This window comes from Pseudoalteromonas sp. SWN166 (genome assembly GCF_015864485.1).
Classification (GTDB): Bacteria; Pseudomonadota; Gammaproteobacteria; order Enterobacterales; family Alteromonadaceae; genus Pseudoalteromonas.
The window spans coordinates 57,672-100,109 of sequence record NZ_JADYXB010000016.1; the positions used below are offsets into that span (position 1 = coordinate 57,672).

Here is a 42,438-nt window from a genome sequence, read left to right on the forward strand (position 1 = left end):
CGTAAATGCTTTAGATGTTTCTATTTTTACTAAATTTTGATTCAGTCCTACCATCAATTTTGACAGCGGTAGTAAAAAATGTGGTAAGGCTGAGGTCATGTGACCAATAAAGCTAGGCGCAGCTGTATGCACAGAATGAGCAACAAGTTGCTCCATTATGTCTTGGGCATAAGCAGATACAAACGTTGGATCTTCTGGGATCACTGCCGATTGAAAATCTTTTTCGATCTCATGTAATGGTTTTTCAATTGCCGCTATATTTTCGTTTAAGAAACCTGCTAAATTACTCGAAATTTCAAGCTCGATTTTGCTTAAAGTTGAGTCTGGCGCTTCAGGTACAGTAAATATACGCTTAAGGCTTTCTTTAGAGGCGACGGCACAACGCTTTTGATCCATCTCAATACCTAGTGTGTGTAGCTAAAACACGTGCTTACTCATTAAAAACGCCTAATGAATAGGATATTTAGAGCAATCGTGTTTCTTTAAAAATTGCGCTAACTTTACTGCAATATAACTAAAATGTCTCGCTTAAACCTACAAAAGCACTCAAAGCGATGACAAAAAAATGATAATTTAATTAAAATTCGACTAAACATAATTATTTATTGGGCATTTACTTATTTTGGGTATAATAAATTTGATAACAAAAAAGGGACACATATGCCAGAAGGAAGAGTAAAGGTTAGTTGGATAGTGGCAGGCTTTAGCTTGTTTTTAATAAGCTTGCTTACCTATGTTTACTACACTTACCAAACCACGCGTGCCGAAATAATGCACTCTGTTGATAATCGCTTACTTAACGCCGCCACCAGCGTTAAACATATTTTAGGTGAGGATTATTTAAGTGCTGTTAATCAAGGCGATAATATAAGCTTTTCTTACTATCAAAATAAAAGTAAGCAACTGTCTGAGTTTGCTCAAGCACTTGATATTGCCTACGTATATTCAATGATTTTAAAAGACGGTAAGGTTCTTTTTAGCTCATCAAGCTACACGCAAGACGATCAAAATAATGGCAAAGTAACACAATTTTTAGATCTCTACCCTGAAGCCACCGATGCCAACCTAAGTGCTTTTTATTCAACAGAGCCTGTATTTGAAATATCGAGCGATCAGTGGGGTCATTTTAAAACTATTTTTATTCCTTACGTTGACCCAAATAACGGCAATACCTATTTAACGGGCGCCGATATAACTATTTACAACTTAAACCAACAACTTAAAGAAAGCGTATCGAAGGCTGCTGCAATGGCTAGCTTCTTCTTTTTTATCGCGATACTCGTTGCCGCCATATACATTTATTTACTAAAGCGCTCTTTAGCAACTGACTCAAGTACTGGCTTTTCAAATCATATCGCGCTTGAATACTACATTAAAAAAAGTAATGCCCATCACATGCAATTAGCCGTTATTTGGGTTAATGAAATAGAAGATATAAACAGCTTTTATGGTACTGAAGTGGGCGACAAGGTAATGAAAAACTTACTTACTCACTTTAAGCTTAGAAGCTCTACACATTGCTATATATACAGATTAGCAACCAACAAAATAGTATTGCTCGCGCCTAAAGAAATGGGTAATGACGAATTTACTGACCTAGTAAAAACTTATAACTTTAATACGCCAGTGTTAACCGACCCTTTTATTTATATAACCCTTTGTGCAGGTATTGCCAGTGGTAATAAATCGCTATTACTCGAAAACGCGCATATAGCGGCCCTACAGGCTAAGCAAGGTAGACACAACGTCGTTAACTACTCAAAAGCACTACACGATGTAAAAACACAATATCAATACAATGTAGAAATGGCTAAAGAAGTACGTGAAGCGTTTGATAACAACCGTATTGTGCCTTACTTTCAACCTATTATTGATACTAATACCAATAAAGTTGTTCAGTACGAATGTTTAGCTCGAATGGTAACAGCGCAAGGGGAAGTGTTAAAACCTGATGCATTTTTAAATGTAGTGACTCGCTCAAGAATGGACGGCTTACTTACCCGCACTATATTTTCACAATGTGTTAGCCGCTTTAGAAAAACCGACATTTGCTGGAGCTTAAATATAACAGCACAAGATATGCTTGATCCTAATTTGAGCGAGTTTATTGCTGATGAACTTAAACGTTACCCGCACCCAAGCAACATCACGTTAGAGCTTTTAGAAACCCAAGCTATTGCCAACTTTTCTGAAGTAAAAGCATTCATTGGTATGGTTAAAACAAAAGGCGTGAAGGTTATTATTGATGACTTTGGTAGTGGTTACTCAAATATATCAAATGTACTTAAGCTAGAAGTGGATGGTATTAAACTTGATGGCGCGCTAATAAAGCAAATAGTGAATGACAAAGACATTTACTTGTTTATTGAACACATAGCCAGTTTTGCTAATCAGCTTGGTTTGCAACTAATGGCCGAGTCGGTAGAAAATGCGACCATAGTAACCGCGCTTAAAAAAGCGAATGTGGTACTAATGCAAGGCAACTATTTTGCCCACCCAGTACCACATGTTAATACGGTTATAGAAGAAGAGTTAGCACTTTGACTTACTTTAGCGAGGTAAGTTAATAACGAGTCGGTGGCTTTGCTGGCCACTGGCCCAGTATTTACGCTCAAAAGGCGTAATTGCATCGTCTGACTCATAAAGAGTTACATCGCAAGGGTTGCCAGTTAATTCAAGCGCCCTTGCGAACTCTTTCACGTAAATATCCCAATTGCTGCGCACTTCTAATTGCCCACCTAATTTAACGATAAACGGAAAAATAGCAGCTCCATGCCAGCGCCTACGAATATGCTTAGATTTAGGCCACGGGTTTGGATACAACAAATAATGGTGCGTAGGTTGCCAATTAGCAGCAACCGCTAAGCGCCAAAAGTCGTTTAAGTCTGCTTGAACTAAGATGTACTGCCCACTGTCGGTTTGCTTATACTCAACATCGTGCTTATCTAATCGATGCGACGATTTATCAATACCTATAACAAGGGCATCTGGATGGCGCTTAGCTAAGTTAGCTGAGCTTTCACCCACGCCACAGCACGAGTCTAAAATAAGCGGGCCATTAAAGGCGTGTACTTTAGCATTAACCTCGTCAAACGCAGCTTGAGTATGCGCTGCAATTGGCTTTTTAAACTCAGCATCTAAGTGCTTATTTACTATTTCATCAAGCTTTTCGTGAATACCCGCTTGATTAGATACAATACTACGTGAATTTGCATCACTCATTAGTGTCTTAGCCCCACACCTTTTTTAATCAATGTAAGCGCTAATGTAAATAACGCTGTTATAAATACTAAAATAACCCCAAGAGCCACGCTTAAATCAACATCCGACACACCTAAAAATCCATAACGGAATGCGTTAACCATATAAATAATTGGGTTTACTTGTGATACATTTTGCCAAAATTCAGGCAATAGGGTAATTGAATAAAATACACCGCCTAAGTAAGTTAATGGCGTTAAAATGAAGGTGGGGATAATGCTTATATCGTCAAAGCTATTTGCATAAATCGCATTAATTAAGCCACCTAAAGCAAACACAGCTGAGGTTAAAATAACCGTCGCCATAATTACAAAAATATTGTGAATTTGAATATCAACAAATAATAACGACACACAGGTAACTATAAAGCCCACCATAATACCGCGCGTCATACCGCCACCCATATAACCCAGTACAATTATGTAGTTAGGTACAGGAGCAACTAAAAGCTCTTCAATGCTTTTTTGAAACTTTGTTGAGTAAAAACTGGAGGCTACATTGGAATAAGAGTTAGTAATAACCGACATCATTATAAGGCCAGGTACAATAAACTCCATATAACTAAAGCCACCCATATCGCCAATTCGTGAACCAATTAAGTTACCAAAAATAACAAAATATAAGCTCATCGTAATTGCTGGCGGTACTAAGGTTTGCACCCAAATACGTAAGAAACGAATACATTCTTTAATCCATAAACTTTTTAAGGCTACGCCATATTTAAACATTTATTCGCCCCGCCCTTGCTCTAATAATCCTACAAATAATTCTTCTAGTCTGTTTGCTTTATTTCGCATGCTCAATACTGTATTACCTTGAGTTGTTAATGCGCTAAATACCGCGTTTAAGCCCTGTGATTTAGCTACTTCGACTTCAATTGTATGATCGTCCGCCATGGTAAATTTGTAGCCATCAAGCGTTACAGGATTTGCTGGCATTTTTAAATCTAAAATAAAGGTTTCTTTATCAAGCTTTGCAAGCAGTGCTTTAATGGTCGTGTTTTCAACAATTCGACCAGAATCAATAATAGCGATGTTTTTACACAGCAGCTCTGCTTCTTCAAGATAATGCGTGGTTAAAATAATGGTAACGCCTTGCTCATTTATTTGGCGTAAAAAGTCCCACATTGAACGACGAAGTTCTATGTCTACCCCTGCCGTTGGCTCATCAAGTATAAGCAACTTGGGTTCGTGCATAAGGGCACGCGCAATCATTAATCGGCGTTTCATACCGCCTGAAAGCGTACGCGCTTGTTTGTCTTTTTTCTCTAATAAGCCAAGCTGCGCTAAGTATTTATCAGCACGTTTATGCGCTTCACCACGCGGTACACCATAATAACCAGCTTGATTAACAAGTATTTGGCTAAGCGTTTCAAACTGACTAAAGTTAAACTCTTGTGGCACTAAGCCTAAATGCGCTTTTGCAGCTTCTAAATCAGTATCAATATCGCAACCGAATACTTCTACTTTGCCTTTTGTTTTATTAACAAGCGACGAAATAACACCAATCGTGGTTGATTTACCGGCTCCATTTGGACCAAGCAAAGCGAAAAAATCACCTTCATGAACTTGTAAATCAACGCCCTTAATAGCCTCAACACCATTTTTATAAACCTTGGTAAGGCCTTCTATATTTAAAGCAATATTTTGCTTATTCATTACTTACCCTCACCATAACCCCAACGTTTTGTTAGGTTATGTTCAATGTTTAAATGATCTAAAATTCTCGCCACCATAAAATCAACTAAGTCTTCAATACTTTGTGGCTTATGATAAAAACCAGGGGCTGCTGGCATAATTGTCACCCCTAAACGAGATAACTTAAGCATGTTTTCTAAATGAATTTCGTTAAACGGTGTTTCGCGCGGCACTAAAATTAACTGCCCGCGTTCTTTAATTACCACATCAGCAGCACGCTCTAATAAATTATCTGACGCCCCTACTGCAATTGCAGAAACCGACCCAGCACTGCATGGACATACCACCATTTTTTTAGGTGCAGCAGAGCCCGAAGCCACAGGGCTAAACCAGTTATCTTTACCGTATACTTTTAGCTGCTCAGGTTTGGCATTAAACAGCGTACTTAACTGCTCAGTGGCTTTATCTTCGTTACCAGAGAGCTTAATGTTTGATTCTGTATCAAGCACCACTCGCGCTGCACTTGAGATTAGTACGTAAACCTGAAATTGCTGCTCAAGCAATACTTCAAGTAACCTTAAACCATAAGGCGCACCTGATGCACCGCTAAAAGCGAGCGTAATTCTATCTTTAAATTGCACACTATTCTCCGCTGTATTTATCAGCTAAACCATCAACAAGGTGTTGATGAAGGCCATTAAAACCGCCATTGCTCATAATTAAAATATGTTGATTAGGCTTAATATTTTCAAGCACTGTATCAATAATTGTTCGTGTGCAGCTAAAGCACTGCATGCCCGCTTTATCTGCTTGCTCTTTTAGCGACCAATTTAGATTCTCTGGTTCAAAAAATAGTACGTCGTCAGCATCACGCAGTGAATCTAATAATGTATATTGGTGTACACCCATTTTCATGGTGTTGGAGCGCGGCTCTAAAATAGCGATAATTTTTTCATCGCCTACTTTTGCGCGCAGTCCTGCAAGCGTAGTTTTAATTGCTGTTGGGTGATGCGCAAAATCGTCATACACCTTAATATTATTTATATCAGCTTTTAGCTCCATACGCCTTTTAGGGCTAATAAATTCTCCTAAGGCATCAATACTATGATCAATGGCTATACCCACATGGCGCGCTGCTGCAATAGTCATAATTGCATTTTTAACGTTATGCTCTCCAAATGCTTGCCAGCGAACTGTGCCTTGCTTTTCGTTATTTAAAAGTACATTAAACTCACTACCATCGGCTTTTATTAATTCATAGCTCCAATCATCACCGAGTGTTTCGCTTTCGCTCCAAAGCCCTTGTGCTATTACGTCATTAAGCGCTACGTCTTGCTTTGGCCAAATTACTTTGCCGCTTTGAGGTAATGTACGCATTAAGTGATGAAATTGTTTTTTTATTGCGTTTAAATCTTCAAAAATATCAGCATGATCAAATTCAAGATTATTTAAAATAAGTGTACGCGGAAGGTAATGCACAAACTTACTGCGCTTATCAAAAAATGCAGTGTCGTATTCATCTGCTTCAATAACAAAAAATGGCGTTTCACCTACTTTGGCCGATACACCAAAATTTTGAACAACGCCGCCAATTAAAAAACCAGGCTTTAAACCCGCATATTCTAAAACCCATGCAAGCATACTCGCAGTGGTCGTTTTTCCATGGGTACCCGCTACAGCAAGTACCCATGAGTTTTGTAATAAATTATGTTTAAGCCATTCAGGGCCTGAAGTATAAGGCAAGCCTTTATCAAGCACATACTCAACACATGAGTTACCACGGCTCATTGCATTACCAATAACTACCATATCTGGCTTTGGCTCTAATTGAGATACGTTGTAGCCTTGAGTCAGTTCAATGCCAAGCTCTTCAAGTTGCGTACTCATTGGTGGGTAAACGTTTTGATCAGAACCCGTTACTTTATGACCCAATGATTTAGCAATGGCTGCAATGCCACCCATAAACGTGCCACAAATGCCCAAAATATGTATATGCATATACTTTCCTTAAATCGTATGCTCACTTTACAGCTATGCAAAGTTTAATGGCGCTATAATGCCAAAATTCGTGCTTAGTTACTATGTACGTCTGCACAATTCACTCGTGCCAAAAACACGTTAATTAGTTTTTTAAACGCTAAAAACTTTAAAATAGGCAAGTTCACTTACCTTGTATTTCTTTTAATCAATTATTATCAATGTTATAAACCAGCTTGCTGTATAACTTTAAAACTTAAAAAGGACTTAATATGAAAAAACTATTCTTTATAGCCTGTATTTTACTTAGTCAAAAAAGCTTTGCTTTGGAATTTGCTAAGTACCCAATAGAACTAAGTTCGGGCGAAGGCGTTAATGTTGTTATTGCCCCAACAACAGATAAAAAACAAGCTTTAGTAAAAGTAACAGGCATAAACCATGATATTGATGGGATTGTATTTTTAACCGATTTAAAACCTCATGGTAGTAATAAAGCGTACAAATATACTTACGATGGTACACAAAGAAGTTTAGTAAGTGTTGAAGAAGGCTACCGCTGTTGCTCTTACAACCTTTATATTCCAGACACTCGTGATGGTACTTACTTATCAAAAAAAGAAGAGTCGAATCCTGCTATTGTTGAAGATTTAAAAGCGCAATACGAGCAACAATTAAGTAAAGGCACTCAAGCTAAACTTGCAAAGTTTAATCGTGAAAAGCATTTAGGGTATCAGCAAAAAAATATAGCTGCCGCTAATAGCGAAATAGATAAGCAATGCGGGTTAAAAATAAATACCAATGTTGATTGGGAAAACATTGATGATGAAAACCTAAAAGAGTATGCAGTAGGTTCATTTTGTGCACAAGTAGCAAACGAAATGGCAAGCATGTGTGAAAACGACCAAAGCTTTAAAAATGACATAGCGCAGTTCAATGCTATCGAATGTAAATTTACTAATGAGCTAAAGCTACGCAAAAATGGCAATACGCTTATATTTAAAACAGCACCAAAGGCCGCCAACCAACGCCGCTTTATTGAAGCTTATTTATTAAATTTATAAGCTAAGTTTAAAACCAAAAAAAAGCACCTAAAGGTGCTTTTTTTGGTTTTACTAATTAAGTTTGTTTATAGCGTTAAAAATACAATCAAACCGACACCGAGTAATAAACGATATATTACAAATGGCAACATACCCATTCGCTCTATTACTTTTAAAAACATAAATATACATGCATAAGCCGATAAGAACGATAACACCACACCAAGTAATAATGTATTCCAATCAACTACATGGTCACCCAGTGCAAGCTCTGCAATATAATAAAGCCCCATCATAGAGATGATAGGAATGGCTAATAAAAATGAGAAACGCGCTGCGCTTTGTTTATTCATACCTAGCATTAAACCAGCAGTCATTGTGATACCTGATCGAGAAGTACCCGGGATCATTGCAACAGCTTGTGCAAAGCCAATAATAAGTGCCGTTTTCCAATTGAGCTGGTAAATAGTTTTAATTTGCTTACCTTTTGCATCCGCGTACCAAAGCAATAAACCGAACACAATAGTGGTAGTAGCAATGACCCAAGCGCTTCGCAAATACAACTCAATAAAGTCTTTTAAAAGTAATCCTAAAATAGCAGCAGGCACTGTACCGAGTATAATCCACCAGCCTAATTTACTGTCATCGGTAGTGCCTTGCTTACCAAATGATTTAAACCATGCACTGAGTATGTCGACGACCTCTTTACGAAAATAAATAACAACGGCAATTAAAGTACCAACATGTACTGCTACGTCAAACGCAAGCCCTTGATCTTCCCAGCCTAAAATTTGCGATGGGAGAATTAAATGCGCAGAACTAGATATTGGTAAAAACTCAGTAAATCCCTGTATGAGGGCTAAAATAATTATTTCGATGATACTCATGGGTTAGAAAACTCCACCTTCCATAGCTTTTGTTGAGGGTTATTATATTCATTCCATAACTGCGCAATCGTTTGTTTAGCTACAGGATGATAGAAATCTGGGGCAACCTCGCTAAGAGGTTGTAATACAAATGCGTTTTTAGTTATTTCATCTCGTGGTAGTTGCGCAGGGGAATCGCAAATTACATCATCATAAAATAGTAAATCTAAATCGAGCGTTCGTGGACTAAATTTTTTGTCGCTTGCATTACGACCATTATCGCGCTCTATTTGCTTTAATAAAGCGCATACATCAACCAATGGCATATCCGTTGATGCACCAACCACTGAATTATAAAAATTATTGCCAGCAAACCCAACTGCTTCACTTTCAAAAACAGACGAGTGTACAATATGTTCAAAGTGCTGCTTAAGTGCAATTAATGCACATTGTATATAATGCGCTTTATTTATATTTGACCCTAGGCTGATATAAATTTTAGCCATTTAGCCAGTTGCCTTAACACGTGTAATTTCAACACCTACAGTTTGCGCTTGTGCTACTGCTGCTGGTTTACTTACTCTTATAGTAACTTGTAGCGTATTAAACTCGCTTAAAATAATATGCGCTAATTGTTCAACTAAAGTTTCTAGCAACTCTACAGGTTTTAAAGTGCAGTGCTCAATAACTCGCTCACTTACTTTTGAGTAATCGAGTGCTAAATTAATATCGTCATTTTCGGCTGCAGGCTTAATATCGCTGAGCATTTCAATATCAAAATAAAGGCTCTGTTTACTTTCTTTTTCAAAGTCGTACACTCCAATGATGGTGTCGACGTGCAATTGAGATATAAAAACCTTATCCATTGATACTCCAAATAACAACAAACTACTAAGCAACTATACAAAGCATTAATAAAATTAATACTGTATATGGTTTAGCCAGTGTTTAAATATGTGAAAATAACTTCTACAATAGCAAAATAACCAAACTAGCTATTAAATAGCCTGTTAATAATTTTCACGATAAATTTTGCTGCCAATAATAGCTTAAAAGTACTATCAATTGGTATAGCAATTAAAAAATAAGGAAGCGTGTGTTAGCCACTTTAATGTTTGTTTTAGCTTATTTACTTGGGTCGATTTCGTCGGCTATTTTAGTGTCGCGGTTGTTCAAACTCCCCGACCCTCGTAATAGCGGTTCTAACAACCCAGGCGCTACAAATGTTTATAGATTAGGCGGAGCATTTCCGGCTTGCTTGGTTTTAGTGTTTGATATTTTAAAAGGGACTATTCCGGTTTGGGGCGCTTATTTTTTAGAAGTTGAACCTTTAGAGCTAGGTTTAGTCGCTGTAGCGGCTTGCCTAGGCCATATGTATCCACTCTTTTTTAGCTTTAAAGGCGGTAAAGCTGTAGCAACTGCATTTGGATCGTTATTACCTATTGGCTTATCGTTAGCAGGTTTGCTTGTATGCACTTGGCTCGTTGTTGTAGCAATAACACGCTATTCATCACTTGCAGCGCTTGTAGCTGTATCCTTAGCGCCTTTATATACATGGCTGATAAAACCACTTTATACACTTCCTGTTGCTTTTATTACGCTGTTAATTATATTTCGTCATCGTACTAATGTTATTAGACTATTTAGTGGGGACGAACCAAAAGTGGGCGCTAAAAAAGCACCCACTGATGAAAACAAAAATCTTTAAAATATGAGCAGTTAAATCGGCTCAAGGCTATCTATTGGCCAGCGAGGTTTTGTTTTCATATCAAGACTTGCAAACTGACCTGCTTTTAAACGTTGCATTCCTGTATAAGCAATCATTGCACCGTTGTCGGTACAAAATTCAGTACGCGGATAAAAGACTTCACCTTTCATACCTTTCATTACGCGTTCAAGCTGTAAACGTAGTTGTGTATTTGCACTTACGCCACCGGCGATTACTAAACGCTTAATACCGGTTTGTTTAAGCGCTCGCTTGCACTTAATAACCAGCGTATCAATAACTGCAGTTTGAAATGCATGCGCTATATCAGCTTTAGTTTGCTCATCATCGTCGTTTTCACGAATAGTGATTGATGCCGCAGTTTTTAAACCACTAAAACTAAAATCAAGGCCCGGTTTATCAGTCATCGGGCGAGGAAAAATAAAGCGCTTCGCAACGCCTTGTTCGGCCATTTTAGCTAAGCGCGGACCTCCAGGGTAATCAAGACCAAGTAACTTAGCCGTTTTATCAAAGGCTTCGCCTGCGGCATCATCAACTGACTCGCCCAATACTTCGTATTGGCCAATACCCGCGACTTTAACCATCATGGTATGACCGCCCGATACAAGTAGTGCTATAAACGGAAACTCAGGGATGTTTTCTTCAAGCATGGGAGCAAGTAAATGCCCTTCCATATGATGAACTGCAACAGCAGGAATATCCCAACCATACGCTAACGAGCGACCAATAGACGTGCCTACCAATAGCGCGCCAACTAAACCTGGGCCTGCAGTATAAGCAATGCCATCTAAATCTTCGGGGCCACAACCTGCTTGTGCAAAAGCAGCATCTATAAGCGGCAGCGTTTTACGAACATGATCGCGTGATGCAAGCTCTGGCACTACACCGCCATAATCAGCGTGTACTTTTACTTGGCTGTATAATTGATGAGCTAACAAGCCTTTTTCGTCATCGTATATTGCAATGCCCGTTTCATCGCATGACGATTCAATGCCTAAAATTCGCACAGTACTTCTCCTGCCTTTTAAATTTTTACTTTGCTACTTTTATAACGTAAGACCAATATTTGTTTGGCCATCTTCAAGGGCAAACTTTTTAAGTGCCTTTACGCTATCAGAGGTAATACGCCCCATATTTTCTACAAAATCAATTAGCTCACCTAATACTTCAATTTCGTATTGCATTAATGGATGCCCTCTAACGGCAGTGTTATCTGCAACCTCGCCCTCAACCGTCATTTGATATTCAATAAAGCGCGCTACGGTTGCTTGAGATATTTTGCTAACACTAATGAACTCTTGCTCATCTTGCGCCATTAAACCGTGCATTAAGCTAAGTAAAGACGTTGCAGCATCAATAGCAGGGTAAGTACCAAACATATCAAAATCAGCAAGCTCAGGAACATTAGGTTCTATTTTTTCAACTTGTTTTTCGAGATCTATTTTACTCTTAGGCAGTAATATTTTTTCCCAACAAACATTAAGCGAACTACGTAATAAGGTTTCGTCACCAAATCCCGTTGCTTCGCTAAATAAACCGTAATTTGGCAGCATTCGCTCTATTAAAGCACTCGCTAAAACGGCTTTCTGTAAATAGTTAAGCTCTCTAATACGCTGAAAATTATTTGCTTTAGTCATTCTTTAACGTCTCACACGACCAACAAAAATCAAATGTTGATCCATTATGCTCATTACAGTTAGGGCATACCCAATCTGGAGCGGATTGTTTTACTTGTTGATAGTTTACCAATATTTGTCGCGCATGGCGCTCTTTTATCGCATAAACCTGCACACTAACTTGTGTTTGATCAAATGGAATTTCTCCCATTGCGCCTTGGAGCATCTCACCTTTTATTTTGCATTCAATGCCACTGGTTTGTATTAAGCCTTTAATAATATTAGCTTCAAGGGTATTTTCGGCTTTATAAATTGTAACCCATTGAAAGGAGCTATCTGTTGAGTTTTTATTATTAATATTTTGCAATATTCACCTCATTTATTTTGTGTTAACAATATCCTGCGCTAGATTACTAGCATGCTGCACTTTTAAGGAATAAACATGACACTTACAACCCCGGGCCTACTTTTCCCGGCCATATCGCTGCTATTACTAGCCTATACAAACCGATTTTTAGTTTTAGCGCAATTAATTAGGGAGTTAAATACGCGCGAGGGTGAATCTATTCGCCCTGTTGTAGTGGCTCAAATCACTAATTTACGTAAACGCATTAAGCTAATTAGAACAATGCAAGTATACGGAGTCGCCTCTTTTCTACTGTGTACATTTTCAATGTTTGCTTTATTTATTGAATTTAATACCACGGGCATTATTTTATTTGGTGTTAGTTTAGCTTGTTTAAGTCTATCGTTATTAACGTCTTTATTTGAAATACATATTTCCTGCGATGCAATTGAAATAGAACTGCAAAGCATTGAAAACAAACCATTAAGCAATAGGATTAGTCGGAATTTTGTGAAATAAATTTGTATTTATCGCTTCCCTATTATTTGTCACAATAATCTTATATATATGCCCCATTTTGGGGCATACTTTTTTATTATTTAGAACAATCAGACTCCAATTATCCAATTAACCTATTGACTAAGAATAACTTTATAAAAATAGTCAATTGCAAAAATGTCGATAAAGAGCAATAAACAACTAGTCTTCAATTAAAAAAGCAATACTATTTGGTCGCTTTTTTCTTTAATTAATACTAAAAGGGGGGTATCCTGCTGGAAACACGTATGAACTAGCAAATATATTTCAATATAAAATTTTACTAAACTTTAGAATAAAAATTAATATATTTGATGTCCGCTGTATCTGCGACTTACTTATAAAAAAGGACTATAAAGTGAGATTTGAACAATTAGAGCAATTTGTAGCACTTGGAGTGTTACGTCACTTTAGACAAGCAGCTGAACAAACCCAAATCAGTACTTCAGCGCTAACGCGCAGCATTCAAACACTTGAAAATGAAATGGGATATGAGTTAGTAAAACGCTCAACACGTTCAGTTAAATTAACGCCAGAAGGCGAACTTTTTCTTGAATATGCTAAAACGACTCTATCGGAGCTTGAGCTAACGAAAAAACGGATTTTTCAATTAGTAAACGGTAATGCTAACGAAAAGCTGGTTATTGGCTATACCAATAAGGCAAGCAGCATAGTACCTATTTCTTGTGGGCAGTTTTTAGCTCAATATCCACATATAAAAATTGAAATGCAATTACAAGATCAGCAAGAGCTAACACGTAAACTCCAACAAGGAGAAATAGACATAAGTGTATACTCTCAAGCGATTAATAGTATTGGCAGTGATATTCACTTACCTGATCAGCTTGTATTATTTGTTTCAAAAAATCACCCTCTTGCACATAAAAACGATATAAGTAAGCAAAACCTTGATAGCTATCCTATGTTTGGCTGCTTCTCTCAATCGAAACAAGTGCAAACCATGCTTAATGAAGCAATTGATTCTTTAAATAAATCATCAAGTATTAAAGTGGGTAGTATTGAGCAAGTAATGGCTGGCGTAGTTAAATCAGATCATTTTGCTATTGCAAGCATTGAACATGCAAACACAATCGCAGAAAACCCTGAACTCGTGCAACTGAAAACAAATAAAGATTTAAACCACGAACAACTCGTAGTACAAACAAGCCAGCAAACCTCTATTACTGAACATGTAGAGCATTTACTATCGCTTATAAAGAAAGCGGGAGCTGCATTTAACTAACCCTTCTTTTTGAAAAAGTGCGGCACAATAAACAGTAGCTTTAAATCGCTTTTCGGCTACACTGTCGCACCTTTTTTAAACAGCTGATGTGAATGAACACACTTTTTGGTCCTGATGTCTATTTAGATGATATAGAACGCCAAGGATACACCGTAATTCATAACGCGCTTATTGCCGATTTAGTTAACGATTTAGTTGCAGATTGTCACCGTATAAACCCCCACTTTAGCCTTGCCGGTATTGGTCGATTAAATAACTTACAAATAGATAAAACTATTCGTACTGACAAAACTTATTGGTTTGATGGCAGTTCTCAAGCACAGCTTACGTATCAAGCAATAATGCAAAGTATAAAAACCACGTTGAATCGTAGCTTTTTTATGGGGCTATTTGATTACGAATGCCATTATGCAAAATATACACAGGGTGATTTTTACAAAAAACACTTAGATGCATTTAAAGGTCGATCTAATCGTGTATTTACAACGGTGCTTTATTTGAATACGCCAGAGCAAGGTGGCGAACTTATTATTTATAAACCTAAAAGTAAAGAAGTAGAAATAACGATTAAACCAACTGCTGGCACATTAGTTATGTTTGAAAGCGAACGTTTTGCCCACGAAGTACTTCCCGCAGTTGACGAACGCTATTCTATTGCTGGATGGTTTAGAAAAAACGCCTCTATTAGCGGCATTATTGATCCGCCCCGATAGCTCTAAATAGTGCATTTTAACAGCCTTTATTGTGGCTTTTAAAATGCCATTGGGTATGAAAATAATAATCCCATAAAAATAGCCAAACCCACATAATGATTATTTAAAAATGCTTTAAAGCAGGCGTCCCTCTCTCGTTTATGAATAAGCATTTGTTGATAGGCCAATAAACCAGCAGCAACACTCAAACCTACTCCAAACGCGACACTTAAATGATTACTTATACCAATAAAAGCAACCAATGCTATAAATACAGCGTTAAGTAAAAATATAATGTGACGGTCGTATTTACCAAATAAAATAGCGGTTGATTTTACCCCTATTTTTAAATCATCATCTCTATCAACCATGGCATACATTGTGTCATAAGCGACTGTCCAACAAATATTAGCTATAAATAATAGCCATGCTTGCGATGGTAAACCATTAATTGAAGCCATATACGCCATTGGAATAGCCCAACCAAATGCAGCTCCTAAAACAACTTGAGGTAATTGTGTATAGCGCTTCATAAAGGGATAACAAAAGGCTAAAGCCAAAGCCCCAAAAGAAAGCAAAATAGTATTAACGCTCAGCATTAATACTAAAATAAATGCTATAACAATTAGCAGTAAAAATAGGCTAAGTGCTTCACCGCTGCAAACCTGCCCTGAAGCAAGCGGTCGCTGAGCAGTACGCTTTACTGAGCCATCTATTTTCCTATCTGCAAAGTCATTAATTACGCACCCTGCGCTTCGCATAACAACCACACCTAATGTAAATACGATAAAGTTGAGTAAGCTAGGCATTCCGCTATTAGCAAGCCACAAAGCCCAATATGTTGGCCAAAGTAATAACAAGGTACCTATAGGCTTATCTATACGCATTAGCTGTATGTAGTAAGGAATATGTTTTGGCTTTAAAGTAGCTAATCTCATGAGTACAAATACGCCCCGGGTAAAAATACTTCACACACTAAAAACTTATAATCTCGTAGCGAAAACACACTTCGACGACCTAGTAAGTTTTGTTTAGATAAATTTAATTGAGACACCAACTGCTGTAATGAATGCTCGCTGTTAAAACATGCTACTTCTATATCAGTGCGCACTAATTGAGGGTCTTGAAAAATAACATCACCAAGAGGTCGCTCTCCCATGTTAAGCAGAGGATTATACGATTTATCTTGTCGTTTATTGTCGGGTAGCCAACTTTGTGCGTAGACCATTGGCTTATCATCACATAACAAAATTACTTCTCTATTTAGTGCCGATACGGCTGTGCAACTAAGTAATTTTTGTTGCTCAACCGATAAATCAAACGTTTGCTCACTGAGCACTTTTACAGAGAAGTTTTGCGATCGACTTTTTAATTTAGCCGTTAATGAATGAGGCTCAAATAGCCAATCACGCTCAGTCGCTGTTAAGCCACTTACTTGTGAAGTATGTTGCCAATTGGCAGACAAAGAAATAGGAAAAGTAGTCACAATTGCTCAATTAAATAAAAACCGGAGCAATAATAACATTGCCAATGCATTTGAAAAAGTGATGATTTACTGCCATAAATAACTAAGATAAATAACTGCTTGGCGCTGTTTATTACACACCATTGGGTATAAACTATTTACAACAGGTTTTTAGAAACGCTTTAAATATGAAAAAAATAGTATACGCAGGTCTTTTTACATTCTTTGTAAGCGTTATAAGCTTTACAGCTCGAGCTGAATCCACAGTTGGTTATTTTGGTTTTGAGCCAGATATAATTACTAACTATATTAGCCCATCAAGTAAAAAAATGGGCTATGTGCGCGTAACTATAGATTTAATGCTTAATGACACTTCAGATATTGTAATAGTAGAGCACCACACCCCTTTACTGCGCGATGCCTTAGTAGAAATATTTTCAAAAGAGTCTGAAGAGAAAATAAAATCACTTACTGGTCGAGAAGAAATACGCGCAAAGTGCGCCGAAAAACTAAAAAGCCTTTTAAAAGAAGAAACAGGACAAGAGATCATCCGTGAAGTCTTGTTCACTAAATATTTATATCATTAGTATTTAACGGTTAACGTTTTACGTTAAATATTTTAGCGGTATAGGCAAAAGCCATGCCGCTAACTAACCCACCTAAGTGTGCCCAATTAGCCATACCAACAAACAATACATCTGCAAAACCAAGTACTAGCCAAATCAACATAAAGCCAATAATTGCGGTACTAACCAGCGCAGGTTTGTTCGGATTTAAAAAGCTATGAATCCAACAAAAACCAAGTAACCCATATACCACACCGCTTAGGCCTCCAAAATTTGGGCCAACCATTAAGTATTGTGCCCAATTACTAATAAGTGCAGTCACTAAAAACAAGCCTATTAAGCTTAGTTTTCCGCATTGTTTTTCAATATTGTCACCAAGCGACATCCACCAAATTAAGTTAAACACTATATGCATCGCGCTAAAATGTACGAGCGCGGGCGTTAACCAACTTAAAGGCTGCGTAGGTTTAAACTGCATCATAGTGTAAATGGTCTCAAAACCACCTAGTAAAAAAGCAAAATAAATTATTACGCTTACAATACTTACGGTTTGATTTAACCAGCTGAGCGCTTTAAAACGGGCTATTAGATTGAGTGATTGCCCTTGATATTTAAGCGGCGATTGCGTGCTGCCTACATCCCAAGATGCTTGTAGGTATTTTTCATGATTAGGGTTTTGTGTAAATTCAGCCCATAACGGCTGAACTTGATGAAAGTCCTCCTCAGTCACACTAATAATGACATTACTGCCATCTGCCGAGTGTATCTTTGCATCTAAACCTTGGCTTTTTAAATAATCTATAAAGCCTTGTGCGGCGCGCGGGTTATTTAAACTGCCAAGCTCTATCATCGCTCTACTTTCTCGCTGTAAGCTGCTTCCCAAGCGGTAAAACCACCATCCATGCTATAAACATCTTCAAAGCCTTGTTCAACTAAATAGCTAGCGGCGCCTTGAGAGCTCATACCGTGGTAGCACACAATTATAATTGGCTGATCGAATTCTTTTTCCATCATAAACTGGGCAATATTACCGTTAGAAAGTGCCTCAGAACCTGGGATATGACCTGCTTGATACGAATTAGGATCGCGAATATCTGCAATTACAACGTCTTCTTTATCTAAAAGTTCTAACGTTTGCGCTATAGAAATATGTTTAAATGCCATTGAAGTCTCTTTAATTAGTAGTATAAAAAAGGCGGCTAAAGCCGCCCTTCTTGTAATTTAGGTGGGAGTTAATCCCAGTTTAAAATTACTTTACCTGACTGACCTGAAATCATCATATCAAAGCCAGCTTGGAAGTCATCCACAGAATACTGATGTGTAATGATTGGATTCAAATCAAGACCAGATTGAATCAAGCTTGCCATTTTGTACCACGTTTCGAACATTTCGCGACCGTAAATACCTTTAATCACTAAGCCTTTAAAAATAACTTGGTTCCAGTCAACCGCCATATCTGATGGTGGAATACCTAGCATGGCAATTTTGCCGCCGTGGTTCATGTTATTAAGCATTGAATTAAAAGCACTTGGCACACCTGACATTTCAAGGCCAATATCAAAGCCCTCTGTCATACCTAGCTCTTTCATTACATCTTCAAGCTTTTCGTTGGCCACATTTACAGCACGTGACGCGCCCATTTTACGCGCTAAATCTAGACGGTATTCGTTCACGTCGGTAATAACAACGTGGCGAGCACCCACGTGTTTTGCAACAGCCGCTGCCATAATACCAATTGGACCTGCCCCCGTAATCAATACATCTTCGCCAACCAAGTCGAACGATAATGCGGTATGAACGGCGTTGCCAAATGGGTCAAAAATAGAGGCTAATTCGTCAGAAATATTATCTGGAATTTTAAATGCATTAAATGCAGGAATAACTAAATATTCAGCAAATGCACCTTCACGATTTACGCCAACACCTGTTGTATTACGGCATAAATGTACACGCCCTGCACGACAATTTCGACAATGACCACACGTAATATGACCTTCACCCGATACGCGGTCGCCTACTTTAAAGCCACGAACTTCCTGGCCCATATCAACGACTTCACCAACATATTCGTGACCAACAACCATTGGAGTCGGAATAGTTTTGCTTGCCCATTCATCCCATTTGTAAATATGTACGTCGGTACCACAAATAGCTGTTTTGCGAATTTTAATTAGTAAGTCGTTATGACCCACTTCTGGCTTTGGCGCATCTGTCATCCAAATGCCCGGTTCTGCTTTTAATTTAGATAATGCTTTCATAATTCACACTCAACTAAAAAACCGAAGCGAGGCTTCGGTTTAAAATAAAATTAAATAACGCCCATTTCTTTACCAATACGGGTAAATGCATCAATAGCAATATCGAGTTGCTCAATGCTATGCGCCGCTGAAATTTGTGTACGAATGCGGGCTTGCCCTTTTGGTACTACTGGGAATGAAAAGCCCGTTACGTAAATACCTTCAGCAAGTAGCTTATCAGCCATTAACGAGGCTACTTTTGCATCACCTAGCATTACGGGAATGATTGCATGATCTTTACCTGCACAGGTAAAACCAGCGGCTTCCATTTGCTCGCGGAAGTACTTAGCGTTTGACCAAAGTTTAGCGCGCAGCTCGCCGCCATTTCCTAGCATTTCAAGTACTTTAATTGATGCAGTAACAATTGAAGGTGCTAATGAGTTTGAGAATAAGTATGGGCGTGAACGCTGACGTAACCATTCAACAATTTCTTTTTTACCCGATGTATAACCACCTGATGCGCCACCCAGCGCTTTACCTAATGTACCGGTAATAATATCTACACGGTCTAATACATTACAGTACTCTGGTGTACCTTTACCGTTTTCGCCAACAAAGCCAACTGCGTGAGAGTCATCAACCATTACAAGTGCATCGTATTTATCGGCTAAGTCGCACACTGCTTCTAAATTACAGATAACGCCGTCCATAGAAAACACGCCATCTGTCGCTATTAGCTTAGTTTTAACGCCGGCTTCATCGGCTGCAATAAGTTGCTTTTCAAGATCAGCCATGTCGTTATTTGCATAACGAAAACGCTTAGCTTTACACAAACGTACGCCATCAATAATTGATGCATGGTTTAGAGAATCAGAAATAATAGCGTCTTCTGCGCCTAAAATGGTTTCAAACAAGCCTGTGTTTGCATCAAAACATGAAGAATATAAAATTGTATCTTCTGTTTCTAAAAATTCACTGATTTTTTGCTCTAACGTTTTATGGATATCTTGCGTGCCACAAATAAAACGAACAGACGCAACACCAAAACCATGGTTCTTTAAACCGTTTTGCGCCGCTTCAATTAGCTCTGGGCTATTAGCTAAACCTAAGTAGTTATTAGCACAAAAGTTGATTACTTTACCTGATGCAACTTCAATTTTAGCTTGCTGTTGGGACTTAATAATACGTTCGCTTTTATACAAACCTTCGGTTTTTACGTCTTCAATTTGCTGTTGTAGCTGGCTAAAAAAAGCAGATGCTCTCATCTGTGATCTCCATTTATTTGAACGGGTAAACAACCACATTTAAATGGCAGTTTATTATGTGGGGTATTGTAAAAGTTTAATGGGAAAAATGCACGGTTTGTAGTTCGTCCTAAACGCCATAAACTGGAAGGAATTCCTGCCAGTTTACAATCTAATTTGTTTAGTTTATTTATGTATTTAAAAGTGCGGGTAAATTACTTATAGAATCGATAATTAAATCAGCCTCTTGTTTTGCACTTTCGTCAAAACTTTGCCCTGAGCGAACTAAAACACGGGTAGTGATCCCTGCTTTTTTCGCAGCCTGCATATCACTGAGTTTGTCACCCACCATAATGCTGCAAGCTGGGTCGATGTTATGCTCTTGTATGCCTTGTAATAACATACCTGGTGCCGGCTTTCTGCAATCGCATTGTTTTAAATATTCTGGTAGCGCTTTTTTAGGGTGATGAGGGCAAAAGTACACATCGGTAACTTTAATACCGTGCGCACTAAATTGAGCTTTCATCCATTGCGTTAGTGCTAAAAAATCAGCTTCGGTGTAATAACCTCGACCAATCCCAGATTGGTTAGTGACGATTATGATTTTATAGCCTGCATCATAAAACGTTTTGCAGGTATTAAAAACACCGTCAATAAATTCAAACTTTTCGCTTTGATAAACATAACCATGATCAACATTTACCACGCCATCTCGATCTAAAAAAAGCGCTTTATTTTTTTGTTGCTCATTCATTACAAAGACTCTTTTAGTACAACATGATCAAACATCGCTTTTACATCATCAACCGTAATTTGGCTCATTAAATCATTGCCTTTAACGCGCGTACCCCACGGCACTTGCTCAGCCGTTTTACCAGTTTGCTTAAGCAAGTTTTGATGATAAACCTCTACCACATAGTCTTGGTATAAATAAGGGCCTGTTCGTGCTGGATTTGAATGTGCATACAAACCAATAACGGGCGTACCCACAGTTACTGCCATATGTGCAGGGCCTGTATCGGGCGCGAGCACTAAGCTGCCACGCTTTAACACGCACAACAATTCTTTGAGTTTCGTTTTACCCACCAAGTTTAAAATAGGCGTGTTGCTGTGCTCTATAATGCTATTTGCTAGGTTAATTTCAAGTTCTGTTGGGCCACCAGTGAGTACAACTTTAAAACCTTGCTCATTAGCATAATCAGCCAGTGCCGCGTAACGCTCAGCTAACCAATTACGCTGTGCTTTACTTGCTGCCGGCGATATTACAAATAGTTTATTCGTTAAATACTCAGGCGTGAGCAGTTCGTCAGCAATCGCTTGGTCTTGCTCTGTATATGGCATATTCCAGCTGGGTTTATAATCAGCAACACCAATGGCTTTAGCAAAACCTTTAAAGCCTTCAAGAACGTGCGCCTGGGCTTGTGGGTCTATGCGTTTATTAATAAACAAGCTGTGCAATTCTTTTGAACGCGCCCAATCGAATCCTATTTTTACTTTTGCAGGAATACAACGCGCTACAAACCCAGCTCTTAGTGCAACTTGCATGTTAAGCAGCACATCAAACTGTTGGCCTTTAAAACGCTGTTTTAAGCTTTTAAGTGCTACTTTACCTTGTTTTTTATCAAATACCACCAGCTCAACACCCGGTAAATCGGCAAGTAGCATGGCTTCTATTTTACCAATAACCCACGTAATTTTTGCATTAGGATGTGCTTTTTGAATGGCTTGTACTGCACTCACACCATGACATACGTCACCAATGGCTGAGAGTCTTAATATACAAATAGATGAATAGTTAGGAGCTTGAGTCACACATTCCCTTAGGTATTAAATACAAAAGCCGATCTTAAATTATAATCACGCTATTGCAAGCACTTATCCTGAGCTTTAAAACGCGCTAATATAGACACATTATTTAGCAATTACACAGAGCTATGTTTAAACAACACGTGCTAGGCAATCACACTGTATTAAGCCACCCCAAATACACAAGCCAAATTACCCTCGATTGGTTTGATGCCAATTTTTGGCAAAAACAAAATAAAATTGTGGGTGCTAAAAAAGGCAGAGCAACAGCGTGGTTTTTTAAACAAGATAATTTAACAGCCGTACTTAGGCATTATTGGCGCGGTGGTTTGGTCGGTAAATTGCTAAGCGATCAATATTTATACCCAGGGCTTGAACAAACCCGTGTTTATAAAGAATTTAGCTTAATGAGTAAACTTATAGAACTTGGTTTAAATGTACCAGCTCCTATAGCAGCTAAAATAACCCGCAGCGGATTAATTTACCGTGGTGATATTATTACAGAGGCAGTTAAAGGCGCTAAAAGTTTACTCGACATATTAATTAAACGCCCATTGACTCAAGATGAGTTGGAGCGCATTGCGAAAACAATCGCGCTATTTCATTCAAAAGGTGTGTACCACGCCGATTTAAACATTAATAATATTTTGTTTGATGATACTGGTGATGTGTATATTATCGACTTTGATAGAGGTGAAATAAAAACACCTAATACGCAATGGCAACAAAGCAATATGGCACGGCTTGAGCGCTCATTTTTAAAAGAGCAAGGTCGAAACGAGTCATTCCATTGGCAAGCGAGTGACTGGCAGACTCTACACAGTAACTACCTTAAAGCGCCAGCTAATGTATAGCCAGTGCTAAATACTGCAGAGCAACTTGCTCTGCTTGTACTTGTTTTAAAATTTCAGCGTTTTCTACATTTGGCTTATCTGCTAGCACCTGCTTAACGGCATTGGCTAATGCCTCACTTTGTCCAACGGGTACTAAGTACTTACTTAGCTCGCCTGTTAATATCTCACTTGGGCCAAATGTACAATTAGTGCTAACCACCGGAGTACCCACGGCTAAAGCCTCAATTAATACCGTTGAAAGTCCTTCAAAATCAGAACTCAACACTAAAGCTTTGGCATGCTTAATCCAGTTATACGGGTTTTGTTGAAATCCTGGTACTACTAACTGTTTTTCTATGCCATATTGCTGTGCAAGCTTTAACGCTTTTGCGGGTTTATTACATAAAAGGACTAACTTGTATTTTTTATCGAGCTTTGCAAATGCTGAAAATAATATATCGTGACGCTTTTGTTTAGCGAGCCTTCCTACATGAATTAAGTAAGGTTCATTAGGAATATTATTATTTTGCTCGCTTGCTTGTTGTCTTATTTTTTCAAAATCGAACGGGTTATAAATTGTTGTAATAGCACTTGGGTTAATTAAATCTCCTTGTGTTATTTCTTTTTCAACACCCATTGATACGCAAATAAGTGATTTCCTATTGAGATTTTGCTTACTCTTTTTAAGATATAAATAAGAAAATGGACCTAACTTTTTTTGACGGGCAAGTTCTGCATTGACGGAGTTATGAATTACAAAATTAACATTTTTGATATTACTTTTTGAGAGTAAGTTATTGCTTCTGTCGAGGTTTGAAAGCACTAAATTAATATTGCCCAGCTCGCTTTGTTTTTTTTCAAACCAAGTTTGTAGTATTAAAATGCTATTTTTACGCTGCTAAAATCGATCTACTTTTGATGCCCTATGTGCGAATAAACTCTCCACACTAAGTACTTTAGGAATATTATATTCAATTGAGTTAGCAAGAGATAAAATAGTGATGTTGTGCTGTAACTTGGCCATTTCCTCAGCAAGGGTAAGCATTACTTTTTCAGCACCACCACCCACTAGGGAATCAATTACAATCACTATATTCATTATCGATCCCCTATAAGCATATTTTTTATGCCATTAGTGATCACATCGAAGCTATGTGTATTATCAATTTGGCTATATTTAGCAACGAATTCATTATAGAAAGGCTCGCTAATAACTTGAGCTATTTTCGTAGTGATTTCATCAATATCAAAATTTGCTTTTATGACAACACCTGCATTAACACAATGATCCAAACGTGTATTTTGATCTTTTGAGATAGCACATGCCACAACGGGGGTTTGAACTGCAATTGCTTGCAGTAAAGTATCTCCACCGCTAAGTAATGCGATTTTAGCTTGGCTCATTAATGCCAAAAAATCAGTACTTTGCAGACTTGCTAAACAAGTAACCTCATCACTTTCAGGAATGGCTTTCTTATAATTGGGACCAAACACAACAACTGCTTTTAAACCAGTGTGCTTAGTAATTTTAAGCGCGGCTTTAAAGTAAACATCAGCACAATTAATATTATTTAATATATGCCCGCCTGAGCCGGCATTAACAATAAAATAGCCTTCCGGTACTAAGTTATAGCGATTTAAAACATCACGTTTTTGCGCGCAAGAGGCAAATGTAACAAAAGGACCTACATTACGAGGACGTGCCAAGGGAAACATGTCTAACTTCGTACTTTCAGCCCATGTAAGTGGCTCAATACAATAATCAGGCTGTACAACCCAATGTGTATCAATTAAATTAATTCTGTTAATTTTTAAGCCTTTAGCACGTTTTTTTGCATGCTGAGAAATGAATATAACTTTAGCGCCTACCTTTTTAGCCGCCTTCATATGCCCTGCACGTCCTGCACAATCAAAAACAACGACATCAGGTTTAAATTGCTCTATAAAGTCGCAAACAGAATCAAGCTCTTTAGTCGCTGAGTGTTCGAGTAGTGTGACTTCAAAAGGACAATCTTTTGCGTAGCTTGTATGCTTATTTAATATAAAGTGAATATCGAGAGAATCTGCAAGTTCTGCCTTTAAACTTTGAGCCAACAACAACGAGCGCATATATTCACCAATGCCTTCTGGTGATGATACTGGAATAAATAAAAGTCGTTTGTTGCTCATTGCATTCTCAATGTCCTATTTGAGCTCCAGTATATCAATCAGATACTTATTACGATAGACAGGTTACATTTTAATATATTAAATTAACTCTATAAATTTGATTATTTACTGCAATAGCAGACTTAGATTGATAAACTTAGCCGCAATCTTAATCACAAGGATCTGAACTTTGCGAAACAGAATTTTTCTACTTTCTACTCTTTTTTGCGCTATGAGCGCATCAGTTAATGCTGAGCCATGGGTAAAACCCGATGATTATGGTCTAAGAGCTGATATTCAACAATTAGCTGATGCCGGTGTTATTTTAGCTCCTGTAACTACCTATCCGCTTATGTGGAAAAGTTTTATAAGCGATGTGGAAAGTATGCCGCTGGAGCAATTATCTCCAAGCTTACAAGATGCTTTACTTCGCGTTAAACATCGATATAAATCAGAAAATAGTAGCTCACATAGTCTTCAATTATCAGCTTTTGCAGCCACAGATCCAATCATAGCAACGAGCTTTGGTGCAACAAATACTCAAGAAACAGAGCTTTCTGCAGCTTACGCTTATTTAGGCGATAACTTTGCAGCTAAAGTAGCTGTAAATTATAGAAAAGACGGTAAAAAATGTTTAGTTGATGGAAAAACGACCGACGATATAGTTACCAACGAGCAAGCTTTAACCGATTGTAACGATACCTCACTTGATAATAGTTACTTAGCTTACCGTTTAGGTAACTGGATTTTTAGAGCCGGTGCTGTTGAACAATTTTGGGGACCTGGTGTTGATAACAGCTTAATTATGTCAGGTAATGCAAAACCACTCCCTGCGTTGAGTGTTACTCGAGAAAAAAGTACCGCTTTTGAAACACCATGGTTAAGTTGGATTGGTCAATGGGGCTTTACTGCACAAATGGCAAAGCTTGAATCAACGCGTGTTATTCCTGATGCTTTACTTTGGAGCACTCGTGTTAATTTTCGGCCTATTCAACAGTTAGAAATTGCACTTAGCTGGTCTGCACAATGGGCTGGTGACGGTCAGCCTAGTTCAGCGGGTGATTTTATTGATTTAGTTACGGGTGGCGGAGAGTGTGTAGGTAATGCTGAGCAATGTCAAAGAGAAGGGGAAACTCGCTTAGGTAATCAACTTGCGGGTATAGATATACGTTGGTCAGATACTTTATTTAATCAACCATATGCAGTCTATGCCAGCACCATAGGCGAAGATACTAGTGGCGGTATAAAACCAGTCGACAGAGCCTATTTATTTGGTGTACAAACTACACAACGAATATACGATCAAAGCGTATTAATAAATGTAGAGTATATAGATACAGGTGTTTCATGTAATTTAGGCTCACGAGGAGAAAATTGCTATTACGAACATAGTACCTACAAATCGGGTTACCGTTACCACGGTCGCACTATTGGTTCAACCTACGATAACGATGCACAATCAGTCGTTTTAACTCTGCTAGGTCAGTTATCTAATGGAAACGATTGGCAGGTAAAATTACGTAGTGTTGATTACAACAGCGATAACAGGGACCTTTACCCTAACAACCCAGATTTAGGCAATTCTATTACTAAAACAGGGTTTAACTCTAAGCAATTAGAACTGCGTTACAGAATGCTCTCTATGGGAGGGCGCGTCACTTTAGGTGCTTTTGCATCTAACAACGACGGTGCTGAAAACGATACTTCTGCATTTGCTAAGTACGAATTCAATTTTTAATAAGTTACTTTTAATAAAGTAACGTATTAAAATTAAAAAAGGGATGAAAACAGTGTTTTCATCCCTTTTTGTATTTTTTAAGCAAACTAAATCAGTAATTACTGTTTAATTTTACTAATTACTTTTGATGTTGAGCATCCATCTAAAAATTCAAGTACTTCAACTTTTCCACCATGGCGAAGTACATGCTCAGCACCTGCTATTTGCTCTACGGTATAGTCGCCACCCTTAACTAAAATATCAGGGCTTATTTGCTCAATTAATTTAGCGGGAGTATCGTTTTCATCTAGACTGCCAAACGGAATAACCCAATCAACTGATGAAAGTGCGCTAAGTACCATTGCACGCTCATCTAGTGGGTTAATAGGACGATCTGCCCCTTTTAAACGCGTAATAGATTCATCATTATTTAATCCAACAACCAACCTATCGCCTCGTGCTTTAGCTTGCGCTAAATAACGTACATGCCCAGCATGTAAAATATCAAAGCAGCCATTAGTGAATACAATGGTTTCGCCATTTTGTTTTGCAAATTCAATATGTTGAAGTACATCATCAAATGGAGTTTGATAATGCTCACCAGTAGTATGTAAATACTGTCCAAGCTTACGACTTAATTCTTCTGGCGAGACAGTCGCTGCGCCAAATTTACTAACCGCTATACCTGCCGCTAAATTAGCAATTTCGACTGCATCTTTAGGTTCCATGCCCGCGCCAAGCATTACCGCCAGTGTTGCTATAACAGTATCGCCAGCGCCAGTAACATCGCTTACTTCAAGTTCTTGTGCTGCAAAATCAAACTTTTCATCTGCGTTAATAAGCGACATACCTTGCTCAGAACGCGTAAGCAACATGGCTTTAATGCCATTTTTGCTAATTAAATCACGCGCACTTGCTGCTAAAGCTTCTTCTGAATCGGTTTGACCACCCGCTAACTTGAACTCATGTAAGTTAGGTGTAATGTAATCAGCACCTTCATATAAATGTAAATCTGGCGATTTAGGGTCGATTAAAACTGTTTTACCCGCACTTTTAGCAAGACTTACCATCTCTTTAATTAAACTCAAAGATCCTTTGCTGTAATCAGAGAACACAATAAAGTCGTATTCATCTAGCACAAGCTCTAAACGGTTTAATAAAAGTTGGCTGTGTTGCTCAGTAAATGTTTCTTCTAAATCAAGACGAACGAGTTGTTGATGACGACTAATAACACGCATTTTTGAAATAGTCGGTAAATCACATACACTGACTAATTGTGAATTTATTTTTTCACCTTTTAGAATAGTCTCTAAAATCTGCCCGCTTTCGTCTTCACCAATTAAGCCCAGTAAGCCAACTTTTGCATCTAACCGGGCTATATTTTTTGCAACGTTAGCTGCGCCGCCCGCTTTGTCTTCAAATTTACTTACCTTAACAACAGGGACTGGCGCTTCAGGCGAAATACGCCCTGTATCGCCATACCAATAACGGTCTAGCATTACGTCGCCAACAACCAATATCCGTGCTGCCGATAAATTTTTTAATAACGATAAATCCATTACTGCTGCTCCGCAACAACCATATCCATGGCTTCACATAACCAGTGACCTATAAACATGTGAGCTTCTTGAATACGTGCTGTTTCGTCATTTTTTATAATGATAGGTAACTTAGCAATATCTTTTACTTTACCGCCATCACGCCCAGTTAATGCCACTGTAAAAGCCCCTAGTTTATTTGCAGCTTCTAATGCTAAATTAATATTATTACTAGTACCTGACGTGGTTAAACCAATTACTAAGTCTTCTGGTTTACATAGCGCTTGAACTTGACGTTCAAACACTGTATCAAAATGATAATCGTTGCTGTGTGCGGTTAAAATAGAGGTGTCGGTGGTCAGTGCCATTGAGGCAAGCGGACCACGCTCTAATTTGTAACGCACTACAAATTCTGCCGCTAAATGCTGAGCATCTGCTGCACTACCACCGTTACCAAACCAAACAATCTTGCCACCAGCTTGTAATGCACTGTGACACGCTTCTAACAGTTGCATAGATTCTTGATGATAAGCTTCCATCGTTTCAAATAATGCTTGATGACGGTTTAATGTTTCAACGTAGCTAGCTGCCACTGAATCGATAATTGACATGAAAAATTCCTCTAGGAACTGAAATAGCAGGGAAAAATTAAATCCATTATTCCATAATTTTATTTAATTGTGTGCATTTTATCGGGTTATAACTGAACCCAGACCATATTTTATTGCGAGTATGTTTAGAAAACAGCTATTTCACGGTAAACTAACGCCACTTCCCTTTAAGAAAGATCAGTATGGCACGCATTTTTTACTCCTTAGCATTAATTTTTATTAGCCCACTGATTGTATTTTATCTCTATATTTTACGAGGTAAAAAAAACCAAGGCTATCGTGCACACTTTAAAGAGCGCTTTGGGTTTGTCAGTAAGTCTTTATTTTCGACTAAAGCTAAACCTTTAGTTTTTCATTGTGCGTCTGTTGGTGAGGTACTTGCCGCAACACCACTTATTAAAGCGCTTCAAAAAGCGCATCCAAATTTAAATATTCTTATAACCTGTAATACACCAACAGGCAGAGAGCAAATACTAAACCAGTTTAAAAATACTGTAGCGTGTAGCTATTTACCAATCGATTTTCCATTTGCAACGGCGCGTTTTTTAAAGCGTGTAAAACCACAAGCATTATGTATTTTAGAAACCGAGCTATGGCCAAATTTAATGGCGATAAGTAATAAAAAAAACATACAGGTACTTGTCATCAATGCAAGACTCTCTGAAAAGTCGCAGCAAGGCTATCAAAAAGTCGCTAAGCTAACGCATATTATTATGCGCTCAATTACAGTTCTTGCGAGCCATAACAAAGCAGATGCGGAGCGTTTTATAGAGCTTGGTCTTGATAAGTCAAAAAGCCATGTAACAGGTTCGATAAAATTTGATATAACACCGAGTGACGAGCAATTAGCCAAGGTACTCAACCTTAAACAGCTTTATAGTCGCAATGAACATAGCTGTCATGAAGGTATCAGTAATGAACACAACAATGGCGAACGTTTTGTATGGGTTGCAGGCTCAACACATCCTGTAGAACATGAATTAGTATTGGCAGCTCACCAACAGTTACTAAAAAAACAACCTAATGCATTACTTATAATTGCTCCGCGCCACCCAGAGCAATTTGATAAAGTAGCTGATTTTTTAACACAAAGCCCGCTTAGTTTTAGCCGCCGCAGCAAAAATAACTATAGCAATGAGCAAGTCCTCCTTGCTGACACGCTTGGTGAACTACAGTGTTTATATGGCGCTGCAAATGTGAGCTTTATTGGCGGCAGCTTAATACGTAGAGGTGGGCACAATCCATTAGAATCAGCAGCATTTTCGGTGGGCGTAATAACGGGTCCGCATACATACAATTTTGATCATGTTTACCCTGAGCTTATAAAGCTTAAAGGCGCTGTAGTGGTTGATAACAACGACGAGCTTGCAAAACAGCTTATAACGTTTAGCCAAAATACAAAAGCATGCCAAACCTTAGGTATTAAAGCTGCTCAATGCGTTGCTAAAAACCAAGGGGCTATACAAAAAACACTTACCATTATTAACCAATATTTAGAGCCAAAATCGTGACCAACATAGCCATAAGCCAAACCCGCGAATGGGTATCATCTGTTATTGTTAAATATAACTTTTGCCCGTTTGCCCGCAAAGAAGTAGAAAATAATTGTATTCATTACATCGTAAGCCCAGCAACGAGCATGGATGACGCCGTAATGGATATGCTTGAGCAATGTGTTGAACTTGACCGCGAACCAGAGCGCGAAACGACGCTTATCATGTTTGATAACGGCTTTAGTGACTTTGAAGATTATTTAGACTTGGTCGATTTAGCTAATGCGCTGTTAGTCTCACAAGGGTTTGAAGGCAAGTATCAAATTGCTAACTTTCACCCTGATTACGTATTTGCCGATAGCGATGAAACCGATGCAGCAAACTACACAAATAGAGCGCCCTTTCCTACTTTGCATTTAATCCGCGAAGCCAGTATGAGCGAAGCACTTGATAGTTATAACGAGCCTGAATCTATTCCAGAGCATAATATAAACCTAGCAAGGCGTAAGGGTATTGATTTTTGGCAGCAGTTACTCGAAGGCTGTAAAAAACCGAGCGCTTAGAGGCTCGGTTTTATTCTTAATTTTGTTCTTAGTTTTAGCAAAATAAGGCTAGCTGGGTCGCTATTTTTTAACCCAGTTACCATTCACTTCAACATAATGACCACTTTGCGTTTTTTCAATTGTTTTGGCAGCGGCGAGTGCCTCTACTTGTGAAAGTGATAAATTATTCTTTTTAGCCAGCTTTAAGTACTGCGCTTTACGCTTTGTATTTATGTCATCAACAACTGCTTTTGCTTCTGCATTTTGTACAACAAGCCCTAAATAACCAGAGCTATCTTCACCGACTAAACCTTGGTTTTTAGCGTCATCAAGGCTAATAGCCCACGCAGAGAACGACATACATACAGCACTAAGTAATGTAATAATATTTAATTTTTTCTTCGTATTCATGTTATGGCTCCTTAAAATAACTCACTGTCGTCACTAAATAAACTGTCGAGTTCTTTGTCTACTTTTACGCGAATTTCGTGATCAACTTTCACATTTAAATTAATTGTAATAGGCTCTTTTGCAGACACCTCAACACGGTGCGTGCAGGCACTTAGTACGCTAATAGCACCCAGCGCGAGCAGTACTTTTATCGATAACGACTGTCTCATTATTAGTTTCCTTTTTGTGAGTATTGTTGCTCAACTTTTTGTGTGATTTCGTCACTTAAACGCAATGCGCGTAAAAGTGTAAATACGTTTTCTTCATGATTGTAGTTAAAGTTAACTTGCTGCTGCTCTGCTTTATTATAACCTTGTAAATTAACACCGAGTTTTAACCAACCATCACTTTTTAGTACAACACTACTATTTAACTTTTGAATATCTAGATTTGTTAATAATCCTAACACAGGTTGCAACTCTTGCTGTTGCTGCATCACCGAATCAAACGCTACGTTATTAGTAATTTTTAAATTACCTGTGCCTTGGCTAAATAAACTGCCATCAATTATTTCAATTTCACCACTATTAAAGTGGACTGGCAACGCGCCTGCTAAGCGTCCCGTTAATACAATGCCCGACTTATCATCGAGTGTAACGAGTTTACTCGCATCAATATTTTCAAACTTAACATTAGCAACTTGGTTTGGCTGACCTAATGTGTAGGTATCTAACGAAAACTCGCCGCCAAATACATCGCCTGTTATATCGTTTACTAGAGCGCTATTATCGTTAACTTGCCACTGCCCTTTAATATTTTTTACAACAGCACCGGCTCTAAATTCATTTAAATTAAAGGTAGTTGGTTTTACATTAAGCTTACCTGAATTATATTGCCCGCTAAATACGCTATTCAAATCACTCGCAAGGTAATCGTTATAAAGTGCACCTATGTGAGTAACCCCTATATTGAATGAAGCGTTTTGCAAGTTTACATCACCACTAATATAGCCATTAAATTTACCCTCGGTTAGTTGCGCAAGTGGTTCAAATTGACTAATAAACGTATTTAACGGCAACACACTTTGCTCAGGAATAATAACTTCAAACGGATGAGCTTGCGCCGATACATGATGATTTATCACTAACTCGACATCGTTTATAAATGCGTGATGACTGGCTTTTAGTGCACGGCTTTGTAGCCCCGTAGAGTCTACTTTTATATTATTAAGTTTTATGTCAGGGCTATTAACAGCCTTCATATTCGTTTTTGCTGTTAACTCGGCAAATAACTCGCCCACGCCTAAATTAGCATTTGCTGTTAATGTGTTACTTATATCCGTTGCTTTAAATTCTTTATATTGTGCGCTTTTAAATTGATGCGTTAATGTTACTTCTGCGTTTAACTGCTTATCCATTTTTGCAGTTAAATCACCTTGGTATTGCACTGCGCTTATATCAAATGCATCTACACTATTGAGCGTTAATTTAGCATTTATAAGCCCAACTGGTTTTGAGTCAATAAACTCACTTAAATCAAAGCGACCACTAAGGCTAAGCCCATTCGCTGTTGCAGGAACAAATTCAGGCAAGCTTTCAAGCGCAACCGCGTAATCGCCTTTAATAGCAGTGCCCACTAACTGAGCATTAACGCTGAAATTATTTATATCGGGTGTGCTTATTTGAGCTGATAAATTTGTCTGTACGTTTTCAAGTGGCGATTTAATATTAAGTGCTGTATCTGTCATTAAAATATCAAATTGCTTATCGCCCTCACTCACCAAATTAATTGCAGGTAAGCTCAGCTCACTCCCTTCTAAGCGAATTGATTGAGGGAGTTTAAGTTGCCAATTTAAAGGAACTTGATTGCTCACAAAGCCTGCGTATTCACTTGGTGGAATTAACTCAGTACAGCTTGGTGTTAGATTAATTTTGTTATTAAGCAGGTCAGTATTAAGCATTAACGCTTGGCTGTTTAAATTAAAATGAGTTGCCAACTTGCCAGTGGTTAATACGTTGACCTGACATTGCTCATAAATATAAGCAAACTGGGCACTAATATTGCCATTTAATTTAAGCTCTATACCGTCAAAGCTAAACTCTTGCTGAGTATTAAAATTAACGCCAGCTATTAAGGTCTTTTTAGTGTTTATGACTTGCTTTAAAAGAGTGTCATCAACTTCAAACTGACCACTTATTTTATCAGCAGCCAAAGTTGCACTCGCGTTTATATCACCAGTGACATTAAACTGATTTAGTGTGGGTTCCAATATACTTATTTTTAGTGGCTTATTGAGCTGTTCACTTTTTACTACAAGCTGTTTAATGCTGATTAATGGACGGGTTGAAGGCAGCGTTAAATCGAGATTTTTAGCAAGTTGATTAGCATTATCGCTTTTAGGGAAAGGATTAACCGTTAGCACAGCATTTTTAATATCTACACGCTTTGTATTTGCAGTAATACCAGTGAGTTGTAATTGTTGATTTTGATAATTTACACACACTCTGTCAGCATGAATATTTAGTTCAGACGTAATTGAAAAATCGAGACAACTTAACGTAATGCCTGCTTTTTTGAGCTCAGGCGCTATAACCCACTGCAATAGCGGCAAGCAAAATACATAACCAAGCAGCAAGGTACTTAGCAATAAAACACCAACAATTAAACCAACTCGCTTAAACATACTATCCTTAAATGCTTTGTGCTTTTAGCTAAAACTATACTAATCAAAAAAGGCTGCACAATGCAGCCTTTTTTATTTTACAGTAAGATTATGAATCTAACTTGTATAAACGTAATTATAATTAACCTACGTTTTTACGTGCATTACGGAACATGCGCATCCATGGGCTATCCTCGTTCCACTCATCAGGATGCCAAGAGTTGGCAACGCTTCTGAATACACGTTCTGGATGCGGCATCATTACAGTGGCGCGACCATCAGTTGACGTAATACCTGTAATACCTTCTGGAGATCCATTAGGGTTAGCTGGGTACTGCGTTGTAGGGTTACCATAGTTATCTACAAACTTAACCGCTACAGTGCCGCTATTAAGCGCCGCTTTAGTGGCTGCATCGTTTGCAAACTCAGCATGACCTTCACCATGAGAAACCGCTATAGGCATTCGCGAGCCAGCCATTCCGTTAAAGAACACAGACGGGTTTTCTTGTATTTCTACTAAACTAAAGCGTGCTTCAAAACGCTCTGATTTATTAGTTACAAAGCGCGGCCAATGTTCAGTGCCAGGGATCAACTCTTTTAACGTTGATAACATTTGGCAACCGTTACATACACCTAAGCTAAAGGTATCTTCACGGTGGAAGAAATTTTGGAACTGATCGCGTGCCATGTCGTTAAACAAAATAGACTTAGCCCAACCTTCACCCGCACCAAGTACGTCACCGTATGAGAAACCACCACAGGCCACTAAACCTTTAAATTGATCTAGTGTTAAACGACCTTCTAAAATGTCGCTCATGTGTACATCAACGGCTGCAAAACCTGCGCGATTAAACGCTGCAGCCATTTCTAAATGAGAGTTAACACCCTGCTCACGTAAAATAGCCATTTGTGGTTTAGCACCGGTTGCAATGTATAGCGCCGCTATATCTTCGTTTAAATCAAAGTTAAGTTTTACGTTTAAGCCTGGATCTTTTGCATCAAATTTAGCATCAAACTCTTGCTTAGCACATTCAGGGTTATCACGGCGTGCTTGCATTTGATACGTTGTTTCAGCCCAAATAGTACGAAGCTCAGTACGCGTATGATTAAGTACCGTATTTTCGCCACGGTTAAATATAATCGCATCGTCACTGTTAAGCGTGCCAATGTTGTGGCTAATTGCTGCTATACCATGTTGTTCAAACACCGCATTTACTGCATCTAAATCAGCATTTGCTACTTGGATTACGGCACCTAGCTCTTCGTTATAAAGTGCTTCAATGTCTGAACCTGTTAAGTCAGCTAAATCAACCGTTACACCGGTATGACCCGTAAACGCCATTTCAGCAACAGTGGTAAATAAACCACCGTCTGAGCGGTCATGATAAGCAAGTAACTTACTATCAGCCACAAGTGCTTGCATTGCGTTATAAAAGCCTTTTAATAACTCAGGGCTATCAACATCAGGTGTTACATCACCCAATTGCTTATAAACTTGCGCAAGGCTTGATGCACCCATGCGGTTTTTACCCGCACCTAAATCAACTAATATAAGCGATGTGTCGCCTTTATCTGTGCGCAGTTGTGGCGTTACTGTTTTACGTACGTCGTCAACACGACCAAACGCAGTTATAACCAGTGAAAGCGGCGATGTTACTGACTTCTCTTGTGAATCACCTTCATCTTTCCATGTCGTTTTCATTGACATAGAATCTTTACCCACTGGAATCGTTAAACCAAGCGCAGGACAAAGCTCTTCCCCTACGGCTTTAACCGCTTCGTATAAACCAGCATCTTCACCTGGGTGACCCGCTGCTGCCATCCAGTTTGCCGATAACTTAATGTTTTCAAGGCTACCGATGTTTGCACAGGCAATATTAGTTAACGACTCAGCTACAGCTAAACGAGCAGATGCACCGTAATTAAGTAATGCTGCAGGAGTACGCTCACCGAGTGACATAGCTTCACCGTGGTAAGTATCATACGTTGCCGCAGTTACAGCACAGTTAGCAACAGGTACTTGCCAAGGACCGACCATTTGATCGCGTGCTACTAAACCCGTAACTGAGCGATCGCCGATTGTGATTAGGAATGTTTTTTCTGCAATGGCTGGTAAACGCATTAAGCGCTGCGCTGCATCTGCTGCATTTATTAATGTAGTATCAAGCGCTTTACCAACAACTTGCTTTGACGTTACATCGCGGTGCATTTTAGGTGCTTTACCTAATAATACGTCCAGCGGTAAATCAACAGGGTTATTTTCAAAATGGCTGTCTGACACTGTTAAGTGAGGTTCAGCTGTTGCTTCACCAATAACAGCGTACTGGGCACGTTCACGCTTACAAATTGCTTCAAAGCGATCAAAGTCCTCTACGCCAACAGCGAGTACATAACGTTCTTGTGATTCATTACACCAAATTTCGTGTGGTGCCATGCCTGGCTCATCGTTAGGAATGCTACGTAATTGGAACTTACCACCACGTCCGCCATCATTAACAAGCTCAGGGAACGCATTTGATAAACCGCCAGCACCTACATCGTGGATGAATGCAATTGGGTTTTCGTCACCTAGCTGCCAACATTTATCGATAACTTCTTGGCAACGACGTTCCATTTCTGGGTTTTCGCGTTGTACTGAAGCAAAATCTAAATCTTCGTTTGATTGACCTGAAGCCATGCTTGATGCAGCACCACCGCCTAAACCAATGTTCATTGCAGGTCCACCTAGCGCAATTAATTTAGCGCCAATAGGAATATCGCCTTTTTGAACATGATCAGAGCGAATATTACCTAAACCACCGGCAAGCATAATGGGTTTATGGTAACCACGTACTTCTTCGCCATTATGGCTTGTTACTTTTTCTTCGTAAGTACGGAAGTAGCCTAATAAGTTAGGACGACCAAACTCATTATTAAATGCAGCGCCACCTAGTGGTCCCTCTGTCATTATATCAAGCGCGTTAACAATACGACTCGGCTTACCAAAATCGCTTTCCCATGGTTGCTCGTAACCTGGAATACGTAAGTTTGATACAGTAAAGCCAACTAAACCTGCTTTTGGCTTAGAGCCACGACCAGTTGCGCCTTCATCGCGAATCTCACCACCAGAGCCTGTAGCCGCACCTGAGAATGGGGCAATAGCTGTTGGGTGGTTATGCGTTTCAACTTTCATTAGTATTTCAATGTCTTCTTGATGATACGCATATTCACCTTGCGCATTTGGGAAGAAGCGACCCGCTTTTGAGCCTTTCATTACTGCCGCGTTATCTTTATACGCCGACAATACATTTTCAGGATTTAACTCAAACGTATTTTTAATCATTTTAAACAGCGATTTTGGCTGCTCTTTTCCATCAATTGTCCAGTCAGCATTAAATATTTTATGGCGACAATGCTCTGAGTTTGCTTGTGCAAACATAAACAATTCGATGTCGTTAGGGTTACGTCCTAACTTTATAAAGTTTTCTACCAAGTAATCTATTTCGTCATCAGCAAGGGCAAAACCTTGCTCAACATTGGCTATTGCTAATGCTTCGCGTCCGCCACCTAAAATATCAACAGACGACATTTGGCGCGGTGCATCACTGCGAAACAGTTGTGCAGCATCTTCAAGCTCACTATGCGTGGCTTCGGTCATACGGTCGTGTAATAACGCAATTACTTGTGCAAGTTGTTCTGCGTTTAAGTCACCTTCAACATAATAAGCAATACCGCGTTCAACACGGTGAACCTGTTTTAAACCACAGTTATGGGCAATATCGGTTGCTTTAGATGCCCAAGGTGAAATGGTACCTGGGCGAGGTGTAACAAGTACAAGTTTGCCGGCTGGGGTATGCTCAGCAATAGTTGGACCGTAAGTTAATAGTTTTTCAAGCTTGGTTTGCTCGGAGCTACTCAACGGCGATGTTAAATCGGCAAAGTGAGCATACTCGGCGTATACGTTAGTGACTGGAAGTTGCGATTGTTGGCAACGCGCTAAAATTTTATTAACTCTGAACTCTGACAGTGCTGGTGCACCACGAAGGATCAACATAGGTAATTTCATCCGGGGTTAGGGATTGAACGATATTTTAGGCACGCATTATAGTCCAATTAGCATTCAGATTTAACTCAAAATTACGCTTTTCATAAAATTAACTTTTTAGCTTTATTTATAGCCTCTTTTGGTTAATAAAATAAAAGGTAAAGTGACGCGATGGCTTAGTTTTGCTATAACGGTGACTGGCGAGCTTAAGGGGCACTCAATGTTCAAAGAAAAACTAATAATAATCATTACTTTAGTTATGCTGTTATGTGCATGCGATATGCAAGAGCAGCCAACTCAACTCGCCCAAATAAAAGAACACAATAAAATACGTGTGGGTACCCTTGCGAGTGCTAGTAATTATTATCAAGCCGTTCAAGGTGAGCAAGGCTTTGAATATGAGTTATCTCAAGCCTTCGCTGAATATTTAGGTGTAGAGCTTGAAATAGTCCCTTTCTTTAACTTATCAGACATGTTTGAACGCCTTGAAAGCGGTGATTTAGACTTAATAGCCTCAGGACTTACCTATAATAAAACCCGTGCAGAGCAATATCGCTTTGGGCCAACTTACAGAACAATCAGCCAAAAATTAGTTTATAAGCAAGGTCGCGTTCGTCCTCGAGAGTTTGACGATTTAGACGGTAACTTTACTGTTATAGCTAAAAGTAGCCACTCGCTTACTCTACAAAAAATGAAGAAGAACAATCCAGACCTTACCTGGATAGAGAGCGAAGAGTTTGATGAAGAAGAATTACTTCAAGCGGTTATTGATGGCGAGATAGATTACACCCTAGCCGATACACATACATTATCGTTGTTTCGCCGTTATCACCCCAATTTAAGCATCGGCTTTTCAGTTAGCCATAACGACCCGATTGCATGGGTACTCAACAAATCAGATGACGACTCTTTATATGCGTTATTGGTGCCATTTTTTGGTGACGTTAAGCAAAGTAACCAGCTCTACGTACTCGAAGAAAAGTATTTTGGTCACGTGCGCCAATTTAATTATGTAAATACCCTTGCTTATATAGAAGCAATTAAAGAAACGCTCCCAACATATAGCCCATGGTTTAAACAGTATTCAGGAAGCTTGGATTGGCGTTTATTAGCCGCACTCAGTTATCAAGAGTCGATGTGGAACCCTCGTGCTAAATCACCGACTGGCGTACGAGGCATCATGATGTTAACACGCAGCACAGCCAAACAAGTAGGTGTTACTAACCGGTTAGAACCGGAGCAAAACATTCGTGGCGGCGCTAAATACTTAAGCAAGCTTATTAAACGTATTCCTGACCGTATCCCGCAACCCGACCGCACATGGCTTGCTTTGGCCGGGTACAATGTAGGTTGGGGGCACGTTAACGATGCACGTATAATTACCGAACAGCAAGGCGCAAGCCCCGACAAATGGGCTGATGTAAAGAAACGCCTACCACTATTAATTAAAAAACGCTATTACCGTAAAACTCGCTACGGTTATGCCCGAGGCGATGTAGCTGTTAAATATGTTGATAATATTCGCCGTTATTACGATGCACTTGTTTGGTTAGATGAGAATGATGCCATTGCCGTAAAGCCTGAACCAGAACCAATTACAGAGCTGAGCACTGATGCTGATAAAGAGCCCAAACTAAACGAAAAAAATGAAGTAAAGAATGCGGTAAAAAATGAGGCAGATGAAGCTTCAACACAAAAACAACAACCTATAATTGAGCCCAAACAATCGAGTGAAAATAATAACTAAGATTAATATAGGTATCCGTTTTTAGAGCATGTCGTTAAGCAAAATTTAAGTAAATTAAATATCTGTTTACTTGTCATCAAATGATCACTAATGTGTGTTAATTGTATATCATTATTTTATAAGATATACCCTGTGCCTTTCTCACTCTTGCATTAGGAGAAAATATGCTAAAACGTAGACGCACACAAAAATTAAAACGTAATGTAATATACTCAACAGCTACGCGCCGTCGTGTTATGTTACGTAAGCTTCATAAAAAAATCATCTGGCGTCGCAGAATGTTTGCTATGCAGCAAATGGCTGAGTCAGAAGTAGAGCCAATAGCCAGTTAACTTAGCAAGCCTTATTTACTTGATCATCACGAGCAGCTTTTTTAGCTGCTTTAATTTGAGCCCTTCTTAGTTTAAAAAAATCCGAAATAGTATCACCGCACTGCTGTGCCAAAACACCACCACACACCTCAACTTGATGATTTAGCATTGGTTCTTGTAATAAGTTCATAATTGAACCTGCAGATCCTGTTTTCGCATCAACTGCTCCAAACACTAAACGCTTTATTCTGCTATGCACTAACAATCCCGCACACATAGAACACGGCTCAAGCGTTACATACAACGTACAATCAATTAAACGATAGTTGTTAAGTAGCTTTCCTGCTTCTCGCACTGCAATCATTTCAGCATGTGCAGATGGATCGTTATCGGTAATTGAACGGTTATACCCGACTGAAATAAGCTGGTTATCTTTTACTACAATCGCTCCAACCGGAATTTCATCAAGCAGCTCTGCTTGCTTTGCATACAAAAGCGCTTGCTCCATCCAGTAGGAGTCATCAAATGGTTCGTTCATTATTTCTACTTTAATAACTTTTTATGCTGTAATTATACCTAGTTACCACTCTAAAGTGCGCCATTCATTACTTTATTGCAAAAATAAAACACTATTTACCTGTTTGTCATGGCTCAGTAGTGCTGATTTACGTTATAATCGCACGCTTTTTTTATTTAGCTCACAACACGGGTAGCAAATGAAATTTCCTGGACGCCGCAGGCATAAACATTATTTTCCAGTGGAAGCCAAAGATCCACTTACCAATCAACTTAACGCAACAGAGCGATTACAACGTAGTTATATTACGGGTATCGATCAGATCGTTGTTGATATAGAGGCAAAAGTTGATCAAGCTTTCCTTGACGAATTTCAACTACGTAGGGGTATGTCGCAAGTTATTGATAGCGACACAACAAACGCCTTATACGATCGTTTAAAATTAAACGATATGGTTGATTTTGAGTTTGCCGGTGGAACCATTGGTAACACTATGCACAACTACTCTGTACTTGCAGATGATCGCTCAGTTTTATTAGGCGTAATGAGCGAAAATATAAAAATAGGTAGCTACGCTTACCGTTTTTTATGTAATACCTCAAGCCGTGTAGACTTAAACTACCTTCAACCAGTTGATGGGCCTGTAGGCCGTTGTTTTACATTAATTGATGAAACAGGTGAGCGTACTTTTGCAATAAGTGCAGGCCTAATGAATCACTTACGTCCTGAATCTATCGATAAAGACCTTATTGAAAATTCATCAGCGTTAGTGATCAGTGCCTATCTTATGCGTACTCAAGGTAGCGAAACAATGACTGAAGCCACCATGCAAGCTGTTAAATACGCTAATGATGCAGGTGTGCCAGTAGTACTTACACTTGGTACTAAGTTCTTAATTGAACAAGACCCTACCTGGTGGGCAAGCTTCGTTGAAAAGCATGTTGATATTCTTGCTATGAACGAAGAAGAAGGTTTAGCGATTACGGGTTTTGAAGATCCTCTTTTAGCTGCTGATAAAGCACTTGATTGGGTAGATTTAGTTATTTGCACCGCTGGCGAAAAAGGCTTGTTTATGGCTGGCTACGTTGACGAAAGTTTAAAGCGTGAAACCGAATATCCGTTATTACCAGGTGCAATACCTGATTTTAACCGTTACGAATTTTCACGTGCTATGCGCAAAGATGAATGTGATGAACCTATCAGAGCATATAGTCATACGGCCCCATTTATGGGTGGACCTGATTCAATCAAAAACACCAATGGTGCAGGTGATTGTGCATTAGCAGCTGTGCTTCATGATTTATCAGCGAATGTTTATCATAAACTTAATGTGGCAAACTCAGCTAAGCATCAACAACAAGCTATTACTTATTCGTCACTATCGCAAATTAGTAAATATGCTAACCGAGCCAGTTATGAAGTATTAGTTCAGCATTCTCCACGTTTATCTCGAGGCTTACCTGAACGCGAAGATTGTTTAGAGCAGGTTTATTGGGAACAATAAATTATAAAGGGAGCAATTACTGCTAATGCCGTTCACTTAAGGTGAGCGGCTTTTTTATTTCTAGCGTACCGCTGCGGTCTTGGCTTGACTGAGCGAGGAAAACTTCGCTCCCTTCGAGGCTCTAGAATGAGGCTTTCTGCCA

Annotated in this window: 42 protein-coding genes and 1 pseudogene (1 of these 43 cut by a window edge); 14 read left to right on the forward strand and 29 right to left on the reverse strand. The window is 38.8% G+C overall.

Going from position 1 to position 42,438, the window contains the following annotated elements; all coding sequences use genetic code 11:
• On the reverse strand, positions 1-396 hold the start of the coding sequence (gene panP / locus I6F49_RS11430) for a pyridoxal-dependent aspartate 1-decarboxylase PanP (protein WP_197180536.1). It extends 1,230 nt beyond the left edge of the window; 396 of the gene's 1,626 nt are visible here — the first part of the coding sequence; it begins with the start codon at positions 394-396; its stop codon lies off the left edge, out of view.
• A gap of 264 nt (positions 397-660) precedes the next feature.
• Here panP and I6F49_RS11435 point away from each other — a divergent pair, with 264 nt between their 5' ends.
• Complete coding sequence (locus I6F49_RS11435; RefSeq protein WP_197180538.1) at positions 661-2,544, forward strand: bifunctional diguanylate cyclase/phosphodiesterase; 1,884 nt, start codon at positions 661-663, stop codon at positions 2,542-2,544.
• A gap of 6 nt (positions 2,545-2,550) precedes the next feature.
• Here I6F49_RS11435 and trmB read toward each other — a convergent pair whose 3' ends face one another.
• From trmB to mpl, 5 genes are read right to left on the reverse strand one after another with little or no spacing between them, the layout of a single operon-like run.
• Positions 2,551-3,222 (reverse strand): tRNA (guanine(46)-N(7))-methyltransferase TrmB, encoded by a 672-nt coding sequence (gene trmB / locus I6F49_RS11440; protein ID WP_197176742.1) that lies wholly within the window; start codon positions 3,220-3,222, stop codon positions 2,551-2,553.
• Positions 3,222-3,989: an ABC transporter permease gene (locus tag I6F49_RS11445; protein ID WP_165739646.1), complete on the reverse strand. Its 768-nt coding sequence runs from the start codon at positions 3,987-3,989 to the stop codon at positions 3,222-3,224. The genes trmB and I6F49_RS11445 overlap by 1 nt, the downstream gene beginning before the upstream one ends.
• Positions 3,990-4,919, reverse strand: coding sequence for an ABC transporter ATP-binding protein (locus I6F49_RS11450; RefSeq protein WP_197180540.1), 930 nt, complete (start codon positions 4,917-4,919; stop codon positions 3,990-3,992).
• Positions 4,919-5,539, reverse strand: coding sequence for a flavin prenyltransferase UbiX (locus tag I6F49_RS11455; protein WP_002961027.1), 621 nt, complete (start codon positions 5,537-5,539; stop codon positions 4,919-4,921). Before I6F49_RS11455 ends, I6F49_RS11450 begins: the two co-directional genes overlap by 1 nt.
• 1 nt (position 5,540) lies before the next feature.
• Positions 5,541-6,896 carry a UDP-N-acetylmuramate:L-alanyl-gamma-D-glutamyl-meso-diaminopimelate ligase gene (mpl, locus tag I6F49_RS11460; protein ID WP_197180542.1) on the reverse strand — a complete coding sequence of 452 codons (1,356 nt, stop codon included), beginning with the start codon at positions 6,894-6,896 and terminating at the stop codon, positions 5,541-5,543.
• Between the two features lie 251 nt (positions 6,897-7,147).
• Here mpl and I6F49_RS11465 point away from each other — a divergent pair, with 251 nt between their 5' ends.
• Positions 7,148-7,936, forward strand: coding sequence for a hypothetical protein (locus I6F49_RS11465; protein ID WP_166420959.1), 789 nt, complete (start codon positions 7,148-7,150; stop codon positions 7,934-7,936).
• Positions 7,937-8,001: 65 nt separating this feature from the next.
• Here the strand turns inward: I6F49_RS11465 and I6F49_RS11470 are convergent, their stop codons facing one another.
• Genes I6F49_RS11470 through folB form a run of 3 tightly spaced genes read right to left on the reverse strand, consistent with a single transcriptional unit; the run spans position 8,002 to position 9,647 of the window.
• Positions 8,002-8,802 carry an undecaprenyl-diphosphate phosphatase gene (locus I6F49_RS11470; protein WP_007584742.1) on the reverse strand — a complete coding sequence of 267 codons (801 nt, stop codon included), beginning with the start codon at positions 8,800-8,802 and terminating at the stop codon, positions 8,002-8,004.
• Positions 8,799-9,287 carry a 2-amino-4-hydroxy-6-hydroxymethyldihydropteridine diphosphokinase gene (folK, locus tag I6F49_RS11475; RefSeq protein WP_166420960.1) on the reverse strand — a complete coding sequence of 163 codons (489 nt, stop codon included), beginning with the start codon at positions 9,285-9,287 and terminating at the stop codon, positions 8,799-8,801. The genes I6F49_RS11470 and folK overlap by 4 nt, the downstream gene beginning before the upstream one ends.
• Positions 9,288-9,647: a dihydroneopterin aldolase gene (folB, locus tag I6F49_RS11480; RefSeq protein ID WP_197180544.1), complete on the reverse strand. Its 360-nt coding sequence runs from the start codon at positions 9,645-9,647 to the stop codon at positions 9,288-9,290.
• A 230-nt stretch (positions 9,648-9,877) separates the two neighbouring features.
• Between folB and plsY the strand changes: the two genes are divergently transcribed.
• Positions 9,878-10,489: a glycerol-3-phosphate 1-O-acyltransferase PlsY gene (gene plsY / locus I6F49_RS11485; protein WP_197180546.1), complete on the forward strand. Its 612-nt coding sequence runs from the start codon at positions 9,878-9,880 to the stop codon at positions 10,487-10,489.
• 11 nt (positions 10,490-10,500) lie between these two features.
• On the opposite strand, the gene tsaD is transcribed toward plsY, so the two are convergent.
• From tsaD to I6F49_RS11500, 3 genes are read right to left on the reverse strand one after another with little or no spacing between them, the layout of a single operon-like run.
• Positions 10,501-11,514 (reverse strand): tRNA (adenosine(37)-N6)-threonylcarbamoyltransferase complex transferase subunit TsaD, encoded by a 1,014-nt coding sequence (tsaD, locus tag I6F49_RS11490; protein ID WP_197180548.1) that lies wholly within the window; start codon positions 11,512-11,514, stop codon positions 10,501-10,503.
• A gap of 39 nt (positions 11,515-11,553) precedes the next feature.
• Positions 11,554-12,144, reverse strand: coding sequence for a YjaG family protein (locus tag I6F49_RS11495; RefSeq protein ID WP_197180550.1), 591 nt, complete (start codon positions 12,142-12,144; stop codon positions 11,554-11,556).
• Positions 12,137-12,490 (reverse strand): putative signal transducing protein, encoded by a 354-nt coding sequence (locus I6F49_RS11500; protein ID WP_149594119.1) that lies wholly within the window; start codon positions 12,488-12,490, stop codon positions 12,137-12,139. The genes I6F49_RS11495 and I6F49_RS11500 overlap by 8 nt, the downstream gene beginning before the upstream one ends.
• A 75-nt stretch (positions 12,491-12,565) precedes the next feature.
• On the opposite strand from I6F49_RS11500, the gene I6F49_RS11505 reads away from it, so the two are divergent.
• From I6F49_RS11505 to I6F49_RS11515, 3 genes are all read left to right on the forward strand, one after another.
• Positions 12,566-12,988 (forward strand): DUF2721 domain-containing protein, encoded by a 423-nt coding sequence (locus I6F49_RS11505; protein WP_010554403.1) that lies wholly within the window; start codon positions 12,566-12,568, stop codon positions 12,986-12,988.
• Between the two features lie 376 nt (positions 12,989-13,364).
• Positions 13,365-14,249 (forward strand): LysR substrate-binding domain-containing protein, encoded by an 885-nt coding sequence (locus tag I6F49_RS11510; RefSeq protein ID WP_197180552.1) that lies wholly within the window; start codon positions 13,365-13,367, stop codon positions 14,247-14,249.
• A gap of 92 nt (positions 14,250-14,341) precedes the next feature.
• On the forward strand, positions 14,342-14,962 hold the full coding sequence (locus I6F49_RS11515) for a 2OG-Fe(II) oxygenase (RefSeq protein ID WP_197180554.1): 621 nt from the start codon (positions 14,342-14,344) through the stop codon (positions 14,960-14,962).
• A gap of 38 nt (positions 14,963-15,000) precedes the next feature.
• Here I6F49_RS11515 and ubiA read toward each other — a convergent pair whose 3' ends face one another.
• Both ubiA and I6F49_RS11525 read right to left on the reverse strand, forming a co-directional pair.
• Positions 15,001-15,879: a 4-hydroxybenzoate octaprenyltransferase gene (gene ubiA / locus I6F49_RS11520; RefSeq protein WP_197180556.1), complete on the reverse strand. Its 879-nt coding sequence runs from the start codon at positions 15,877-15,879 to the stop codon at positions 15,001-15,003.
• Positions 15,876-16,427, reverse strand: a complete 552-nt coding sequence (locus tag I6F49_RS11525; protein ID WP_197180558.1) for a chorismate--pyruvate lyase family protein — start codon at positions 16,425-16,427, stop codon at positions 15,876-15,878. The genes ubiA and I6F49_RS11525 overlap by 4 nt, the downstream gene beginning before the upstream one ends.
• 167 nt (positions 16,428-16,594) lie before the next feature.
• Here I6F49_RS11525 and I6F49_RS11530 point away from each other — a divergent pair, with 167 nt between their 5' ends.
• Positions 16,595-16,993, forward strand: coding sequence for a flagellar basal body-associated protein FliL (locus tag I6F49_RS11530; protein ID WP_197180560.1), 399 nt, complete (start codon positions 16,595-16,597; stop codon positions 16,991-16,993).
• Between the two features lie 10 nt (positions 16,994-17,003).
• Here the strand turns inward: I6F49_RS11530 and glpG are convergent, their stop codons facing one another.
• The 6 genes from glpG to I6F49_RS11560 form a co-directional block, all read right to left on the reverse strand.
• Positions 17,004-17,822 (reverse strand): rhomboid family intramembrane serine protease GlpG, encoded by an 819-nt coding sequence (gene glpG, locus I6F49_RS11535; protein ID WP_197180562.1) that lies wholly within the window; start codon positions 17,820-17,822, stop codon positions 17,004-17,006.
• A complete protein-coding gene (glpE, locus tag I6F49_RS11540; protein ID WP_077537084.1) occupies positions 17,819-18,136 on the reverse strand; it encodes a thiosulfate sulfurtransferase GlpE in 318 nt (105 codons plus the stop codon). The genes glpG and glpE overlap by 4 nt, the downstream gene beginning before the upstream one ends.
• A 68-nt stretch (positions 18,137-18,204) precedes the next feature.
• Complete coding sequence (gene tdh, locus I6F49_RS11545; protein WP_002961053.1) at positions 18,205-19,230, reverse strand: L-threonine 3-dehydrogenase; 1,026 nt, start codon at positions 19,228-19,230, stop codon at positions 18,205-18,207.
• 50 nt (positions 19,231-19,280) lie between these two features.
• A complete protein-coding gene (locus tag I6F49_RS11550; protein ID WP_197180564.1) occupies positions 19,281-20,474 on the reverse strand; it encodes a glycine C-acetyltransferase in 1,194 nt (397 codons plus the stop codon).
• 169 nt (positions 20,475-20,643) lie between these two features.
• On the reverse strand, positions 20,644-21,207 hold the full coding sequence (gene gmhB, locus I6F49_RS11555) for a D-glycero-beta-D-manno-heptose 1,7-bisphosphate 7-phosphatase (RefSeq protein WP_197180566.1): 564 nt from the start codon (positions 21,205-21,207) through the stop codon (positions 20,644-20,646).
• On the reverse strand, positions 21,207-22,265 hold the full coding sequence (locus I6F49_RS11560; protein ID WP_197180568.1) for a glycosyltransferase family 9 protein: 1,059 nt from the start codon (positions 22,263-22,265) through the stop codon (positions 21,207-21,209). Before I6F49_RS11560 ends, gmhB begins: the two co-directional genes overlap by 1 nt.
• A 122-nt stretch (positions 22,266-22,387) precedes the next feature.
• Between I6F49_RS11560 and I6F49_RS11565 the strand changes: the two genes are divergently transcribed.
• Positions 22,388-23,113 carry a 3-deoxy-D-manno-octulosonic acid kinase gene (locus tag I6F49_RS11565; RefSeq protein WP_197180570.1) on the forward strand — a complete coding sequence of 242 codons (726 nt, stop codon included), beginning with the start codon at positions 22,388-22,390 and terminating at the stop codon, positions 23,111-23,113.
• Here the strand turns inward: I6F49_RS11565 and I6F49_RS11570 are convergent.
• Positions 23,103-24,191 (reverse strand): annotated as a pseudogene (locus I6F49_RS11570) (glycosyltransferase). The gene I6F49_RS11565 and the pseudogene I6F49_RS11570 sit on opposite strands and share 11 nt — an antisense overlap.
• Entirely contained in the window at positions 24,191-25,261 is a 1,071-nt protein-coding gene (locus I6F49_RS11575; RefSeq protein WP_197180572.1) for a glycosyltransferase family 1 protein, read from the reverse strand. The pseudogene I6F49_RS11570 and the gene I6F49_RS11575 overlap by 1 nt, the downstream one beginning before the upstream one ends.
• A 211-nt stretch (positions 25,262-25,472) precedes the next feature.
• Here I6F49_RS11575 and I6F49_RS11580 point away from each other — a divergent pair, with 211 nt between their 5' ends.
• On the forward strand, positions 25,473-26,978 hold the full coding sequence (locus tag I6F49_RS11580; protein ID WP_197180590.1) for a capsule assembly Wzi family protein: 1,506 nt from the start codon (positions 25,473-25,475) through the stop codon (positions 26,976-26,978).
• 98 nt (positions 26,979-27,076) lie between these two features.
• On the opposite strand, the gene hldE is transcribed toward I6F49_RS11580, so the two are convergent.
• Together hldE and I6F49_RS11590 are read right to left on the reverse strand one after the other, a co-directional pair.
• A complete protein-coding gene (hldE, locus tag I6F49_RS11585; RefSeq protein WP_197180574.1) occupies positions 27,077-28,516 on the reverse strand; it encodes a bifunctional D-glycero-beta-D-manno-heptose-7-phosphate kinase/D-glycero-beta-D-manno-heptose 1-phosphate adenylyltransferase HldE in 1,440 nt (479 codons plus the stop codon).
• A complete protein-coding gene (locus I6F49_RS11590) occupies positions 28,516-29,106 on the reverse strand; it encodes an SIS domain-containing protein (protein WP_024611243.1) in 591 nt (196 codons plus the stop codon). The genes hldE and I6F49_RS11590 overlap by 1 nt, the downstream gene beginning before the upstream one ends.
• A 182-nt stretch (positions 29,107-29,288) precedes the next feature.
• On the opposite strand from I6F49_RS11590, the gene waaA reads away from it, so the two are divergent.
• Entirely contained in the window at positions 29,289-30,617 is a 1,329-nt protein-coding gene (waaA, locus tag I6F49_RS11595; RefSeq protein WP_197180576.1) for a lipid IV(A) 3-deoxy-D-manno-octulosonic acid transferase, read from the forward strand.
• Positions 30,614-31,162 carry a DUF1415 domain-containing protein gene (locus tag I6F49_RS11600; protein ID WP_197180578.1) on the forward strand — a complete coding sequence of 183 codons (549 nt, stop codon included), beginning with the start codon at positions 30,614-30,616 and terminating at the stop codon, positions 31,160-31,162. The genes waaA and I6F49_RS11600 overlap by 4 nt, the downstream gene beginning before the upstream one ends.
• Positions 31,163-31,222: 60 nt before the next feature.
• Here I6F49_RS11600 and I6F49_RS11605 read toward each other — a convergent pair whose 3' ends face one another.
• From I6F49_RS11605 to purL, 4 genes are all read right to left on the reverse strand, one after another.
• Entirely contained in the window at positions 31,223-31,552 is a 330-nt protein-coding gene (locus I6F49_RS11605; protein WP_166114754.1) for a YdbL family protein, read from the reverse strand.
• An 11-nt stretch (positions 31,553-31,563) separates the two neighbouring features.
• The gene (locus I6F49_RS11610; RefSeq protein WP_165729381.1) at positions 31,564-31,761 is read right to left on the reverse strand and encodes a YnbE family lipoprotein; all 198 of its coding nucleotides are present in this window, start codon (positions 31,759-31,761) and stop codon (positions 31,564-31,566) included.
• A 2-nt stretch (positions 31,762-31,763) separates the two neighbouring features.
• Complete coding sequence (locus I6F49_RS11615) at positions 31,764-34,214, reverse strand: intermembrane phospholipid transport protein YdbH family protein (protein WP_197180580.1); 2,451 nt, start codon at positions 34,212-34,214, stop codon at positions 31,764-31,766.
• A 121-nt stretch (positions 34,215-34,335) separates the two neighbouring features.
• A complete protein-coding gene (purL, locus tag I6F49_RS11620) occupies positions 34,336-38,226 on the reverse strand; it encodes a phosphoribosylformylglycinamidine synthase (protein WP_197180582.1) in 3,891 nt (1,296 codons plus the stop codon).
• 211 nt (positions 38,227-38,437) lie between these two features.
• Here purL and mltF point away from each other — a divergent pair, with 211 nt between their 5' ends.
• Both mltF and I6F49_RS11630 read left to right on the forward strand, forming a co-directional pair.
• Positions 38,438-39,964 carry a membrane-bound lytic murein transglycosylase MltF gene (mltF, locus tag I6F49_RS11625; RefSeq protein ID WP_197180584.1) on the forward strand — a complete coding sequence of 509 codons (1,527 nt, stop codon included), beginning with the start codon at positions 38,438-38,440 and terminating at the stop codon, positions 39,962-39,964.
• Between the two features lie 164 nt (positions 39,965-40,128).
• Positions 40,129-40,296, forward strand: a complete 168-nt coding sequence (locus I6F49_RS11630) for a hypothetical protein (protein ID WP_197180586.1) — start codon at positions 40,129-40,131, stop codon at positions 40,294-40,296.
• 1 nt (position 40,297) lies between these two features.
• Here I6F49_RS11630 and tadA read toward each other — a convergent pair whose 3' ends face one another.
• On the reverse strand, positions 40,298-40,813 hold the full coding sequence (gene tadA / locus I6F49_RS11635) for a tRNA adenosine(34) deaminase TadA (RefSeq protein ID WP_197180588.1): 516 nt from the start codon (positions 40,811-40,813) through the stop codon (positions 40,298-40,300).
• A 178-nt stretch (positions 40,814-40,991) separates the two neighbouring features.
• Between tadA and I6F49_RS11640 the strand changes: the two genes are divergently transcribed.
• The gene (locus tag I6F49_RS11640) at positions 40,992-42,296 is read left to right on the forward strand and encodes an inosine/guanosine kinase (protein WP_166420981.1); all 1,305 of its coding nucleotides are present in this window, start codon (positions 40,992-40,994) and stop codon (positions 42,294-42,296) included.
• Positions 42,297-42,438 lie beyond the last annotated feature (142 nt).

Bases quoted from the DNA above. Each gene is read 5' to 3' on its own strand.
- I6F49_RS11435 (WP_197180538.1), top strand. From the start codon at position 661: ATGCCAGAAGGAAGAGTAAAGGTTAGTTGGATAGTGGCAGGCTTTAGC.
- trmB (WP_197176742.1), bottom strand. From the start codon at position 3,222: ATGAGTGATGCAAATTCACGTAGTATTGTATCTAATCAAGCGGGTATT.
- I6F49_RS11445 (WP_165739646.1), bottom strand. From the start codon at position 3,989: ATGTTTAAATATGGCGTAGCCTTAAAAAGTTTATGGATTAAAGAATGT.
- I6F49_RS11450 (WP_197180540.1), bottom strand. From the start codon at position 4,919: ATGAATAAGCAAAATATTGCTTTAAATATAGAAGGCCTTACCAAGGTT.
- mpl (WP_197180542.1), bottom strand. From the start codon at position 6,896: ATGCATATACATATTTTGGGCATTTGTGGCACGTTTATGGGTGGCATT.
- I6F49_RS11465 (WP_166420959.1), top strand. From the start codon at position 7,148: ATGAAAAAACTATTCTTTATAGCCTGTATTTTACTTAGTCAAAAAAGC.
- I6F49_RS11470 (WP_007584742.1), bottom strand. From the start codon at position 8,802: ATGAGTATCATCGAAATAATTATTTTAGCCCTCATACAGGGATTTACT.
- folK (WP_166420960.1), bottom strand. From the start codon at position 9,287: ATGGCTAAAATTTATATCAGCCTAGGGTCAAATATAAATAAAGCGCAT.
- folB (WP_197180544.1), bottom strand. From the start codon at position 9,647: ATGGATAAGGTTTTTATATCTCAATTGCACGTCGACACCATCATTGGA.
- I6F49_RS11495 (WP_197180550.1), bottom strand. From the start codon at position 12,144: ATGACTAAAGCAAATAATTTTCAGCGTATTAGAGAGCTTAACTATTTA.
- I6F49_RS11505 (WP_010554403.1), top strand. From the start codon at position 12,566: ATGACACTTACAACCCCGGGCCTACTTTTCCCGGCCATATCGCTGCTA.
- I6F49_RS11515 (WP_197180554.1), top strand. From the start codon at position 14,342: ATGAACACACTTTTTGGTCCTGATGTCTATTTAGATGATATAGAACGC.
- ubiA (WP_197180556.1), bottom strand. From the start codon at position 15,879: ATGAGATTAGCTACTTTAAAGCCAAAACATATTCCTTACTACATACAG.
- I6F49_RS11530 (WP_197180560.1), top strand. From the start codon at position 16,595: ATGAAAAAAATAGTATACGCAGGTCTTTTTACATTCTTTGTAAGCGTT.
- glpG (WP_197180562.1), bottom strand. From the start codon at position 17,822: ATGATAGAGCTTGGCAGTTTAAATAACCCGCGCGCCGCACAAGGCTTT.
- glpE (WP_077537084.1), bottom strand. From the start codon at position 18,136: ATGGCATTTAAACATATTTCTATAGCGCAAACGTTAGAACTTTTAGAT.
- tdh (WP_002961053.1), bottom strand. From the start codon at position 19,230: ATGAAAGCATTATCTAAATTAAAAGCAGAACCGGGCATTTGGATGACA.
- I6F49_RS11550 (WP_197180564.1), bottom strand. From the start codon at position 20,474: ATGAGAGCATCTGCTTTTTTTAGCCAGCTACAACAGCAAATTGAAGAC.
- gmhB (WP_197180566.1), bottom strand. From the start codon at position 21,207: ATGAATGAGCAACAAAAAAATAAAGCGCTTTTTTTAGATCGAGATGGC.
- I6F49_RS11565 (WP_197180570.1), top strand. From the start codon at position 22,388: ATGTTTAAACAACACGTGCTAGGCAATCACACTGTATTAAGCCACCCC.
- I6F49_RS11575 (WP_197180572.1), bottom strand. From the start codon at position 25,261: ATGAGCAACAAACGACTTTTATTTATTCCAGTATCATCACCAGAAGGC.
- I6F49_RS11580 (WP_197180590.1), top strand. From the start codon at position 25,473: ATGAGCGCATCAGTTAATGCTGAGCCATGGGTAAAACCCGATGATTAT.
- hldE (WP_197180574.1), bottom strand. From the start codon at position 28,516: ATGGATTTATCGTTATTAAAAAATTTATCGGCAGCACGGATATTGGTT.
- I6F49_RS11590 (WP_024611243.1), bottom strand. From the start codon at position 29,106: ATGTCAATTATCGATTCAGTGGCAGCTAGCTACGTTGAAACATTAAAC.
- waaA (WP_197180576.1), top strand. From the start codon at position 29,289: ATGGCACGCATTTTTTACTCCTTAGCATTAATTTTTATTAGCCCACTG.
- I6F49_RS11605 (WP_166114754.1), bottom strand. From the start codon at position 31,552: ATGAATACGAAGAAAAAATTAAATATTATTACATTACTTAGTGCTGTA.
- I6F49_RS11610 (WP_165729381.1), bottom strand. From the start codon at position 31,761: ATGAGACAGTCGTTATCGATAAAAGTACTGCTCGCGCTGGGTGCTATT.
- I6F49_RS11615 (WP_197180580.1), bottom strand. From the start codon at position 34,214: ATGTTTAAGCGAGTTGGTTTAATTGTTGGTGTTTTATTGCTAAGTACC.
- purL (WP_197180582.1), bottom strand. From the start codon at position 38,226: ATGTTGATCCTTCGTGGTGCACCAGCACTGTCAGAGTTCAGAGTTAAT.
- mltF (WP_197180584.1), top strand. From the start codon at position 38,438: ATGTTCAAAGAAAAACTAATAATAATCATTACTTTAGTTATGCTGTTA.
- I6F49_RS11630 (WP_197180586.1), top strand. From the start codon at position 40,129: ATGCTAAAACGTAGACGCACACAAAAATTAAAACGTAATGTAATATAC.
- tadA (WP_197180588.1), bottom strand. From the start codon at position 40,813: ATGAACGAACCATTTGATGACTCCTACTGGATGGAGCAAGCGCTTTTG.
- I6F49_RS11640 (WP_166420981.1), top strand. From the start codon at position 40,992: ATGAAATTTCCTGGACGCCGCAGGCATAAACATTATTTTCCAGTGGAA.